At 36.8% G+C, this 57,671-nt stretch carries 57 protein-coding genes and 1 pseudogene (2 of these 58 only partly in view); 20 read left to right on the top strand and 38 right to left on the bottom strand.

Annotated elements, in window-relative coordinates; translation table 11 throughout:
* The 10 genes from BGP15_RS24465 to BGP15_RS24420 form a co-directional block, all read right to left on the bottom strand.
* Nucleotides 1-721, bottom strand: partial view of a hypothetical protein gene (locus BGP15_RS24465; protein ID WP_286770913.1) — the 5' portion only. It extends 305 nt beyond the left edge of the window; the window shows 721 of its 1,026 coding nt (coding positions 1-721); the start codon lies at nt 719-721; the stop codon falls past the left edge of the window.
* A 26-nt stretch (nt 722-747) separates the two neighbouring features.
* The gene (locus BGP15_RS24460) at nt 748-1,068 is read right to left on the bottom strand and encodes a hypothetical protein (RefSeq protein ID WP_286770912.1); all 321 of its coding nucleotides are present in this window, start codon (nt 1,066-1,068) and stop codon (nt 748-750) included.
* A gap of 25 nt (nt 1,069-1,093) precedes the next feature.
* Complete coding sequence (locus BGP15_RS24455; RefSeq protein ID WP_286770911.1) at nt 1,094-1,861, bottom strand: DUF2314 domain-containing protein; 768 nt, start codon at nt 1,859-1,861, stop codon at nt 1,094-1,096.
* Nucleotides 1,862-1,959: 98 nt separating this feature from the next.
* Nucleotides 1,960-2,136 carry a hypothetical protein gene (locus BGP15_RS24450; protein WP_286770910.1) on the bottom strand — a complete coding sequence of 59 codons (177 nt, stop codon included), beginning with the start codon at nt 2,134-2,136 and terminating at the stop codon, nt 1,960-1,962.
* A gap of 12 nt (nt 2,137-2,148) precedes the next feature.
* Nucleotides 2,149-2,415, bottom strand: coding sequence for a hypothetical protein (locus BGP15_RS24445; protein WP_286770909.1), 267 nt, complete (start codon nt 2,413-2,415; stop codon nt 2,149-2,151).
* A gap of 11 nt (nt 2,416-2,426) precedes the next feature.
* Nucleotides 2,427-2,936, bottom strand: a complete 510-nt coding sequence (locus tag BGP15_RS24440; protein WP_286770908.1) for a hypothetical protein — start codon at nt 2,934-2,936, stop codon at nt 2,427-2,429.
* A 64-nt stretch (nt 2,937-3,000) separates the two neighbouring features.
* Nucleotides 3,001-3,981, bottom strand: a complete 981-nt coding sequence (locus tag BGP15_RS24435) for a hypothetical protein (RefSeq protein WP_286770907.1) — start codon at nt 3,979-3,981, stop codon at nt 3,001-3,003.
* Nucleotides 3,982-3,991: 10 nt separating this feature from the next.
* A complete protein-coding gene (locus tag BGP15_RS24430) occupies nt 3,992-4,348 on the bottom strand; it encodes a hypothetical protein (RefSeq protein ID WP_286770906.1) in 357 nt (118 codons plus the stop codon).
* A gap of 23 nt (nt 4,349-4,371) precedes the next feature.
* Nucleotides 4,372-5,463, bottom strand: a complete 1,092-nt coding sequence (locus BGP15_RS24425) for a putative toxin (protein ID WP_286770905.1) — start codon at nt 5,461-5,463, stop codon at nt 4,372-4,374.
* A gap of 29 nt (nt 5,464-5,492) precedes the next feature.
* Nucleotides 5,493-6,893, bottom strand: a complete 1,401-nt coding sequence (locus BGP15_RS24420; RefSeq protein WP_286770904.1) for a hypothetical protein — start codon at nt 6,891-6,893, stop codon at nt 5,493-5,495.
* Nucleotides 6,894-7,550: 657 nt separating this feature from the next.
* Here BGP15_RS24420 and BGP15_RS24415 point away from each other — a divergent pair.
* From BGP15_RS24415 to BGP15_RS24395, 5 genes are all read left to right on the top strand, one after another.
* The gene (locus BGP15_RS24415) at nt 7,551-8,036 is read left to right on the top strand and encodes a sigma-70 family RNA polymerase sigma factor (RefSeq protein ID WP_286770903.1); all 486 of its coding nucleotides are present in this window, start codon (nt 7,551-7,553) and stop codon (nt 8,034-8,036) included.
* A 92-nt stretch (nt 8,037-8,128) separates the two neighbouring features.
* Nucleotides 8,129-9,025 carry a FecR family protein gene (locus BGP15_RS24410; protein WP_286770902.1) on the top strand — a complete coding sequence of 299 codons (897 nt, stop codon included), beginning with the start codon at nt 8,129-8,131 and terminating at the stop codon, nt 9,023-9,025.
* Nucleotides 9,026-9,184: 159 nt separating this feature from the next.
* Nucleotides 9,185-12,259, top strand: coding sequence for a SusC/RagA family TonB-linked outer membrane protein (locus tag BGP15_RS24405; protein WP_286770901.1), 3,075 nt, complete (start codon nt 9,185-9,187; stop codon nt 12,257-12,259).
* Nucleotides 12,260-12,270: 11 nt separating this feature from the next.
* A complete protein-coding gene (locus BGP15_RS24400) occupies nt 12,271-13,644 on the top strand; it encodes a RagB/SusD family nutrient uptake outer membrane protein (RefSeq protein ID WP_286770900.1) in 1,374 nt (457 codons plus the stop codon).
* A 2-nt stretch (nt 13,645-13,646) separates the two neighbouring features.
* Nucleotides 13,647-16,127, top strand: coding sequence for an alpha/beta hydrolase family protein (locus BGP15_RS24395; RefSeq protein WP_286770899.1), 2,481 nt, complete (start codon nt 13,647-13,649; stop codon nt 16,125-16,127).
* A gap of 27 nt (nt 16,128-16,154) precedes the next feature.
* Here BGP15_RS24395 and BGP15_RS24390 read toward each other — a convergent pair whose 3' ends face one another.
* The 22 genes and pseudogenes from BGP15_RS24390 to BGP15_RS24285 all read right to left on the bottom strand — a co-directional run bounded on the left by BGP15_RS24390 (nt 16,155) and on the right by BGP15_RS24285 (nt 34,036).
* On the bottom strand, nt 16,155-16,409 hold the full coding sequence (locus tag BGP15_RS24390; protein WP_286770898.1) for a DUF6520 family protein: 255 nt from the start codon (nt 16,407-16,409) through the stop codon (nt 16,155-16,157).
* A gap of 31 nt (nt 16,410-16,440) precedes the next feature.
* Entirely contained in the window at nt 16,441-17,955 is a 1,515-nt protein-coding gene (locus BGP15_RS24385) for a MauE/DoxX family redox-associated membrane protein (RefSeq protein ID WP_286770897.1), read from the bottom strand.
* Between the two features lie 136 nt (nt 17,956-18,091).
* On the bottom strand, nt 18,092-18,850 hold the full coding sequence (locus tag BGP15_RS24380; RefSeq protein WP_286770896.1) for a helix-turn-helix domain-containing protein: 759 nt from the start codon (nt 18,848-18,850) through the stop codon (nt 18,092-18,094).
* Between the two features lie 281 nt (nt 18,851-19,131).
* The gene (locus BGP15_RS24375) at nt 19,132-19,608 is read right to left on the bottom strand and encodes a DUF3872 domain-containing protein (RefSeq protein WP_286751681.1); all 477 of its coding nucleotides are present in this window, start codon (nt 19,606-19,608) and stop codon (nt 19,132-19,134) included.
* Between the two features lie 13 nt (nt 19,609-19,621).
* Nucleotides 19,622-20,179 carry a conjugal transfer protein TraO gene (locus BGP15_RS24370; protein ID WP_286770895.1) on the bottom strand — a complete coding sequence of 186 codons (558 nt, stop codon included), beginning with the start codon at nt 20,177-20,179 and terminating at the stop codon, nt 19,622-19,624.
* 10 nt (nt 20,180-20,189) lie between these two features.
* Nucleotides 20,190-21,050 carry a conjugative transposon protein TraN gene (traN, locus tag BGP15_RS24365; RefSeq protein ID WP_286770894.1) on the bottom strand — a complete coding sequence of 287 codons (861 nt, stop codon included), beginning with the start codon at nt 21,048-21,050 and terminating at the stop codon, nt 20,190-20,192.
* A 45-nt stretch (nt 21,051-21,095) separates the two neighbouring features.
* Nucleotides 21,096-22,430: a conjugative transposon protein TraM gene (gene traM, locus BGP15_RS24360; RefSeq protein ID WP_286770893.1), complete on the bottom strand. Its 1,335-nt coding sequence runs from the start codon at nt 22,428-22,430 to the stop codon at nt 21,096-21,098.
* Nucleotides 22,420-22,692 carry a nitrogen regulatory IIA protein gene (locus BGP15_RS24355; protein ID WP_286770892.1) on the bottom strand — a complete coding sequence of 91 codons (273 nt, stop codon included), beginning with the start codon at nt 22,690-22,692 and terminating at the stop codon, nt 22,420-22,422. The genes traM and BGP15_RS24355 overlap by 11 nt, the downstream gene beginning before the upstream one ends.
* 16 nt (nt 22,693-22,708) lie before the next feature.
* Nucleotides 22,709-23,332, bottom strand: a complete 624-nt coding sequence (traK, locus tag BGP15_RS24350; protein WP_286751676.1) for a conjugative transposon protein TraK — start codon at nt 23,330-23,332, stop codon at nt 22,709-22,711.
* A gap of 2 nt (nt 23,333-23,334) precedes the next feature.
* A complete protein-coding gene (traJ, locus tag BGP15_RS24345; RefSeq protein ID WP_241282560.1) occupies nt 23,335-24,354 on the bottom strand; it encodes a conjugative transposon protein TraJ in 1,020 nt (339 codons plus the stop codon).
* Between the two features lie 15 nt (nt 24,355-24,369).
* Nucleotides 24,370-25,002, bottom strand: a complete 633-nt coding sequence (locus BGP15_RS24340; protein ID WP_502688444.1) for a DUF4141 domain-containing protein — start codon at nt 25,000-25,002, stop codon at nt 24,370-24,372.
* 21 nt (nt 25,003-25,023) lie between these two features.
* Nucleotides 25,024-27,599: pseudogene (locus BGP15_RS24335) on the bottom strand (TraG family conjugative transposon ATPase).
* Nucleotides 27,600-27,607: 8 nt separating this feature from the next.
* Nucleotides 27,608-27,964 (bottom strand): DUF4133 domain-containing protein, encoded by a 357-nt coding sequence (locus BGP15_RS24330; protein WP_286770891.1) that lies wholly within the window; start codon nt 27,962-27,964, stop codon nt 27,608-27,610.
* A gap of 4 nt (nt 27,965-27,968) precedes the next feature.
* Complete coding sequence (locus tag BGP15_RS24325; protein ID WP_286770890.1) at nt 27,969-28,805, bottom strand: DNA adenine methylase; 837 nt, start codon at nt 28,803-28,805, stop codon at nt 27,969-27,971.
* Between the two features lie 26 nt (nt 28,806-28,831).
* Nucleotides 28,832-29,140 (bottom strand): DUF4134 domain-containing protein, encoded by a 309-nt coding sequence (locus BGP15_RS24320; RefSeq protein WP_286770889.1) that lies wholly within the window; start codon nt 29,138-29,140, stop codon nt 28,832-28,834.
* Between the two features lie 190 nt (nt 29,141-29,330).
* Nucleotides 29,331-30,128, bottom strand: coding sequence for a hypothetical protein (locus BGP15_RS24315; protein ID WP_286770888.1), 798 nt, complete (start codon nt 30,126-30,128; stop codon nt 29,331-29,333).
* 138 nt (nt 30,129-30,266) lie between these two features.
* Nucleotides 30,267-31,466, bottom strand: coding sequence for a hypothetical protein (locus tag BGP15_RS24310; protein ID WP_286770887.1), 1,200 nt, complete (start codon nt 31,464-31,466; stop codon nt 30,267-30,269).
* A 28-nt stretch (nt 31,467-31,494) separates the two neighbouring features.
* Entirely contained in the window at nt 31,495-31,896 is a 402-nt protein-coding gene (locus tag BGP15_RS24305) for a hypothetical protein (RefSeq protein ID WP_286770886.1), read from the bottom strand.
* 46 nt (nt 31,897-31,942) lie between these two features.
* Nucleotides 31,943-32,476 (bottom strand): hypothetical protein, encoded by a 534-nt coding sequence (locus BGP15_RS24300; RefSeq protein WP_286770885.1) that lies wholly within the window; start codon nt 32,474-32,476, stop codon nt 31,943-31,945.
* An 85-nt stretch (nt 32,477-32,561) separates the two neighbouring features.
* The gene (locus BGP15_RS24295) at nt 32,562-32,858 is read right to left on the bottom strand and encodes a DUF3408 domain-containing protein (protein ID WP_286770884.1); all 297 of its coding nucleotides are present in this window, start codon (nt 32,856-32,858) and stop codon (nt 32,562-32,564) included.
* A gap of 1 nt (nt 32,859) precedes the next feature.
* The gene (locus BGP15_RS24290) at nt 32,860-33,267 is read right to left on the bottom strand and encodes a DUF3408 domain-containing protein (RefSeq protein WP_286770883.1); all 408 of its coding nucleotides are present in this window, start codon (nt 33,265-33,267) and stop codon (nt 32,860-32,862) included.
* 1 nt (nt 33,268) lies between these two features.
* Nucleotides 33,269-34,036 carry a ParA family protein gene (locus tag BGP15_RS24285; protein WP_286770882.1) on the bottom strand — a complete coding sequence of 256 codons (768 nt, stop codon included), beginning with the start codon at nt 34,034-34,036 and terminating at the stop codon, nt 33,269-33,271.
* Between the two features lie 589 nt (nt 34,037-34,625).
* On the opposite strand from BGP15_RS24285, the gene BGP15_RS24280 reads away from it, so the two are divergent.
* From BGP15_RS24280 to arsB, 8 genes are read left to right on the top strand one after another with little or no spacing between them, the layout of a single operon-like run.
* Nucleotides 34,626-34,952, top strand: a complete 327-nt coding sequence (locus BGP15_RS24280; RefSeq protein ID WP_286770881.1) for an ArsR/SmtB family transcription factor — start codon at nt 34,626-34,628, stop codon at nt 34,950-34,952.
* A 4-nt stretch (nt 34,953-34,956) separates the two neighbouring features.
* Nucleotides 34,957-35,523 carry a hypothetical protein gene (locus tag BGP15_RS24275; protein ID WP_286770880.1) on the top strand — a complete coding sequence of 189 codons (567 nt, stop codon included), beginning with the start codon at nt 34,957-34,959 and terminating at the stop codon, nt 35,521-35,523.
* 54 nt (nt 35,524-35,577) lie between these two features.
* The gene (locus BGP15_RS24270) at nt 35,578-36,051 is read left to right on the top strand and encodes a DUF6428 family protein (protein ID WP_024566235.1); all 474 of its coding nucleotides are present in this window, start codon (nt 35,578-35,580) and stop codon (nt 36,049-36,051) included.
* Between the two features lie 51 nt (nt 36,052-36,102).
* Entirely contained in the window at nt 36,103-37,164 is a 1,062-nt protein-coding gene (locus tag BGP15_RS24265) for an ArsO family NAD(P)H-dependent flavin-containing monooxygenase (RefSeq protein ID WP_286770879.1), read from the top strand.
* A gap of 1 nt (nt 37,165) precedes the next feature.
* Nucleotides 37,166-37,939 (top strand): metallophosphoesterase family protein, encoded by a 774-nt coding sequence (locus tag BGP15_RS24260; protein ID WP_286770878.1) that lies wholly within the window; start codon nt 37,166-37,168, stop codon nt 37,937-37,939.
* Nucleotides 37,940-37,954: 15 nt separating this feature from the next.
* Nucleotides 37,955-38,566: an arsenate-mycothiol transferase ArsC gene (locus tag BGP15_RS24255; RefSeq protein ID WP_286770877.1), complete on the top strand. Its 612-nt coding sequence runs from the start codon at nt 37,955-37,957 to the stop codon at nt 38,564-38,566.
* 1 nt (nt 38,567) lies between these two features.
* Nucleotides 38,568-39,059, top strand: coding sequence for a GNAT family N-acetyltransferase (locus BGP15_RS24250; protein WP_286770876.1), 492 nt, complete (start codon nt 38,568-38,570; stop codon nt 39,057-39,059).
* Between the two features lie 6 nt (nt 39,060-39,065).
* Nucleotides 39,066-40,097, top strand: coding sequence for an ACR3 family arsenite efflux transporter (gene arsB / locus BGP15_RS24245; protein ID WP_286770875.1), 1,032 nt, complete (start codon nt 39,066-39,068; stop codon nt 40,095-40,097).
* Between the two features lie 98 nt (nt 40,098-40,195).
* On the opposite strand, the gene BGP15_RS24240 is transcribed toward arsB, so the two are convergent.
* Nucleotides 40,196-41,191 carry an IS110 family RNA-guided transposase gene (locus BGP15_RS24240; RefSeq protein ID WP_286770874.1) on the bottom strand — a complete coding sequence of 332 codons (996 nt, stop codon included), beginning with the start codon at nt 41,189-41,191 and terminating at the stop codon, nt 40,196-40,198.
* Nucleotides 41,192-41,650: 459 nt separating this feature from the next.
* Here BGP15_RS24240 and mobA point away from each other — a divergent pair, with 459 nt between their 5' ends.
* Nucleotides 41,651-42,079, top strand: a complete 429-nt coding sequence (mobA, locus tag BGP15_RS24235) for a conjugal transfer protein MobA (protein ID WP_286770873.1) — start codon at nt 41,651-41,653, stop codon at nt 42,077-42,079.
* The gene (mobB, locus tag BGP15_RS24230; RefSeq protein WP_286770872.1) at nt 42,076-43,347 is read left to right on the top strand and encodes a conjugal transfer protein MobB; all 1,272 of its coding nucleotides are present in this window, start codon (nt 42,076-42,078) and stop codon (nt 43,345-43,347) included. Before mobA ends, mobB begins: the two co-directional genes overlap by 4 nt.
* Before the next feature lie 181 nt (nt 43,348-43,528).
* On the opposite strand, the gene BGP15_RS24225 is transcribed toward mobB, so the two are convergent.
* Both BGP15_RS24225 and BGP15_RS24220 read right to left on the bottom strand, forming a co-directional pair.
* Nucleotides 43,529-44,215 (bottom strand): hypothetical protein, encoded by a 687-nt coding sequence (locus BGP15_RS24225; RefSeq protein ID WP_286770871.1) that lies wholly within the window; start codon nt 44,213-44,215, stop codon nt 43,529-43,531.
* Between the two features lie 199 nt (nt 44,216-44,414).
* A complete protein-coding gene (locus tag BGP15_RS24220; protein ID WP_286770870.1) occupies nt 44,415-44,669 on the bottom strand; it encodes a hypothetical protein in 255 nt (84 codons plus the stop codon).
* Nucleotides 44,670-44,850: 181 nt separating this feature from the next.
* Between BGP15_RS24220 and mobC the strand changes: the two genes are divergently transcribed.
* The 5 genes from mobC (at nt 44,851) to BGP15_RS24195 (ending at nt 54,313) form a co-directional block, all read left to right on the top strand.
* Nucleotides 44,851-46,836 carry a conjugal transfer protein MobC gene (mobC, locus tag BGP15_RS24215; protein ID WP_286770869.1) on the top strand — a complete coding sequence of 662 codons (1,986 nt, stop codon included), beginning with the start codon at nt 44,851-44,853 and terminating at the stop codon, nt 46,834-46,836.
* Nucleotides 46,837-47,200: 364 nt separating this feature from the next.
* Nucleotides 47,201-47,806, top strand: coding sequence for a hypothetical protein (locus tag BGP15_RS24210; RefSeq protein ID WP_286770868.1), 606 nt, complete (start codon nt 47,201-47,203; stop codon nt 47,804-47,806).
* An 18-nt stretch (nt 47,807-47,824) separates the two neighbouring features.
* Nucleotides 47,825-48,898: a ComEC/Rec2 family competence protein gene (locus BGP15_RS24205; RefSeq protein ID WP_286770867.1), complete on the top strand. Its 1,074-nt coding sequence runs from the start codon at nt 47,825-47,827 to the stop codon at nt 48,896-48,898.
* A complete protein-coding gene (locus BGP15_RS24200; RefSeq protein WP_286770866.1) occupies nt 48,895-53,778 on the top strand; it encodes a P-loop domain-containing protein in 4,884 nt (1,627 codons plus the stop codon). The genes BGP15_RS24205 and BGP15_RS24200 overlap by 4 nt, the downstream gene beginning before the upstream one ends.
* A 4-nt stretch (nt 53,779-53,782) precedes the next feature.
* Nucleotides 53,783-54,313 (top strand): hypothetical protein, encoded by a 531-nt coding sequence (locus BGP15_RS24195; RefSeq protein WP_286770865.1) that lies wholly within the window; start codon nt 53,783-53,785, stop codon nt 54,311-54,313.
* On the opposite strand, the gene BGP15_RS24190 is transcribed toward BGP15_RS24195, so the two are convergent.
* From BGP15_RS24190 to BGP15_RS24180, 3 genes are all read right to left on the bottom strand, one after another.
* On the bottom strand, nt 54,310-54,846 hold the full coding sequence (locus BGP15_RS24190; RefSeq protein WP_286770864.1) for a hypothetical protein: 537 nt from the start codon (nt 54,844-54,846) through the stop codon (nt 54,310-54,312). The genes BGP15_RS24195 and BGP15_RS24190 overlap by 4 nt on opposite strands.
* A gap of 33 nt (nt 54,847-54,879) precedes the next feature.
* A complete protein-coding gene (locus BGP15_RS24185; protein ID WP_286770863.1) occupies nt 54,880-55,620 on the bottom strand; it encodes a hypothetical protein in 741 nt (246 codons plus the stop codon).
* A gap of 237 nt (nt 55,621-55,857) precedes the next feature.
* Nucleotides 55,858-57,671: the end of a helicase-like domain-containing protein gene (locus tag BGP15_RS24180; RefSeq protein ID WP_286770862.1), read on the bottom strand. The gene runs 3,508 nt beyond the window's last position; the window shows 1,814 of its 5,322 coding nt (coding positions 3,509-5,322); its start codon lies off the right edge, out of view; its stop codon occupies nt 55,858-55,860.

Here is a 57,671-nt window from a genome sequence, read left to right as displayed (position 1 = left end):
CATTCGCCAGATCGACTAAACATAAACCGAGGCTTTCGCGGTTATCTAATGCTTTCATATAAATTCCATTTTCAATGGCATTTAAGTGAATAAATCCCGATGCCATCAACCAGGCGTCCTGCGGAAAGATACCGCTGGTTAATTCTGTATTATACCAGCCAATGGATTTTATATTATGTTTGATATAAATATGGTTTGGTGCCAGCGCAAGATTTGCTTCAACGCCGATTTCCTCCGCAAGAATTTTATAGAGGTATGGTAATGAATTACAATTTCCTCTCTGCGTAGTTACCAGCTTTGAAACAAAAAGGCTTGTCAGATCTTTGTGTCCGAAGACATCTTCAAAATCGTATGTAAATGGTTTATAGTGTACCGTATCTTGATCGATTAAAATAGGTGTCTCTTCACATATAACTGAAAAAATCGACGCATATTTACTAACTTTATCTTTATCTGTTTCATTATAAGTAAGCTCCCGATTTCGAAGAATAGTTTTACAGAAATTTGCCATAAATTTTATTTTCCTGTTTACTTCAACCGTATCTAACTTACCTTGATAATATGCATTCTCCGTAGTCAGGACAGCCACTTTAAAACTATATTTCTGCTTATCATTGAGCATATTATCAATAGTTAAATATGCTTCATCATAAAATCGGTTCTCCTGCGATTTCACCAAACCGCCAATGAAAAAAAATAAAGAGATATAAAAGTATTTCATAATTAGGTCCCCAAAAAAGGGTGTATTTAATTGTTCTGATTATCCAGATGATCAATGATATCGATCACCAGTATATCATCGGTTTTCCGGCCATATTGTGAAAGGAAGTGATCTATTAAGAAACAAAGCTGGTTAAGTGAGCAAAGACGTTCGAACCATATTTGTTCTTCTTTAAGTAATCCCGCCTTATCATTTCGAGATCGAAAAAATTTATAATCTGCATCAGTACTCACCGTGAATTCTGCATACAGAATAATGTTCTCATAGTCGGTATTGCTCAGGTCACCACTAAGCAGTTCATTGATTGTATTCGTCCTTACCGCCTTAATAATTTTATCTAATTTCATGGTTATGCACTTTTCATAATAGTTTTCAGTCAATTAGATTCAGTACTTTCCAGCCATCATCTTTTATAAAACCTACCCAAAATTTATTACTTACCGTTGAGCCATCTTGAAATATTATCCTTTCCTCAATCAACTGCTGCCCTGCCCGACTATCAAGCAATGTAAATACCCTTTCTATGTTTTCGAAATTTGGAAATCCATTCCTTTCAAGATCTTCTAATAATGATATTTTAAGAACGGTTTTAATTTTTGAATGTATGTCCTTGCTAAATTCCAAATTGCTTTCAAGCAGAACATTTTCAGCTTCCATACTAAAATCCTTACATGAAAGAACACCTTCTATATTTTTTTCACTGTAAAAATTCTCAAGTGCAATAATTGCCCCTTCCGCAGTTGAACGGTCTGCCTTAAATAAATCATTTCCAAGATCAATCCGAAATCCACAGTGTATCTCGAAATCAACCTTTTTATCTTCCGACAATGTTTCATTGTAATATCGAATTGTATAACCTCCAATCAACCGCTGATCCACAATTAACATCCAATCTATAGCCTCAATAATCAAAATACTATGGACCTCGTTGTTTTCTGGCAACACGCCGTGGTAACGGCCGTTCTCAACTCTGACATTTTCCAACCACACAAAAATTTCGTTCTTATTCTTAAATTTAATGGCCGAATAACCGCAATAACCATCACCAATTATTTCATTGAAATACCAAATTGTGTTTTTTGCCTTATATAATAAGTAGAGATAATCGTCATTTATCTCGAATTCTAAGAAATTTTTCATTTAGTGGGTCAAACTAGGCGGGTGTTAAATTCTTGTATTAAGATGCCTAAAAAAGCTCCTAACACTCTAAGTTTTTACAAGATGTATACAGTTTTTTATTACTTTACAGCAATCTGCCATCCATCAAAAACACTACTATTCTTTTCTGCTATTTTAGACATATCTTTTGCCCATCCAACAACTGCCTCTTCGTTAATTGAGACAGGCATTGTGTAACCAATCACGGCAAAACCCTTTTTATCATGGATCTGCCTATATCCAGCCGTATACCCCATTAGTTCTAAGTATTAATTTAATTTCTTTGCATTTTCCGCACTTGAACATATAAAGAAGAATTCAATTTTATGTTTTGAATTTCTTTCAATTCCATTTTTGTACAAATCAATAACCGCCTTTCTATCTAACTCCTCTATGGCCTTTTCGTCATCAGAATACGTCGACTCAATAATCTTGTAGTCTACAACAGAAGACGAATCAACAATCACTTTGTCTGTCTTCTTATCGCAAGAAAGACTAATTGCAAGAACAAATAATACAATTAATACTCTAATCATCTCTGCGCTTTTTAAGAAAGGTCTGGATAAACGAAATTATATTTTCCAATCTTGATTCTTTCTACGATAGCAAATGGGGGAATTACAATTCCTACCTCCGCGTTGGTATTCTCCCCTACCAATTTACCTACCTTTGTGAAATCTTTATCATTAATTTTCCACACATACCAGTTTTCGGAAACCTTTATAGGTTCTTCACCGACTTTTTTGCCATAATCATTCGTATCTCTAAATAGAATATTGTCTATGGCAGGATAGACAGTACTTTTTCCCACCTGCGTAAACAAAGCTTGTTTTACTCCGATATTAATCATTGTATGTGCATGAAAGTCAATCTCTCCAGCTGTTACTTCCGCAAAATCAGGAATTTCATCACTTGGATATTCTCTTTTGAAGGAACGGATAACGTCACTATTTAATTGGGTTAAATCGTTTGCTATATATTGAAAATATTTCTTTTTCCCATTATCCAATGTTACTGAAAACATATCACCGATCTCCGTTTTAACTCTTTTTGCCATTAATAATAGTAGTATTGTTAATGTTAATTTGAAAACCAAACAATATCAATTTCTTGAGATTTATTTATTTTAAACTATCTTTTATCCATTGTGCAGATTTCAAAAATCTTTTCGCAGTATCATCGCTCCATTGTACCCCATAATCAAACTTATGTCTTTTACAATTTTCATTTTTCAAAACTGCCTTAGCAAGTTGAAAAAGTTTGGAACTACCGACTCTTATGGTTAGTTCATCTAACTTTTTTAACCAACTCGATGTAGTTTTGGCACCTCTCGATGTATCAAAGAAATGAATTAACTGTACTTTAATTTCAAAGTCTTTCCATAGATCTGCAGACATTCCAAAATTCAGAATGTCACTAATATTTTTATAACAGCATTGGTTATTTTCCGCTTTATAATTTTTCAGATAATCCATTAATCCAGTGTCGTTTGCTGTTACTAATTTTAAAATCTTTTTAAAACAGATTACATCATGGTGAAAAGTTTTCTGATTTATAATATCCAATATATTTTTCAAAGTTGATAGCTTAACTTCCACAGTAGCTTTTTCTAAAATACTTCGGGATTGTTCAATTTTTAAAATGTCTTCCAAAAAGTTGCTGTTCGGTGAAACAAAATAGTTATGTTTAAGATAAACCGTAATATGAAAATAATCTTCCGCTGAATAAGTAATCATCTTGTTCTTCACAAAACTTGGGATAAGACTATTCCTGAGCAAAGCTCCCAATCTGGCGACGTATAAAGACCTTAAAAAAGCTCCATGAAATTCGTTGTTATAATGTAACAGTTTTGGCAGGATGTACTTATAGCTACTCTTTTCAATTTCTGATGAGATCAGTTCCTGGAAATTAGTCTCCAATTCCTTTTCTGCATTCAATTGGTCTTCCCTATCATTAGTTAATTCTTGATGATATAGAAGTAATTGGTCAAACCAATCTTGAATTTTTAAAAAATCGATTTCAGAAATATTTAATGCTTCGGCTAAAACCTTAGATTCCTTCAAGTCATCATTTTTAAATTTTAAATATGGATTGTCCGTCATAAATCTAAATTTAGATCATTTCCTCAAATTTTACTTTTTTACCATCTATACTGTAGGGATATATTTGCTGAAATCTGCTTTCAGGTGAAAGTATTAAATCCACAACCAATACATCCTTACCCTGATATTTTCCATCCTGAGCAATAGCATAAACCCGAACATCCTCATCTTTTAAATCATCATATGCTCCAGCCAACAAAATATCATACATTTCTTTTGAGTCAGTTGATTCCGAATAAGCAGAGATATAAGCTAGGTCACCATTTGCTCTGACATAGGTAGCATAAGGGGCAAATTCTCCACTTTCTGATAAAAATTTTTCTGCTTGCTCCTTAATAGCGCTAAGCAATATTTGAACATTTGTCATCTTTAAATATAATAAAATTAGAATTATGTACAACCTGGTACGCCAGCACAAGGATCTTTAGGTTTTGGTACAGGAATTAGTTTTGGGGCCGGAGCAGGTGTAACTCTAAGGTTATCAATTTTAGGCTTTGCTGGAGGCGTATATCGTTGAATATTAATGCCGGAATTTTTAAGAGGTTCGCTTAATTTTGCAGATTCATTAATTTTCAAAATTGCTTCCTGTCCACTTGCTTTTGAAATCTCTTGCTGCCCCCTAAGCTGTTTGGTAAACGATTGTTTGGCAACGTGCTTTATCTCCACTGTTCCTCCTTCATCTGTCATTGCGTCAGGTATAGTTTTTCCGGTCTTTCCAGTCTTAGGATCGGTGTATTCATAGGTTTTGGTATTTTTCTCTTTTCCCATTTCGGCAAGCTGTTTTTCTTCAACATATCTACCAAAATTGAAATGTTCTTGCTGAGCTTTTGTTACGGCTTCACTTTGCTTAGTTCCGACTTCACCAGTCTTCGTAACTGTTTCAATTAAGTTTGGTTTTATTGAAGATTCTTCAAATAATGGCATTAAACGTAACCACCAACAACATTCGGTAGCGTCTTCTGGTGCTAAACCTGTGGGATCTTTAAATCTAACAGGGTTATTAAACGACATGCTATAGGGACTCCAACTTGGGAATTCCTCACTTAAAGGATCGGGACTGATCCACCTGCCATGCGTATCACCAATCGGTTGTGCATCGGGATCATCTAAATTTACTTCAATAAAATCAACGATTTCCCCTTTTTTAACATTAAAAGTTACTGAACCAATGGTAACGATGCTATCCTGATCATGAAATTCAAGATACTTTCCCTTGCTCAGCGTAGCTACCTTCGGATAATAGCCATATTTTTTAAATGGGTTACCCGCCTCGATATTTTTTCTTCTTCTTTCCGCCTCAACTGGCGTTAAGGAATCTCTGGTTTTTAGAACCTCACTCATGTAAGGTCTTGCTTTTTCCTCTTTGGTAAGTTTTACGGGATTGACCCACACCTTTTTGCTGGTCAATTTCTTATTCTGTTTTACCTGCGCTTGGTTAAATCCAATAAAAAACAGCAGAATAAATAATAAAATCCTTCTCATATTTTATGTTTGTATTTCGAATTATCTGGCTATAAAAATTCCTTTGGAATAGCATACACTTTAGGACTTTCCTTCTTCGGTGTAATTGCTTTTACCTTTTTCGCTTCTTCACGCTGTTTTTTTGCGTTGAGTAGTCTTATCCGTTCCGCAATCTCATCACTTTTTTGCTTATTTTCAGTGCTTTTTAATGAGCCTAACCATTGTTCATACTGCTCTGGAGGCATTTGGGCAAAACCTGATTGATCGATGTAATCAAAACCAGCCTTGATACCCAGAAACTGATCTTCCAGTGGCGGATAGCTTCTGATCTTTTGCAGCTGTTCTTTATTTTCAGGATCGATACCTAGACGGTTACAGGCCTGCATAAACCTCATTTGGTCAGTATTACTTTTCCATAGGGTTGCGTTAATATTGTTCGGATTCAGTTCCAGTGCCTTCCCCAAAACTTTGGCAACAAACTCATCATAGCCAAACTTGTGTATATACCCACTTGCGAGATCCACATAGGTCTGAGAAAGAACATCTTTCTTTGTTAAATTTTGCATATAAAGCTTATTCTTGAGGGCTTCAGCTTTAATATATCCTGAATTCAGAACAAACGAATTTGCTGAAAACATGCCGTTGGTTAACTCTACGCTTAACACTTCGCCATCATTATCCTTAAAACGTATATAAGAATGGTTAGGTGACATAACCAAAAAGGCTTCTGCACCGATCTGTTCTGCCAAGATCAAATACAACAACGGCATAGAATGACATTGGCCACTGTTGGTTTTCATCAGTTTGGAAACAAACATTTTACTGTAGTCCTTTGCCCCCATATAATCCTCAAAATCATATTTGACCGCTTTGTGGACAACTTTTCCATTCTGCTTGGTATCCTGTGCAAAGTATTTGAAAATTGAAAGGTTTTTAGCAACGTTGTCAGATTCATCAATACCGCTTTTCTTAATATCTTGCCTGATTATCGAAGTCGCTTTCTGTATCTGCTGCTGATAAGCCGACTGAAAATTCCTGTCATTATTGTTGTATGCATTCTCAACGATAAATACAGCATCTGCAAGTGTATATCCGTCGGGATCGAGCTTTAGTAAATTATCATAGGCCCTGTAATAAGAATCAGTTCCTTTCTTTTCGGATAAAGAACTGAGATTATAGCGTTTTGCATCAGCTTCTTCCCTTATTAAAGCCATCTGGCGTTCAACCTCTTTGTTAATCTCTTCCTGATCGTCTTGGTGGGTAGTCTTTTTTTTATAAAGATTTGAATTAGCATTAATATTTGGGGAGGTAGGTCTAGGGCTGGGTTGATTATTCAGACCCGCAGGTATACTGTAAAGATTGGAAACACCAGGCCTTTGCGGCAGATTTGGAATCTGTCCATAGATATAGGGATAGCATAAAAATAAGCTAAATAATAATATTTGTCTCATCTCATAGGTGTGTTTTTTAAGTTCAATTTTGGCTTCGCAATATATTTTAATTTATAACACTACGGTATCCGTATTTTCACGGAAATAGTATCAGATTTTCTGATAGATTGTTCTTTATCAAAGATCTATAAGCGAAATTATACTGTCAGAACGACAAAACATGTCGTATAATAGAAAAAATTATAAGGTATTAAACTGATGCATTCCTGGGAAAATACAAAAGGCATGAAACCAGATACGTCATCTTTGAGAGGTACTGCGAAGAACCCATAACCTAATGACGACCTAGCCCATGCCCGTATGACGATGCACAGGCGTAAGTCTGTCAATAGGAGGTTATTTGGAAGTTTCGCAGTTTTCTCAAACCTTTTTGACAGCTTACGCTTTATTTTCGATAAAATTTAGGGTGCTAAGATATAAATATTTTTATAAACGATAATTATTATCACTAAAATATGATATAGCTTTCAAAAATTCTGATAAATGGTTAAAATCGCCGATAAAGTATAATCCAGTTCAGTGTTTACACCACAACAATGCAAATATATTACTAAAATAGACAATTTTAATAAATTATACTTAAATTTGTAGAACTGCGAAAATCCTAAATAACCTAGAATGCCGTTATTTTCACGTCATACAAACAATCACGATCTTATGTTTCAGCAAATTTATGATACATATTGGAATCGTATTTTTGTTATGGTGGCCCGAAAAGTCAAAGACCGCGAAGATGTATTCGACGTTATGCAGAATATCTTTTTTCATCTATGGATCTACAGGAATTCACTTACCCAGCACAACGCTGAAAGTGCAATCGTAAAAACTTGCGTCCAGGAGATTTCAAAATACTTCACAAATCTGAATAAGCAACCTTATACCACAGAACTAAGTAATCTCCAATTACCCGATGACTCCGCCGAAATGCTCCAGGCTCAGCTTGAAAAAGATAGAGAACTCGAACTTTTGAAGTTGAATATTGACCAGCTTCCTCCCATAAGAAGGAAAATTTTCACCATGAACAAGTATGAGGGCATTACTCAGGAAAAAATCGCAACACAACTCAATTTATCCACTAAAGCTGTAAAAAAACAGATCGGAAAGGCACTTATATTTCTTCGAGAACATCAAAACCATTCTTAAATTTTGTTAAAATCAGTTAATTTCAGTTAAAGTTCTGTTTACAGGGGGGCTATTATTGCCGTTTTCGGGTATACATAATAAAGCCCTTTATTATGAACAGGAGAAAACACTCCCAACCAACTGCGATAGATGAAGCAAAAGAGTTATGGGATAGCCTCACAAATGATTCAGACGCAGATATAGAGCCTCCTACAGTGCAGGAAGCAAAAGAGTTTCATCAAAAACTTTATGCGAGAATAGAAGCACATGAAGCACAAAAGAGAAGGAGAAAGACGTTCCGTTATTCTTCCATGCTGATCGCCGCTTCCCTGGTCATTATTTTTAGTATAATAGCCTACAGAACGCTCTTTCTACCTGATGTATATAGGGCATATCATGATGATTTGAAAGTTACTTTAAAGGATGGATCAACAGCTATCTTGACAAAGGGAGCTATATTAACGGTCGAGAAATCATTTCCAGCAGCAACAAGAGATGTCTTTCTCACAGGGGATGCAGTTTTTAATGTAACCAAATCCAAAAATCATCCCTTCATCGTACATGCCGGACTTTATGAAACAAAAGTTCTGGGTACAGTTTTTAAAATCACCCAGCATAAAACAGCCTTCAATGTTGATCTGTATGAGGGCAAAGTGCAGGTTATAAAAACTGAAAAACCAGCAGAAACATTTATTATACATCCGAAAGAGACATTCTCCAATCAAGGCTCTAAAGATGTTGCGACCATTGTTGATACTAAAAGTAAAGGTCAATCTCAAACCAACAATTCGGCGACTGTTTCATTAACTGATTTAGAACTTTCTAATGCCATAAAAATTTTAGAAAATACCTACGGCATAAAAATTCTGTTCCCGTCAGTGGTTGCAAATTCAAAAATTAGTGCTACAAAAGAAAAAGCCACAGCAGCAGATTTGATAAGACTCATCTCACTCAAACTGAACCTAAAAACTACCAAAATAAATGATAAAACATTTCAATTGGAGGAATAGACTATGGTCGATCCATACTCCTGCCCTAATTCCGTACTCCTAATGAAACTGGTGTGGAAGAATACAATAAAGAGACCGACGGGTGCAACCGTCGGCCAAGAAGTATTCAACTAATAATTGTTCGATAGATTACTAATTATAAATACTAATGCAAAAATAATGAAAAAAATTTGCAGAGCAGTACTATTGATTCTCTTCTTATCAATAGCCTGCCAAGGGCTTTATGCCCAAGAAAAACTCTCCACAAAGAGGGTAAATTTTGAAACTGGAAAAACAACTGCATCAGAAGCTGTAGGGAAATTTCTATCAGAAAATGTAAAAGATAAGATTTACTCAAACGATGATCTTAAGGATTATTCGGTTCAGCCAACTAAATGTAAAAATGAACTGTTAATGGACTGTCTCAATAAAATTTTGAGGGATGTTCCCGTCGAAACTTTTATCGACAATAATAGCGTTATCATCAGGCCGAAAAAAAATAAATCAACCTCGGCAATTATCGAAAACTCATCCCCTATACTTGCTAAAGCCGATACCACAACCACAGTCTATAATACAAAAGTTATTGATGAAGTTATCCTGAACGCCGGATACTATAAGGTCAGCAAAAAAGAACAAACCGGAAGTATTGCTAAAGTTAGCGCTAAAGAAATCGAAAACCAGCCTATATCAAATGTGCTGGCAGCAGCACAGGGACGTATGGCCGGGGTCAGCATTGTGCAGAGCAGTGGTGTTCCTGGCAGTGGCTTTCAAGTCCAGATTAGAGGTAAAAACTCGTTAAGAAGTGATGGCAACAATCCGCTGTATATTGTCGACGGCGTTCCAATAGGTAATGAAGTGAAAACGTTTGGATTTACATCTGCCATATTGCCTATGTCAAGTATCAGCCCTTTAAATAGTATCAATCCGAATGATATCGAAAGTATTGAGGTGCTAAAAGATGCGGATGCGACCGCAATCTACGGTTCCCGCGGTGCAAATGGGGTCATTCTCGTCACAACGAAAAAGGGTAAATCGGGCAGGCTAAGCGTGTCATTAAACTCATCATACGCACTCAGTAACGTAATGTCGAGATTGAAAATGATGAATACTGAACAATATCTCAGTATGCGGAGGCAGGCATTTTTCAAGAGTGGAATCAGCACTTATCCAGCAAATGCTTATGACGTTAATGGTACATGGAAAACGGACAGGTATACTGACTGGTCTAAAAGTTTAATAGGAAATACAGCAACCGCATCCAATACCCAACTACAATTAACAGGTGGTAGTGAAACAACATCATTTCTTCTAAGCTTGGGGCATAATGAACAGTCCACTGTTTTTGGCAATGATTTTAAATATACCACAAATAGTATCACCACTAATATTGCACACCGGTCAAAAGACAAAAAGCTGAATCTTGCGGTTTCAAATATGTTCAGCATTCAAAAAAACAATGTTATAAATTCGGACATCACCCGAAGTGCATTTTCTCTGTCTCCAAATGCACCTGCCCTTTACAATGATGATGGCACACTGAATTGGGAGAATAATACCTGGAGTAATCCCGTTGCAGCTTACAATGCTACATACTCGAACCAAAACATCCAGTATCTGACAAATCTTAACATCGCATATGATCTGTTTAAAAATATCACACTAAAACTAGGTGGAGGGGTCAATTATCAAGCTTTTGAGGAATGGAATATCAGTCCAAATACCATCTATAATCCTGCGTATGTAACCGGACAGTCAAGTGCCTATTCAAAGGCTTCCAAAAACAATCAGAATAGACTATCTTATATCCTGGAACCACAGATTAACTGGAAATTCAGCCATGAAAAACATGCCCTTGATATTTTGGTAGGAGGTACATTTCAAAATGAAAACAACTCCTATGGCTCAATGAGCGGTACAGGCTTTGAAAGTAATGCACTAATCCACAATATATCCGCAGCAAAAACAAAAACGATCGAAGATCAATACAACACGCAATACAGATATGTCGCATTTTTTGGAAGAGTAAACTACCAACTTGATAAAAAATATATCCTGAATATCACCGGTAGGCGTGACGGATCAAGCCGTTTTGGACCAAATAAGAAATTTGCAAATTTTGGCGCGGTAGGTGCAGCATGGCTATTTTCCGAGGAGAATTTTCTGAAAAATTCGAGTTGGCTCAGTTTTGGAAAATTACGTGGAAGTTTTGGAACAACAGGTAGCGACAATATTGGTGATTATGGGTATCTGGATACCTATACCGTCTCTTCATCCATTTACGATGGTGTAACAGGTCTGCTCCCTTCCCGCCTGTTCAATCCCGATTTCAGTTGGGAAAAAACCAAGAAACTTGAAGCTGCAATCGAAGTGGGATTATTCAGGAATAAAGTAAATATTAATACCGCCTGGTACCGCAACCGTTCATCCAATCAATTAGTCGGCTACCAGCTACCTACAATGACTGGCTTTTCCTCTGTACTTGCGAACTTGGATGCCACGGTGCAGAATACCGGATGGGAATTTGAATTGAATGCCAGACCATTTTCCAAGGGAAAATTCCAATGGGAAACTTCATTTAACATAACTTTTCCCAAAAATAAACTAATTACTTTTCCGGGACTAGAGGGCTCAACATATAGTAATACCTATGTTATAGGCCAACCTACCTCAATTGTTAAGTTATTTAATCTTGAAGGAATCGACCCTAAAACCGGGACTTATATTTTCACAGACTACAATGGAGACGGCAAAATCTCTTCTGCGGACGACGCCAAAATAGTTGAAAACATCGGAGTAAATTTCTTTGGCGGTTTAAGCAGCAGCTTACATTATGAGAACTGGGATTTCTCTTTCTTATTTCAGTTTGTAAAACAGAAAAGTAGAAATTACAACTACATCATCCCTTCTCCGGGGATAATGAACAATCTTCCAGTCGAAGCGTTGGATGTCTGGTCGCCAGAAAATCCGGCTGGCTTTTATCAGCCATATAAGGCCAATGCATCGCCTAACCATTCAATATTCCAGAATAGTACGGCATCTGTAGCAGACGGGTCCTTTATCAGGCTAAAAAATGTAGAATTAGCTTACAATATCCCTTTAAAAAACACATCATTCAGAAGTATAAGGATATACTTTCAAGGCCAAAATCTCATCACGTGGACAAAGTATTTTGGCATTGATCCGGAATTCACAACTATTGGCTACCTCCCGCCTTTACGCACATTCTCATTTGGTTTAAAATTAAATCTTTAAAATATCTCAAAATGAAAACACACATATTTATATATACAATACTGGCGATTTTACTACTACAGGTTAGTTTATCATGTGAAAAAATGCTGGAAGTAGACGTGCCCGAAAACCAGATTCCTACTGAATCCGTTTTTGAGACCGTGCAGACAGCTAATGCTGCACTAGCTGAATTATACGCTGGATTATGGAACAGTTCACCGCTCGCTGGGAACCAAACAGGTAGATTACTGGGAAGTTATACAGACGACCTTACCTATTATGGAACAAATTCTACGACGGGACTTTACGATATTTTTCAAAATCAGCAGATTGATAGCAATGCTTCAATAAGTACATACTGGGCCTCAGCATACAGATTGGTGTATGTATCAAACGCCATATTGGAAGGGACAGAAAAATCTACAACAATTCCTGCCACTGAAAAGCAGCGAATCAAAGGTGAAGCACTAATGGTAAGATCAATACTGTTCTTCTACCTACAACAAGTTTTTGGCGATATTCCCTATCCTACTTCAACAGATTATCAGATAAATCAATCCTTATCAAAAATCCAATCATCAGATGTGCTGACCCAATTGGAAAATGATCTCAACACCAGCATATCATTACTTACTGATGCTTACAGAAGTACAGAAAGGATCATTCCTAACCGTAAGGTTGCCCAGCTGATGCTTGCAAAAATCTATATGCTACAATCCAAATGGAATAATGCTGAAACTTTATTGCGAACTATAACTCAAAGCTCCCTTTATCAACCTGAAAATGATCTCAGCAAGGTTTTTACAAAAAGTGGATCACATATTCTGTGGCAATTAAAACCAAAAAACAATGGCGATGCAACCCAGGAAGTAACTGCCTATTATTTTACAGGGGCAGCCCCTTCCAATTATGCGTTATCCCAGAACTTGGTAAACATCTTCACTGCTGGCGACCAGCGTAAAAATCAGTGGATTGCAACTGTTACTGTAGGACAAAATACATGGTACAGGGCCGCAAAATATAAGGCACTTACAAATAATACTTCGGAATTTTCAGTTGTATTTAGATTAGAGGAGGTGTATCTCCTTTTAGCTGAAACGCTTGCCCAACAGGATAAAATAGCTGACGCACTTCCTTACCTGAATGTAACACGACAACGCGCAACATTGGCAGCACTTGTGATGCCGATTTCAAAACAGAGCTTACTTGATGAAATCCTATTAGAAAATAGAAAAGAATTCTTTACCGAAATGGGGCATCGATTCCTCGACCTTAAAAGGATGAATAGACTAAATGACCTTCTACCCATTAAAACAAATTGGAAAAGTTACCATAGCTTTTGGCCTTTGCCGCAAAAAGAGTTATTGCTAAATCCTAATCTGAACCCACAAAATACCGGATACTGATTATGAAAAAGATATTAATTTTTCTATTAATCCTTCTAAATATTATAGGAAACGGCCAATCTAAGGTTACTTATGATACTTTACAGCAATGGATATCAAGATATCACACCATAAATAACCTTACCTATTCGCCCGATAAAAAGTTTGTGGCTATGCGAAAAATATATTCGACCAACAGCGATACCGCTGTAGTATTGGACGCCAACAGAACAAATAACCAGCTGGCAACAATACTTAAAATGCCAAATAATATGTTCTTAAAAAACAGCAGTTTATTCTCCTTCGGAAATGGAATAGCACAGCATAGCAATTTACATAAGAAATCAACGGTTAAATATGAAAATGTGAGATTTGCAGATATCCTTTATGAACTAAATCAGTACCTCATTATGGATAAAAGTGGAACATTTAAACTGTATGGTTCAGCGAATGAATTATTGCAATCAGTGGCAAATAGCCAAATGTTTACAACAGACAAAAAAAATTTATTATTTCTGAATATTAAAGAAGGAACAATAAATAAAGTAGCACGCATAGATAGTGATAAAAAAGTAATTTTGTTTGAAACCCAGAAGGAAATTACGCAAATGTTGCTCCCTCCTTCTGGCAAGGATCTCATTCTCTGTATAACAGATCCGAAGACCCGTAAATTGCAGCTGGTATTTATTGATACGCAATATGGAAAACAAACAATATTATCAGATATTGAACCACAAAAAGCTGACTTCGTTGAAGTATCTCCGGTTAAAGATGGTAAGGCATATTTTATTACCTTCGCAAGTCGACGAAAACCAACTAAGGAGAATTTTTTAGATATATGGTACGGGAGAGATAATAATCTAGGCTCTAAACAGGCAGGATTAACAGACTACATTTATTATCTATGGAGCAAGGATACAAACAGGACATATCAGTTACCCAACACTTATCCAATCTACAGTAACATTGACAGTGAGAGGTATGTTTTGGCTTTTAATCCATTGGAGGAATTTAAGAATCTAACCTTGCATCCATTCCTTAATCTGAAAATATATGATACATTAAGGGGAACTTTTACCGAAATTTTTCATCAGGTTACAAAGGACATCGTACATTCCTCTGACGGCCGTTTTATTATCGCACTAAATCCAAAAGATCAAAAATGGAACCTCTATCAAGTAGAAATTGACAGACACATAATTATTGATAATCAAAGGTTACAGAATCCTACGTTTTCCGAGGATTTTAAAAACATCCTATTTGAAAGTTCCAATGACGTCTATATTTTTGACATAAAAAGCCAAACACTATTCCCAGCTGGAATTTCAAAAGAACGGGAGGCTAGAATTTTAAATGCTGAGCGAAGAACCACGAATCCTGTGTTTGGGTTTAAAATGAATATGTTTAGCAGTAAGCGTCCACTTTTGATTAGAACAGTAAATAAAATTTCAAATAGCAGTACTTACAGTTCTTTTTACAAAGCCAAAATAAAAACTGTCATTCCTACAACAAAAAATCGGATTAAGGACATTAAATACGACCAAGATTTGAAGAATTTAGTAACAATCGAAGAGAACTACAATATGGCACCCAAGATATTCTCTTCGAAAGCTGGAAGCAAAAAGAAAATCGAAATTTTTACTACTAAGGATAAGACTGGACAAACTCTAAAACAGGAAATTATACAATATAAAAATTCACTTGGAATACCTTTGAAGGGTGTCCTTTACTATCCCACAGGATATGATCAAAGTAAAAAATACCCAATGGTGGTTTACATTTATCAAATTAAAAGCACGCAATCCAATTTTTATTCCCTTCCAGCAAATGAACCTACAGGCGTAAATAGACGTACCCTTTTGGAACATGGTTATTTTGTGTATGAACCGGATATCGTCTTTGATGGTGGAGGACCTGGTCTTGCGGCATTGGACTGTATAAATAGCGCACTCGATGCCTTATCCACATACACTGCCATTAATAAAAATAAAATTGGACTGACGGGCCATTCCCTGGGCGGATATGAAACCAATTTTATTGCCACGCACTCCGACCGATTCGCCGCTTTTATTGCAGGTGCAGGATATAGTGATATAACTTCCCGCTATTTTTCCTATGATTATCATGAACAAAAGCCTAATCACACCAGATTTGAGACCGGACAGTATGAAATGAACAAACCTTTTTCGGAGGATAAACAACTTTATCTAAAAAACAGTCCAATAAATTACGTGGAAATGGTTAAAGCGCCTGTTCTGATCTGGAACGGTGTTAAAGACGATATTGTACCTGCTGAACAGGCTATGGAATTCTTTATGGGACTAAAGAGGAACAATCTTCCAACAATCGCACTATTCTATCAACAGCGAGAACATGATCTGGGATGGAATACCAAAGAAAGTATGGATATGAACAGAAGATCACTTGAATGGTGGGATTATTTTCTAAAAAATAAAACCAATATTCCTTGGATCGAAAAAGAAATTAAAAGGGATGCTACATAGCATCCCTTTCACATTTAAAGCCAACGTCTAAGGTAAGATTTCGTGCAGAACCTTTCCACATTCTGTTGGACTGATAAATCTTTGCAATTCCACAGAATTATCAGCAGACCAGGTACAAACAGGATTGGTTTCCTCTTCACCACACATTTGTTCGGTCTCAATACACAGCCCTTGGCTTTCATCAAAGCGATAAGCTGTTTCGTTAAATTTTGCCATGTTTCCGGCAACTGCTGCTCCGGCACCCATTGCTATAATGAGTGCAGGCAATAATAATTTTTTCATCTTAATTTGTTTATAATTTCTCTGCCTACTCTTAGTGGAGGTTTTCGGCTTCCCCTCTTACGTAATTTTTTTTGATAATATCGCGAATGCGGTACCTTACCACTTCGTCTCCACGTAGAACATACATATATTTCTCAGTTATCAAAAAATCATGCATTTTCATCTCCTTTTTATTATATATGTAAAAGCTTCCAATGTATTCCTGTCGGTCGGTTCTATACATATCTATCACCTTCGCGGCTTTCCAAGCTTCCCTCGATTCAAGCTTACCCATGAGATCAGATTGGTTAAAGAGTACTCCACCGAATGCAACACTCTGACGGTTCACCTTCAATGGGGGTGCGTTCATTTTGTGTCTACCGTCAGCAAGTTTTGTTATCTTGATCTGGGCAATACGTGTTGTATCAATAGTATTGAACGTATTCTTTAACCTAAACCAATTATCCATAATTAGGTATTCATTTCTATAGAGGTAGGTGTAAATCAAGTTGTTCTGAGACTTGTCATAAGTTATGTTTCCATCTACATCGAACACACCATCTATCTGCTTTTTTAAATGCTCTGGAAATAACTTTATCTTAGGGTCTGAATTTAGATCAAGGAGTGCCAGTGTAAATTGTTTCGTCGCGCTGCTCTGTGTTCTCAGCGCAAACCGTGCTGAATCCAAAACAATAAGCTGATTAAAATAGGCATCTTGAAAACTTAAAGTTTTAGCGTGTGGATTTCCTAATCTACCACGGTAAATTATTGGTATAGTACCGTCATAAAAATAGTAAAATCCATTATTGACCTGCAACCTCAAATTAGAAAATTTATGGTTCATATTGTCTGGCTCGATCTTCATTAACTGCATGCTATTTAGTGCTGTATCGGCGGTCGTCAAAATCTGCGGAAAGATCCTATTTCCAAGATAGATATGTTCATCATCATAACCAGCAAAATAATAGTCCGGTCTGTCCAGGTCAAGAATCTTTTTTTCTCCAATAACTGGATGAACCAGGAAGCGTCTTGTGAAATTATTTTCCTTTTTCACAATGTGCTCTGACCCTAGAAATAATAAAATCACAATTCCGCAGCTCAGCACAGTTGTAATAGTCGTAAAAGCTAAAGTTGTGCGCATTTTAAAACCGCTGTTCCTACTGAGCGCCACGATTGCACCAAAAGATAATAAAACAAAGCAAATATTGAATATAAGATGTTCTTTCCAACCCAATTTTTCCAGTATACCTCCACAACTACAGGGTATGAAATCACTATAATTCAATATGAGGTAGATGTAAATAGTGAAAGCGGCCATTAATGCCAGTGATGCGTATAAAGCTAGAAGCCTGCTTATGGGTAAACATAACGCAATTGCTACCAGAAATTCGATTATCAGGATCAGGTATGATATAATTCCCGCGTAAGCACTTAATAAAGGAGACTGAGCAAGTTGTACCTGGAAGTTTGCAAAGTCCAACAACTTACTGGCAGCAGCATATATAAAGAGCAATGCAAGAAGAATGCTTACCGTCTGTACAAAATACTTTTTTATAAAGCTTATCATAATCACTGGCATTGATTATGACAAATTTCGGTCTTGTGCTAAAAATAAATATTGACAATATTAACAATTATATACCAATATGTAATAAAATTATACCAATATGCAACAAAAGTATGTACAATAATAACTAAAGGAATTATAAATTAGCTAATCGAGGAATTGTTGTCAGACCGACACCATGACGCGTAAAAGCTTTATACATATTCTGATAATCTAAAAATCTGTTTTTAAATGCTACTTCCTTTAAGCTCATGGGCGTACATATTATATCGCCTACAGCGTCCAGCATCTTTCCCTTTAACCAAAAACTGTAGAAAGAATCACCAAAGCAAATTTTACAGTCACGTTGAAAATGATTATAATTATAACCTTGGTTTTCAATAAATTCCTTTAAAGTCTGGCTATTATTGGGATTATAGGATTTCACTATCTCCTTAACATAAATAACATTTTGAGGGGTGTTTTTAATTTCCTCTTTAGGTAAATTAAGATCAACTATATGCAAAAAGCCCCTCTTTACACTCTCTGCGCGGCATAAACCTACTACCAAATGCATATTACTTTTATCCGTATAACGCACTTGAACCGGAAATACATCATTAAATGCAGGCCTAGTCTGGTTAAGATTACGTACCACCTCTTTAATCGACCGATCATAACCATTATCTTCCGCAAAGCTATAATAACCGAAATGATCTTTAGTAAACGCATTTTCTGGTATGAATTCAAGGTTTTTTAAAAAAGAAAAATAAAAATCAGTAACGACTTTAAAATGCTTAGATATTACATGCAGATCAGAAAAAAGGACTGCGGACTTCACAAAATTTAGTTTGCAAAAAACAGATAGATTTTGCTCAGCTAAAGAATCCAATAGTGAGACGATGTAGAAATTCATTGTATCTTATTTTGTTATCTTAAAAGACCGATGTCAGCGTCAGCAATAAAATAAGTTTCCGTATAGTGTAATTTATGGTCTATCGTATGGTCAATTTAATATTTTTGCCCTAATAATGAAATAATAATGTACAAATCACATTTAATGTGCCCCGAACTTAATGGCCAAACTATTAATTGTAACAAGAAAGGACAGCCTATTGGCTGTCCTAACAAGCATGCTTCCACTCTGGTAGTGTATGGTTTCTGCTTCACAAATATCACAAAATTTATGAAAACAAATTATCTAACTGGCCCAATAATGATCGGACCTAGCTTTTTGTTATTGAATTGAAAAGAAATTTGCTTTTCATTACCAAAACTATCAACTATCCAGACGTCAAATTGTTGTGAAACTAAAGATTCTGATGTATAATACAAACGAAATTCTTTTTCCGCCAATGGATACAAATCGTTTGGCAAATAAGGTTTATATCCCGCATAATTTAAACTACCTTGCCCATCATTTTGAAAATATCTTAGCCTGTACGTATTACCTGTGTAGTTTCCAGAGGAAATTATGGAAAACCGTATTTCCACACTTTCACCAATCCCGATCTCCTTTGGAACAGGCATCACCTTCACTTCAAAAGGAAAAACCTCCTGCACATCCAAAACCTCTTTCTCACAGCCGGAAAGTAATGCAATTCCCAGAATTGCAATAAAGCCTAAAAAAACCGATCCTATCGACATTTTCATAGTATTAAATATATTTTTCATTATTCTCTGATTTTCAAAAATTAAAACGTAAACCGATACCCGTTGATGGTCTAAATTTCTCTAGATCGGTCCCCCATAAGATCCTGATCCGACTTTGCACCATAAAAACGACCCGGTCTGAAATATAGGTCTCCAACGACAACCTTCCTCCAGTACCAAAAACAAATCCAATTTGGTTTTTCAGAACTCCGCCGTCAAAAAGGATACTATCTCCCCTATTCACAGATTCGTAGCCAGCGATACCCGTTAAGGCCCCGTTTAAGGTTATAAACTTTTTTGAATCGGAAAGAAGCTTTATACTATAGCCAACCTCTCCAAAGTAGTTTTCTAAAGGGATTTCCCAATTTTTATAGTCTACAGCTTTCTTTTGATATTCAAGCCCCCAGATCCAGTAGTTTCCGTGCTTTGCAAAACTGTTCAATGTCAGATTGATATAGAAATTTTTGCCGACTTTATCAGTATTTAGAAGCCCTGTATTCATTTCCAACGATTTCTGTTTATACACCATGCGCTGCGCACACAATTGACTGCTCATAATGGCTAGTACTAAAAAGATGATATACTGTTTCATGATTCTCTGTTTATTGATTAACCTTGATATTCATCTCAGATACGGGCTTAGCGGCAACCAAGTCCGAATTCTCAACCTCCAGCACCTGGTTTCTTGCTCCATTCCTTTCAAAAATTTCAATCCGGAGTACCTGCTCATCGGTGATTGTAAACTGATCAAGAAGTATCACATTGCCAGCGATCGAATTATCTGAGATTACATCAAGACCTGGATACTGCCTTAAAGGAACTAATTGTTTTTCCTGAGAAACCGTTCTTTTTGCAATCTGCTTATCCTCTATTTTATAGGTACAAAAGTCCACGACAAAAGGTACGTTTGATCTATTTTTAACTTCCACATGGAAGTAAAACTTACCGTTATGGACATATATACCTTTAAGAACCGACTGAATTCCATACGATCTGGACGCGATATGTCGCACATATCTTTTATTCTGCTGATATATGGTTTTTAGCGCAACTTCTGTTAAAGATGGTGGATTAAAACCTAGCTCCTCAAACTGAACGTTTCTTCCTTCCTCACGGTCAGCATCATTTTTCATTTTCTTTAAATCGTAGCTCAACGTATATGGATCAGCATTATAAATAACATTAAAGCTATAAAATTGGCCATCCTCCGTAATTACAGTAAAGTTGGATTCCTCCGCAAAATCCTTAACTGCTGCCTTTATACGCAGGACGTTCTGTGCATCCTCAGCTTTTTCCGCAATTAGATAATTCGATCCCAGGTCTGTGTACCTGATCGCTACCGGAAAAATAAGGTGGCTGGTTTTATTATAGGTAACTTCGAGCCTATAAGGTTCGACTCTTCCCGCTTCAAGCGACTGTTGTCCAAAGGTCTTGATGAACAGCCCCACAAAAAGTAGGATCATAAGTATATTTTTGATTGATATCATAATATGATTATTGTTGTTATATTACTTTTTTGTCAAAAGCAGTACTGGATGCCCTGCTCTCACCGTTACCTTAACAGCTCTCAGCTTCTTAGAAAAAAAACCTGAAACGCCCTGTATCAGGCCCCGAGTCATATCACCGACAACCTGCTGGCCCGCAGAACGTGACATCGAAATATTCATTCCTGAACTCTGGCTCATGTTAGCCGCGATTTCTCCTGCGGCATTGATCTCATCTGTTCGTGGGACAAGTAATCCGAGCTGACCGTCCGTGCCGTAAACAAGGATTTCAACCGGAATTATATTTCCAGATACTTCAACTGCGCTAATCTTTAGCTGCAACCTGTTTCCCTGAAATTTGGTATCGGCAACGAGTTCTGTTCCTTTGGGAACATGATGTCCGCCGATGGTTGCATTTTCGGATAGCCTCAACTTTAGTGATCCATCGCCTGATATTGTTTTTGTTTCCATCACCATTGCATGTATACTGTTGCTGACAATATCGCTTTGGGCAACCTGTCCGGGCGTTATAAACCCCATGTTACGCTCACTGGTCCCATTTAAAGTCTCCGATGCGTCCTCTTCCCGATAGAGGGCTGAGACCACACTCTTTTTGTCTGCCTTCATACTTTCGGTTTTCCCTTTTTTGCCTGGTAAAGCAGTTGTTTTAACTGCAGTTGAATCCATATTCTGACTAACATTGACCGTAGGGCTTACGGGGCCCGCATTAGCTGCCGGAAGATAGCGCGAAGCCATTTCGTATGATTTTTCCATTAATGCGAGCTGATCCTTATACGTAGGTGCCTGCGGTACATCTTTTTCTGAAAGCCTATCTTTGAGTTCATCTACCTGTTTACGTAGCGCCAATTTCTCACGGTCATCATCCCTGTAAAAAGAGCCCAGAGTTTGCTGAGCATTCTGATAACTGCTCAAGGAACTATTCTGTCCACTGCCGATCCCATATCCCTCAGAGTTTCCTGCTATAACCTTCGAAACTGGAGCTTCAACGTTAACCGATGTGTCTGCACCACTCCAATAATCTGACAAAGACATCAGTGAATTACGCTTTGCCGCTTCCCTTTCCTCAACCATCTCTTTTTCATATGCTTTTTGTTTATCGGCCTGCAGTCCTTTATCGGTAGCCTCGGGCACGGCATTTTTTAACCCTTTATCTTTATTTTCCTCACCACTATTTTTAGGCTTAAATATTAAGTAAAGACAGGCGATAAAAACGATGGCCATCAGGCCAAAAATGATGGGCTTTTTAAGCTTATCATTTTTTGAGGAACTGCTTTGCGAATTTTCTGCAGAATCATCATCCACAATAAAACTTACTCGCTTATTCTCTTTATCTTCCATTTTCCATATGTTTAGAATTTGTGACCGAATCTTTCTGAGAGGATTCATTATGAATCACAGCCGGTACTTCGATGTGACTAATGTCAATTTTATCACCTCTGCCGAGATCATAAAAGACCTTGACAAGTACACCTACACCCATAAGCAGGTAGAATGCGAATAGATAAAGTACATATCTGATCTGCTTTTTGACTGGTAAATTCCGCCATCTTAAATCGAGCTTATCAAGCTCATTATCAATTGCTGTTCTAATATTTTTCATGTTCTAAATTTTACATCTATCGCTCTATTACTTCCTCATCCTTATTGGAAAGGACTGAAAACTTTAAAATCTGGAAGCCCTGTGGATTGCTGTCTGACCGAACGCTATTGAGTAAATTGCAGGACGTTATAAGGCTCCTTCTGGTTAGATTACTGGACCGAATAATAAACTGCTTGGCGTAAGTGGTCACAGAATAAGGGTAAGTATTAAAATCACAGATAACACTGTCTACTTCAATTCGCTGCTGAATGTTCCCGGAGATGACCCTGTTATAATAACCCTTTTCCGAAAGATCTCGATAATAATCAAAAGCACTTTTGTCCGCTAGATCGAATGCCCGTTTCATATTGCTTTCAATCGCTGCCTTATCTGGTGCCAGTGTGAAAAAGAGCTCATGGAACCTCCTAACATGCTCACGTGCCTCTACGGGGCGATTTATGCTTGCATCTTGTGACAGCGCCAGCATCAGCGATTTTCCTTGATCCAGGACATATATTTTCTCCCGTTGTGCCGAAGCAAAGGAATAAGATTTCCACACGGCAAAGGCTGCCACCACAAGACACAGTATTGCAAAGACAATTGCGTATAGCCTGATCTGTTTGAAGCTGTTTTCTATATTTCTTAGCGTTCTGAATTCCATAATCAATTGCTTTTTTGTCCACCACTTTTATTATCAAGTAATTCTCCGCCAATATTCCCCACTACCGCTCCAGCCGCTGCTGCACCGACATTTCCTGTACGCATTGCCGCTTGACTAACGTTGCGGGTAAAATTGCCTGCTCCGCCGGCCTGAATGATCCAGCTGGTAACGGTAGGAATAGTAAAGTATCCTACAATTCCGATAATCATAAAAATCAGGTAAACGCTATTCTCCGGATCAGGGACAAATGAAGGATCACTTAATAGCTCTATGTCCCGTTGCACACTCATGGCATTGATTTTTGCCAGCATAGCGCTAAATAGATCAGCGACCGGAAGCCAAAGATAAACACTGATATATCTGCTGAGCCACTGGGTAAGCGTACTCTGAAATCCGTCCCATACAGATATGGCAAATGCAATTGGCCCCAGTATCGAAAGAACTATTAAAAAAAAAGTCCGTATAGTATCCACGACCAGTGCCGCAGCCTGAAAAAGAAGTTCGAGGATTTCCCTTAGTTCTTTTTTAATTTCCTGTTTGATATTGTAGACTGCTTGATCACGGTACATACTGACCATCGTTGCTATGTCATCAAATGACCAGCCTAGATCATCGAGCTTTTTGTCAAACTCCTCATCGGAGACCAGATATGCGGTAGCCGGGTTTCTAAGCATTGCTTCCTTTTCAAGAATATCTTTCTGCTGCTGCAGGGTATTGAGATCCAGAACCTGTCCTTCCAGCATCGAATGAGTTCCTTTAACGATCGGACTCAACACACCATTGATAGTACCTAACACAATGGTCGGAAAAAACATGATACATAGTCCTATTGCAAAGGGTCTCAGCAAGGGAAAAACGTCTATTGGCTCTGCCCTGCTCAATGCCTGCCATACTTTTAAAGCAACATAAAATAAGGCTCCTAATCCGGCAACCCCTTTTGCTACTACGGCCATCGTTTCCGACAAAGGCATCATTTCATCGTAGAGACCCCGTAAGATCTCATGTAAGTTGTTAAATTCCATAAGACTAAATATTAATTACCAATATTTCTGATTTGCGGTTCCATAAAGGTCCATGACACGCTTGGTATCATTCTGCTTTCTAGCACGAAGAATACTTACAGAAATATTTTTATTGGTATAATATCTTACAAGGCTGTGATATTCTTTAACTTCTTTATATACGCGGTCAATAATCTCCATACGCTCCTTGTCATTCAGCGAAAGACTGCTTGAACTCACAATTTGCTTAAGTTCTTTCAGCAGTTCCGTACTCTCGTTCAGCAATGCGGAATAACCATTTCCTATCGCAACCAGCTCGGCGGCAGAAAAATTCTTATCATTAAGCATTTTTCCGAAATTGTTGACGTATAAGTTGCTTACATCCCCGACCAGTAAAACGGTCTGCTGAACTTTTCTAGCATCTTTAACCAGGTTATTGACTGCTTTAAGCTTGTCGTAATACTCTTTGCCCTGTTCATATACTTTTTTGACTTCATTGAAGTTCTTGACCACATTGCTTACTGTGCTCGAGGTTTGCACGATTTCATTCGCTGAATTCAAAATTCCGGAAGCCAGGTTAGTGGGATCAGTAACGACCCATTGAGCCTTTACGTTTTGTGATATGGTAATGGCCATCACCATAAACACGGTCATTAATAGATTTTTCATTTTTTTTATTTTTAGGATTGCTTAAATATTTAAATTGTCTGTGGGCGAAAGCCCTTTGATTTTCCGAAGCGAAATCTTTTTGATGGCTGCTTCCACGTCGCCGCCCATTTCATGGGTTAAATCCATCACTTCCATTTTCTCCGATTCCTCTGTAGTATATGCCAAGTATTCCTGCTGGCTAACTTCTGTGGCGTAAACTGCGGAGTGTGTTCCTCCCAGACCGATCCATACCTCTTTATATTTTCTTGAAGGATCATTATCCTGATTTATTGAAAGTATCTGTGATTTCTCCCGTTCAGTCAGTCCGAGCATTTTTTGGATGTCGTCAAATTTGTTGGCGTATTTCCGCTGGTCGAGTAAAATCTTGCAGTCACTATTATTGATGATAGTTTCCTTTACAATCGGAGACTGTATAATATCGTCCACCTCTTGTGTGACTACAATTGCTTCACCGAAAAACTTTCTTACCGTCTTAAAAAGATACTTTATGTACTCTGCCATTCCTTCTTTCGCTATGGCCTTCCACGCCTCTTCTATCAAAATCATCTTACGGATACCTTTTAACCGGCGCATCTTATTGATAAATACCTCCATGATGATAATCGTTACCACCGGAAACAGTATTTTGTGGTCCTTTATCGCATCAATTTCAAATACGATAAATCGTTTGTTCAAAAGATCAAGCTCCTTATCTGAATTAAGTAAATAGTCATATTCTCCACCTTTATAATATGGTTCCAGAACATTTAAAAAGTTAGCCAGATCAAAATCTTTTTCCCTCACCTCTTTCGCTTGTAGCACCTTTTTATAATCAATTTTGACGTATTCATAGAATCCATTGAAGCAAGGCGTTTCGCTATTATTTTTGATCCGTTCGATATATCCGGAAACAGCGTTCGACAAGGCTACTTCTTCACTTCGTTTTGGGGCTTCATCGTCCCGCTTCCATAAGGTGAGGATCAAAGTCTTGATGCTCTCCCTTTTCTCAATATCAAACACATTATCATCCGTGAAGAAGGGATTGAATGAAATCGGATTTTCTTCAGTATATGTGAAATACACGCCATCTTTTCCTTTTGTCTTACCTTTTATGAGCTCGCATAATCCCTGATATGAATTACCCGTATCTACTAATAGTACATGAGTTCCTTGCTCATAATACTGTCTCACCATATGATTGGTGAAGAATGATTTTCCACTTCCATTTTTTGGGTGGGCTGGCGGGCTATTCAGTTAAGAATAACCCGCCAACCCCCAGATGGCCCTAGAATGAAACGGTTTCTATTAGTGATAATCCCCTTTTTCATCGGCAAATCACTGAGGTCTACGTGTACCGGTTTCCCTGTCAGCCTATCTGCAAGCTTAATCCCAAATGGCGACAGCGAATCCTGATAATTTGTCTCTTGCGTAAAAAAACATAATGCTGGTTCGATGAAGGTATAAAAGGATTCTTCGGCGGGGAAATCACCTGCATTGCCAGGAATACCCGCCCAAAATAAAGTGGCCGCATCAACCGTATTATGTCGGGGCTTGCATTCCATGAGAGCTAGCGCACTTCCGACATCATTTTTCAGGTTTCGAAGTTCCTCGCGGTCTTCACTCCATGCAAATACATTATAATGTGCCCTAATCGAGGGTGAACCGTGAGAATGTGCTTCATTAAGATAACGTTCGATCCATTCTTTGTTTATCTGGTTTGCCCTGCTATAGCGTGCCAGAGAGTGCATATTCCTGGCAGACTTCTCAAATTTCTTTAGGTTTTCTGAACTGTTATCAATAAACAAATACTGATTATAAATATGGTCACAGTTCAGCATCAGTCCAACAGGGCTTGCAAAGGACAGCATACAATCACTTCGATCTGTGGAAAGCCTGTCATAACGGCTACAGTCAGATACGGTTCCGGGAAGATCATCCGTATTTGATAAGGTGTGGAGGACCATTTTTTTGCTACCGATCCTAAGTTCTTCCACTCCTAATGCTATATCCTGCAAAACAGGATTATTCTCGCGGGACAGCGTAAAATACTGTTCCAAAATTCCTGTCTGCCCATCAGCACCCAAAATTTCGCCTTCACCGATCTGATCCATTTTTACATGACCGCTGTCATTAATAATCCGCTGGAACTGGCTGACCGATTCCAGAAAACGTCTCATTCCTTCTTTATCCCGTATTTCCTTAGGCACAAGATTACCCTTGCACAAACTACTGAAATTGCTCTGCGACTGCATCCGTGACTTTGTCGTTTTTGTCAGGAAAACGTAGCAGTAATGGTTTAAAAAGGGACGTTCATTAAAATGGAGCTGGAAGGAGCGTGACAAAAAACTATGTTCATTTTTTTCTAGGTCCGGTTGATATTGCTCTTTCAGGTACCAGTCCTGCTTGTGCAGGATACTATAATCTGGTAAAGTTTTGATCGCTTTACACCACGAAGAATGAATAGATTCATACACATCCGTGCCTACCGTGAAAATTTCAGGTAGTCGTACCCGGAAACAAACCGTAAGATCTCCTTCCTTCGATATGATGCAATTGTTCTCAATTGCAAGAAGGGGAAAACGGCTTTCTAAAGTTGTGGTCTTAGAAATATTTCTCATGATATCGTTTAAGATTTAGCGTTAAAATTTTGATTATTCTCACCTCTAGCTGTAGGAGAATTTAGGTAAGACTGCACAGGTTTACGCGTGATGATATACTGTGGGTGCTTTCTTTTCGCACCTAGCTTCATCAGGCCATGTTCACCATACCTGTTGTTCAGGCTGAAAGTTTTCCAAACGATCAACGATGCAGATAGAAAGCCCACCGAGAGGCAGAGATACATATTTACGTTTGCCATGTACAGCACCATTACGAGGATAAGCACCAATAATAATCCTCCGGCAAATCCAAAGAGATATTGCGCTTTCAACCCCTTAAATTCAACTGTACAGCCGATTCCCTTATTAATGTTAAAGGTTTTCATGTTCTTAAGATTTAAAATTTAGGGTTCCTTGCACTATCGCTAGGTCATAGTTGGCGGTAAGTACTTCAATCTTTTTCTTTGGCACTTTTCCCGAATGTTTATCGACTAGCACCTCTTTCTGCATTTGTACAGTGTGCCAATCAAAATCCCGGCTGAATTTGTTAAGGATATCACTTGGATAACTGCTCAAAAGAAATTTTCCCTTTGCATGTGATAGACACAAAAGCAGAGATTCAAAATCATCTTTACTGTATCCATCGTAATGACCGCAGTCGCTATTAAAATAGGGCGGGTCACAATAGTGAAATGCCTTTTCATGATCTCTCGAATTGATAATTCTAATGGCATCCGTATTTTCGATCTGAACATTTTGCAGACGAATCGCATATTGCTCGGAAAATGAAGTGCGCTTATTGCTCATTCTTCTGGAAGAGGTCTGCTCACGTACATCGTATCCCCATGAATCGCCGATCTTTGCGCTAAAAGACTGATTGCATAACACCCATACTGCCCAGGCACGTTGTAACTTATCAAAGAGATGAGGATTATTATAGATCACGAGCGCATCGCTATGAAGCGACCTGCTGTGCAGTGTAATCCGGATCATTTTTTCAAGGTCTACAAACTGATTTCGGACAATCTCATAGAAGTTGATCAGCTCACGGTTGCAATCGTTGATCACTTCAACTTCAGACTTGGGTTTTGACCAGAATATAGCGCCTCCACCAACAAACGGCTCAACATAGGTATAATGTGGGGGCATGAGCGGAATAATGATTTTGGCTAACTGTTGCTTTCCGCCATAGTATGTCAATGGCGTCACCATCTTATTTTTTGTCATAATTGAAAAAAATTAATAGCGTTAGCCTAAAGGAAAAATGATCGTAAGATAGTTGCTGCGACGATCAGGAATATACATGCCCCAAACCAGCTCGCAGCTGTCTTGGAGGTATCGGGATCTCCTGAACTAAATTTATTGTACACTTTAACGCCTCCGATGAGCCCAACCACTGCACCGATCGCATAGATCAGTTTGGTCGCGGGATCAAAGTAACTGGTGACCATCTGTGTCGCCTCTTGAATGCCCGCAGCGCCATTTCCCTGTGCAAATACCTCATTGCTGACAAGCGAAATCAACAGCAACCCAAGCAAAATTTTTTGTCTTGATTTTTTCATGTTTCATTACATTTTAAGTTTGTAATACCCGTTTCTACGGGCTTGGAAACAAAGGTGTTCGAGATTAGATCAAATTTGGAAGCAGGTGGTATCAGACGTACTAAGTTTGCCGTTGATGTCCTAATCGGCTTTGGAAAAACACAAAAAAAACCGCCAGACTGGAAAAGTCTGGCGGTTGTACTATTATTTGCTACAATTTCCGTCCCTTCTTATTTTCTCTATTTTCATATCTTTTTTTTACTGCATCCTTGATGGGTTGTTTGAGTTTATTTTCAGAAATAATTTGATCGATTCCTGACTTATTCCACGGGATCACATCGGCCTTAAAGTCAAGCCGAAGCCCCGTTTCTTTTAAGCCTTCTATTTTCCCCCACCCCCATTTTCGATTCCACCCTACGGGATCAAGGGTCTTCACAAATGGTATTTCAACAAATAATAGGTCTTTTGGATATTCTACAACTTTATCCCATTCGATCTTCCCTATTTCATGTGTTTGAGGGTTATACGGAAATGCATAGGTATTTTTTTCGTCAACATACCAGTCCTCCAGATCATCAAAACTTATCCCCATCGTCGAAAAATCATCCTTGGGCCGTAAAAGATCTATCCGGGCATCTGCATAAAAGATATGGCCACCAATTTCAATTGTTGGCAGCTCACCATTTTTAATGCGCCTTGTTAATGCTTCCTGATCGACCATAAGCTCAAAATCGCTCAGTAAAAGGATTTCCTCAACAGCTTTATTGTATTTCTCTGCCATCTGCTCTGGGGCCAGTGTAACAAATTGCGGAGGAATTATGGTTAAATCCTGTCTACTTGTCTTGTCGAAATGATCAAAGCGGTATCCTGCTTCCCCCAGATCGATCATATCCTCCAATTTGTAGCGGTTTTCTGGATTAGCCCTTTCTCGAAATTCGAATTTCTCCACATCAACGATAAACTCAATTCCGTAATCTGGATCTGTATAGATCGGTAGTTCTTTTTCCATAACTCAGCATTTTATTATTTTTTATTAATGTAATTGTTGAGCTAAAGTCTGCCGTAACACAAAATATTTAGTTAATTATAGAAGACTGAGGTACTATTTTTCCGTGGTTTTCCTATCTAATATCAAAAATATCTAAATTCAAAATTTTGGCTGCTTCCCTTTCCGGGGATTCTCAATTGTTGATTTTTCATTTTTCGGGAATTTTTTCGCCTCTATTTTACCTTGCGAATGGTACAGTTCAAGATATTGATTTATGGAAAGAGCATTACTCAATACTGAGATATTGGATATAATATTAGGATTATCAACAAGAATATCAATATGCTTCATTGCTTCATTTATACCTTGCTCTTTATTGTTAGTAGACTGTCTAGAAGATGGGATGATTACCTGCGCATTTTCGGGCTTGTTGTTTTTTTCAAAGATTACAGTGAGGTCTTTATCAAAATGGCGACTTTCATTACTACTTGCAATAATATAATTTCGGTATTCTTTTAGCGTAAAATTAGGATCATGATCAGAGATCAAAATCAGGGTCTTCAGATCTGGATTTCTAACTTTAAAATCACTGTTTAGCAACGCACTTCCATTAATCCGTTGTTGAAATGGTTCGGCTACATGAGACATTTTAAGATCTTGATAATAAAGTTCAAGATCTGAAAGAAAATGAAGATTATTGATAATAGCAATTGGATCTAAATTTGTAAGGTCCGGAACTTTATATTCTATTAAATTTTCGACCGTTTGATCTCGAAGCAGATCGACGATACGGCCGTCATTCAAATTACAGTCTAAGTAATAGCAACTTTCATTATCAATAAAATAATCATCTCGATACTCCGCTAGGTTGATTCTATCTATAGTACCATTTACTGGTCGAAGTGAATTAGTAATAGCATCTATTTCATAAACAATACCCGCAATATCGATTTTAACACGTTCTCCGGAGAGCCTTCGTCTGAGAACACCCTGATCTACTATAATGTCAAAATCAGTTTTATTTTTAATGTCATCCAGGCTACAATTGTATTTTAGCATCATACCTTCCGGATCAATCTCAGCAATTCTTGGAACTCTCACTTTTACTAATGAATTAGCAAATTCTTTCCTACTTCTTTCGGATTCGTTAAATATATCATCTGCGGGCCCCAAACGTCTTTCTGTAGGAGTATTTTTATTGATTTTACTGTAAAAAAATTCGTAATGCGTAAGATGGTCAAGCATTTCGTTGAAAAACAGGAGATTATTTGGATCATTTTTTTCAATTAAAACTAAATTATCAATATCAAATTGAAATATAGTATCACATATTTCAATTTCAGGTAGGTTCACTTCCATAATTTCTATAATATATATCAATATCTCATCACATCCCCCTACCTTTTTTCCGGGATTTAATTAGGGACTGCGCATCTTTATTTTCCATCCTTTTCAAAGCGACCTCAGATAAGATCTGGCCCACAACTTCTTTTATTGGCATCGGAACAGAAACTGACCTATCTTGCTCAAAATCTTTTTTATTGGTCACTTCTGATAACCAATCAATATAATTTCTAGCATCTTCGATATTAACAGGTTCCATTTTCCTGTAGCCTATACTTTTTGAATCATCAAGTCCGATGTAAAATCCATAGTCGGGAAAATCAAGCTTATCATAAACAATGATAATATTGTCAATTGATTTTTGTGAAACATTATTTTTATGACTGGCGATTATCTGACCTTTGTATTCTTCAATTATATAATCAGGATCATCCTTTGCTATCATTGTTGCTTTATTTATTGTTACTAATTAGTGCCTTTCAAATTCAGAATCAAATAAAGTCCCCGATATCGAAATTGTCCAGTGCAGTATTCTGGTCCTCTTTCGGAATAAAAACATGTTTTTCCGATAACGACTTATCCAAAAGTCTGGCAATCTTCTGAGAAGCTCCATCAATGGACAGTTGCATCATAGCAAGAAATTCTGTTCCCTCAATTTTTTGGATGATGTTCGTAGTTTCCTCTTCTTGCGCTGCATCCAGACTATCCTTCTGCAACAGGTTCCCAACTTTTGTTAGTTCATTTAAGGAAACTGCCTGTCCAAACCGATCATCATCCGGTGGAATATCATCGGAATCGTCAGGGTCTTCTATATTAAACTTAGAGGCACTTTCTTCTTCCTGGTCATTTTCGATTGAATCGTTGTTACCCTCATCCACCTTATTTACTAACATTTGCTCAATCAGCTTTTTCCTGTTGGCAAGCCAGACGGGTGCATTTTCCTTTTCAGGAATTGCTACCCTACCGATGACATGCGGTTCAGCTTCCTGCTCAACCTTTCGATATATTTTCCGCTGAGGTTTCATAAACCTAACCTTGTCAACCAACAATAGTATAATCACGACAATTAGGCAAAACAATATTACAATCTGCATTAAACCCTCCATGATCTTAGAAAAGGGGTTTTGATTTGTCGTTGAATTCCTTCACTAGGATTTCCGCAAATAGCGCGAAATGATGCCTCAATATGTTATCAAGCAACGCATATAAAGGTATTTTATCCTCACCTATTACATTCGCAATTCTCGATAATCTGGTATGATGCTCACCGCTAACATAGATGCTCTTATCTCCACGCTTATCCATGAAGCTATCTGATAGGAATAGTGATTCATATTTCACATTTTCATACGCTACCTGCTGATGGAGCTTTACGGTAACTTCAACTTGATTTTTTTGTTTTTTCATCTTATAAAATTGGTTTAAATTTTTTATTGAAATAGTCAGTAATCTCATCTCCATATTCTCGGAAATGATTTTCCAATATATTGTCTATATATGAATACAGCGTTACTTTATCCTCCCTGGTCAACTGCACTATTCGCAATAGCCGCTCATGATATTCTGATCGGATATAGACAACCTTTCCACTTCTGCCACTGGGAAAGCGGTTTACAAGAAATAACCCTTCGTAATCCATCTTTTTGCCAGTTCTTGTCCTGGATTTCTCAACTTTAGCCGGTGAATCTGTATTTTTGTCCATACCCTTCTCCAAATTTGTCGCAGGCAAAGGTTCGTCACCAGACATGATGTTCATCAAGTACTCCTCATCTATGATGGGTTTCTCAAACTCTTTACGATCTTTCTTTATTGCCATCCTACGTATGAATTACCTTTAGAAACTCTATAACGAATTGGTCCACACGTGTGGCTTTTAAAATTTGCACATCAGCAGGTAACAGGGTCGATTTAAACACATAATTACCTGTATCATCAATTTCTTTACGAAAGCGTTTACTGTCCATGATCCGCGTCTGCATAATACGTAGCGACAGCTCCTCTATTACGCTTTGGTATAATTCGTAAAGACCTGTCTTTTCCCTGCCATCAACCTGATTCCAGAATAAGTATAAAGATTGCTCAATGGCATTTAAATTCTTTGCTGGGAGTTTTAGAAAAACCTCACTGAATGCGAGTGTGCTCTCCACAACAAGCCGGTCAGCAGTAATAGGTGAAAAAATAAAATTCATTCCTTTTAAAGCACCGATGACTCCGTGTGTATTGGCGGTGCCCGGGAGATCAAAAAAAATAATATCCGGCTTAACAGAACTTGTCTCACAATATTCAAAGGCTTTTTCAAGTGCATTTTCCGCCTTACACTTGATGATTGGATAAGCTTTCTTATTGATCGTATGGAATTGTTTAACCGCCAGTTTTTTATGAAAATCGCTTTCCATTACCGTACGTTTATCTCTTTCACGAATACCGATCAGGCTATATTGCGGAAAATCGCAATCCAGTACCAGGATATTATATCCAAGGCGGTAATGCAGAACGCTCGCTAGCAATATCGTCATCGTAGATTTACCCACTCCCCCCTTTTGCGCATAAATGCTTACCTTTAAAGGTTCTTTCTTTTTTTCCATATTATATTATTTTATAGCTTCTTACTTTTAAAGTTTTATTAAAGAGCAATTTCCTTAGTTTACAGATGCATAGTAAAATATATGTAGAGTCAGTTATACGAGTTTAAAAAGGGCCTCATATAAATACTCACATCTTATCTGTAAATCATACATACTTCTTAGAATTTTGTAAACTGGTAAAAAATCTACCAACATTTATGACTTCATATTTTACCGTTTTTATCCTTTTACCCTTTTATAGTTTTACGTTTTTTTAGTTTTATGCTTTTACATTTTTAAAACCTAACACTTTTATGCTTTTACAATTACTTGGTTTGTAACTGGCTAAGTTAACCATAGTCACTACCCACATGCCGTATGCAAAAGAAGGCAACTGTAAGAGCTGTTAAGCAGAAGTTTTACTACCTTTCCTCTTTTTACCTACGGTTTCCTAAAGCTCTTTATGATGCGAGCTTTATTCTATTCTTTCTCATATCTGTTCCCAAGAACAGAGCATCCTAAGTTATATCCAAATAAAAAGTGAAAAAATTCATTAAAAATTTGGTCTTTCATTTTTTATATCGTAATATTGCAATATAATAATTTAAATATGGGAGCTACGAAGACAGATCATTTTACAGAAAGCCAGAACCAGATTGCGGTTATTGCTAAAGCCTTAGGACATCCTGCTAGGATCGCTATTATAGAATATTTATTGAAAGTCAATACATGTATAACCGGAGATATTGTGAATGAACTACCATTGGCGCAGCCAACAGTATCTCAGCATTTAAAGGAACTAAAAAATGCGGGATTAATAAAAGGGAGCATTGAAGGGAACTCAGTATGCTACTGTATCGACGAAAATACTTTTGATATCCTGAAAGAATATTTTTCCAAAATAATCTTCACAGTAACTAATCAAAAATGTTGTTAAGAAAATGGAAACAGCTTTCATTATCTCTTCAATATTACTGATCAGCTACTCGCTACTGGCAGTATTTGATGGTGTATTTCTTCACTTGTACAAATATCGCCTCTATCAGCACAAAGAAAGCCGTTTTGAACACCTGACCCATACGATTAGAGCGATTTTGTTTACAGGCATTCTTACTTCCTTATTTTTAAATATTGAAAACAACAGCTTGTTTCTGCTCGGTTGTGTTTTAACAGTGGCTGACATCATTACATTGCTACTGGACGCATATGTTGAAAAAGACAGCAGAAAATTTATGGGCGGCCTGCCACGTTGGGAATACATTATACATCTTGTTGTGAATGGTTTCCATTTTGCTGCAATCGCTGTACTCTTGGTAATCAAGATCAATCTTGAAGGGTCTGGAATCACCTTTAACACTAATTTTCAACAGGTTGAAAGCTTTCATATATTCAAATCAATAGCAATAAATCTATTGCCAGGAGCGATTATTATAAGTTTACTACATCTATTGGTTTACAACCTAAAATTCGGAACTTATTTTAGTAAAATGCAGTTCAAATGCTGCTAAAAAATTTTGACATAAAATATCGCAATATTGCATTATAACTATAAAAATAAAACAATGAAATTATCAGAAATCAAAGAAATCCTTCCAACATTAGAAAATGTTGAATTTCAATTAGAAAATGGAACATTTGTACCGGAACACTTCCATGTAACCGAAGTTGGCCAAATCAATAAAAAATTTATTGATTGTGGTGGTGTAATCCGTGATGAAAAAGCTGTAAACTTTCAGCTTTGGAATGCGGATGATTATGAACATCGTTTAAAACCTGGAAAATTATTAAATATTATCAGACTTTCTGAGGAGAAATTAGGAATCGAAGACTCTGAAATTGAGGTGGAATACCAAAGTGATACCATCGGTAAATACGATCTTGAGTTCAATGGAAAAACATTTGTGCTGAAAAGTAAAACAACAGCATGTTTGGCTCAGGACGCATGTGGTATTCCTTCTGAGAAGCAAAATAAAAACCTTTCTGAATTAACGGTAAATCAAAGTAGTTCTTGTACACCAGGAGGCGGTTGTTGTTAATTATTCCGAGAGTGTAGTATATAACTTCTAAACAATATAAAAAATAAATCAATGGAAGAAATTTTTGATGTTATTGTTATTGGAGGGGGACAGAGCGCCTTAGCTTGTGGATATTACCTGAGACGAGCAAAACTGAAATATATTATACTGGATAAACAGGCTGTTCCAGGTGGTGCATGGCTCCATACCTGGGATAGTCTGACTCTCTTTTCTCCAAGAGAGTATAGTTCCTTACCTGGTTGGTTAATGCCTAAATCTGAACATCAGTTTCCGCTAAGACAAGAAGTAATAGATTACTTGGGCAAGTATGAAGAACATTATCAACTGAATGTTCAAAGAAGTACTGAAGTTACTGAAATTAAAAAAAATGAAGGTTTATTTTACGTTCATACTCTTCAAGGGAGTTTTAAAACCAAAACAGTTATTTCAGCAACCGGAACTTGGGAGAATCCATTTATCCCAATGATTGATGGAATAGAAGATTATAAAGGTTTACAAATTCATTCAGGAAAATATCAGAACCCTGAAAAATTTATCGGACTGAAAACATTAGTAGTAGGCGAAGGTAATTCAGGGGCACAAATTGTTGCAGAGCTTTCAAAAGTTACCACTGTAAAATGGTCAACCAAAAAGGAACCTGAATTTTTACCTGATGAAGTAGATGGGTATTATTTGTTTACTGTGGCATCCGCCAGATACAAGGCCGAAAAAGAAGGAAAACCATTTGATTCCTCACAATACAATTTAGGCAATATCGTAATGGTTCCAACAGTTAAGGAAGCTAAAAAAAGAGGTGTATTGGTATCAAGTGGTACATTCCATCAGCTATACGATAAAGGAATAATTTGGAATAATGGTGAAAAAGAGGAATTTGATGCCATTATTTGGTGTACAGGCTTCGGTTACAATACCTCTTATCTGAAATCATTAATAAAAACAGACGAAAAAGGCATCGCAAAAACAGACGAAAGCAAGTCTTTAGAAATGAAAGGACTCTGGTTTGTAGGATATGGCAACTGGACTGGTTACGCCTCCGCAACATTAATAGGAGTAAACAGAATAGCAAAACAGACCATTCTTGAAATTGAAGAATTTTTAAATCAAAATAACTAAAATGAAAATTGCATTATTCAGTGATATTCACGCTAATTTACCTGCACTGGAAGCTTTCTTTAAAGATGTAGAAATCCATAATCCGGATAGTATTTATTGTTTGGGAGATCTCGTAGGTTATAATATTTGGCCTAACGAAGTGGTCAATGAAATCCGCAAAAGGAAAATACCAACTATTGCTGGAAATTATGATTTTGGTATCGGACGTATGAGCAACGAATGCGGTTGCGCTTATAAGACTGATAGTGAAAAAGACAATGGTAACATTTCCATTTCTTTTACAAACTCCATTATGAAGGACGATGAACGCTCCTATTTGCGAACACTTCCTGCACACATCAAAGTTGAGTTTCAGCTGAATGAAGACAAATTAAACCTTCTTTTAGTACATGGCAGCCCAAGAAAAATAAATGAGTATTTATTTGAAGACCGGGAGGAAAAAAGCATGCTTAGGATCATGGAGCAGGCAGATGCAGATATTATGTGTTTCGGACATACCCACAAACCATATCACCGTATTTTAAACTCAGGTACTGAGGATCTTCCGCATTATCGCCATGCAGTTAATATCGGTTCTGTTGGAAAACCAAAAGATAATGATGTGCGAGGAGCCTATGTCATGTTAACGATCAATGACAATAGTTCTGTGTTGAACAAAGATAGTATCCAGATTGAATTTATTCGATTTGATTATGACATTGAAAAAGCGGCACAAGCAGTGGAAAACAGCCCACTACCTAATGAATATGCAGAAAATTTAAGAAGAGGCTATTAATTTAAAGTTTTAGACATGAACCAAACAATTTTAAAAAGTATTGAAACACTTTCAATCGATACAATTTCTGAAGAAAGAAAAATAGTTTTACAACCTTTAGTTGATTACGTACAGGGTAAGGTAGAAACTGACCAGACAATCCGTTTAAATTTCATCTGTACGCATAACAGCAGAAGAAGTCATTTATCACAGATCTGGGCGCAAGCAATGGCTTATCATTTTGGAGTTAAGAATATATATTGTTATTCAGGTGGAACTGAAGCAACAGCAATGTTTCCAAAGGTAGCAGAAACGTTAAGAAACCAAGGTTTTCAAATCCAAAAGCTCGGCGAGACTGAAAATCCAGTCTATGCGGTAAAATACGCACAAAATGAAGCAGCTGTAATCTGTTTCTCCAAAGAATATAACAACGAGTTTAATCCAAAGAGTGAATTCGGGGCAATAATGACCTGCAACAATGCGGATGAAGGTTGTCCGATTGTATTTGGAGCAGAGGCAAGATTTCCTGTAAAATACGATGATCCTAAAGCTTCTGACAATACTCCGGAACAAACTCAGGTTTACGCAGAACGAAGTTTACAGATAGCGGCAGAGATGTTTTATGTTTTTTCACAAATAAAAAAATAGGATGGACATAATTTCATTTGGTAAAGAACAGTTTCCTGAAATCGCAGAAATCTATAGACAGGGCCTCGAGACTGGAAATGCGACTTTTGAGACCTCAGTTCCTAATTGGGAACATTGGGACAAAAGCAAATTAAAGCATAGCCGTTTTGCTGCTGTCATTGACCATATCATTGTGGGATGGGCAGCGTTATCTGCGGTTAGTGATCGTTGTGTATATAGCGGGGTGGCTGAAGTGAGTATTTATATTTCCAATGACCACAAAGGCAAAGGAATAGGAAAAGCACTCATGGCAAAATTGATAGTCGAAAGTGAGATTAATGGAATATGGACATTACAGAGTGGAATGTTTCCAGAAAACGAAGCAACAATAGCTCTCCATAAGAGCACAGGATTTAGAATAATAGGTCACCGTGAAAAAATAGGAAAGCTTGGAGGTACCTGGCGTGACACAGTAATTATGGAAAGAAGAAGTAAAACAATAGGATTAAATTAAAATAGTATGCAACCAAAATTAAAATTTCTTGATAGATACCTGACCTTATGGATATTTCTTGCTATGGCCATCGGCGTGGGCTTAGGTTTCTTATTCCCTGATATTTCAAAGATAACAGATTCCTTATCCGTGGGTACAACCAATATCCCATTAGCAATTGGATTGATCTTAATGATGTACCCTCCACTAGCTAAAGTGGACTATTCCCTTTTACCAACAGCGTTTAAGGATAAAAAGGTAATCAGTATTTCACTATTGCTAAATTGGGTTATAGGACCAATTTTAATGTTTGTTCTAGCCATTTTGTTTTTGAGAAATGAGCCAGACTATATGATAGGATTAATCCTTATCGGATTAGCAAGATGTATCGCTATGGTCATTGTATGGAATGATTTAGCAAAAGGAAATAGAGAATATGCTGCTCTGTTGGTAGCTTTAAACAGTATCTTTCAGGTATTTACCTACAGCTTTTTTGTCTGGTTATTTATCAATGTGCTGCCTGGTAAATTAGGTCTTGCCAATTTCAATGTCAGCGTATCCATGAAAGATGTTACAGAAAGTGTACTTATTTATCTTGGTATTCCTTTTCTAGCTGGATTCTTAAGCAGATACATCTTAGTAAAATCAAAAGGGATCGAATGGTATAATAGAAAATTTGTTCCGAGAATTTCCCCGATTACATTGTATGCTTTGTTATTCACGATTGTCTTAATGTTCAGCTTAAAAGGTGAAAAAATAGTAGAGCTTCCAATGGACGTAATCAAAGTGGCGATACCATTAGTTATCTACTTTGTCCTTATGTTCTTCGTAAGTTTTTTTGTAAATAAATCGATGAAAGTCCCTTATGACAAAAATGCCTCAATTGCATTTACGGCCACAGGAAATAATTTTGAATTGGCCATTGCAGTTGCTATCGCTGTATTTGGTATCAACTCTCCACAAGCATTTGTGGGAGTCATTGGACCATTAGTTGAAGTCCCTGTACTTATCCTACTGGTTAGAGCTAGTCTTTGGTTGCAAAAGAAATATTACAGCTAAATAACTAACTGAATTGTTTACTTTATATTAAAAACATGCCAATCCTATCAGCTAAACACTTTAACCGAGAGAATGTATGCTGATAGGTTTTTTAATATCTAGGAAGCGTACTTTTTAAGGTCCACAAATGGAGTCCCACGCTTCACAATAGCAAAAACACGAGATACAATCTTGTTTCTGACAATATTGATGATTGTCATTTTATGTTTTCCCTCATTTTGCCTCCGACTATAATATTCTGTCATCTCAGCATCAGTATGGATGGCACAAATAGCTGCCAAATGAAGAATCCTCTTCATCTCCTTATTAGCAATAGAGCTTACCTGTGTTCGACCTTTTACACTCGTTCCCGACTGGTGATCAAATGGTGCTATTCCAGAATAGCAAGCAAACTTTCTCCAAGTACTAAAACGGGTGAAGTTATGTGTATACGAAATTAGATAACAAGCTACTATTAAACCAACTCCTTTTACTGAAGTAACTAGTTCATAAGAAAGTTTTAATTTTTCATTATTTCCAATAACCTCTTTAATGGATCTTTCCAAATTCTTTATCTGCTCTTTTATTGTCGAAATCATATTGTCATACACGAGAAAAAGCTCTTCTGTACCATCTCTTCCCATAAATTTCGCTGCTTCGTTCTTTGAAACAGTAAATCGTCCCAAGGTAACAGACAGTCTTCCCCTTAAGGTAAGCAGTGATTGTAGTTTGGCGATATCTTGCGCTGGAAGTCTTGTTAATGATATTTTGTCTTTATAACGATAACTAAAGTCAGCAATTCGTCTGGAATCAATATAATCATTCTTTCCTCTTGTGATACCAAGAGACCGTTTAATAGTCAATGCAGAAATCATTGAATACGGAATATCATTTTCCTCAAGATAAACCGCCAATGGTAATGAATAAAGCCCAGTATGTTCAAAGCAAATCAGGATAGATTCAAATGCAGTAGCTGTTTGTTTTTCTAACCATCGAAGGAGAGATTCAAAGCCATTTTTGTCATTTTTAAATTTCTTATGTGACAATTTTTCTCGAATAAATACATCTAATGTCAATTTGGAAACATCAATACCTACATAAATTTTAAATTCCATAACAGTGATTTTTTATTAATTAGTACTAAAAGTTGCTCACCACTAAAGCTGTTAACAGACCCGAAGTCTAACATCCCAACAGGTGCCCCGCAACATAAAAGCATACTAAGAGGACAAATGCTCCGTAAAGACCGAATGACTGGCAAGTTGTTATGTTCACCTCTTAGCTGCTTATTAAATTTATTGAAAAAACAAGAAGTTTTACTACATAGATCTTATATATAGTATACTAAAACATGTTACCCCAAAGGTAACAGCAAGTTGTGTTTTGAGTGCCTCAAAACTCGTTTTGTGCCCCAAAACTACTTGCTCTGCCGAGGGTATGGAAATCCTCCGAAGTCGGAATTACCTTTAAAATGCTTTAGCTGATTTCTATGAATTTTTAGGAAAATATAGGTTTTCAGTAGCGAGCCAATAAAACAATACTTGACTTTATAGTAAGTTCTGAAAAAAAAGGATATGACAACAAATGGTAAAGGAGGTCGAAAACCTAAACTTGAAAGAGCGATTCATAGATACGTTTTTAGGCTTACGGATAAAGAAAATGTAAAATTTCTTAGCCTATTTGAGCAGTCGGGACTTGACAATAGAGCGAAGTTTATCGTTTCCGTACTTTTTCAAAGAAGGATTAATTCAGTTATTGTAGATCAAGGGGCTATCGATTATTGCACTAAATTATCGCAATTTTTTGCACAGTTCCGTGCAATTGGAGTCAATTACAATCAGATCGTAAAGATCCTGCACACTAATTTTAGCGATAAGAAAACCGTTCATTATCTCGGAAAGCTTGAACAGCAGACCAGAGATCTGGCCGGGATCTGCCGCGAAGTTTTACTGCTCAGCAAAAAGTTTGAAGCTGAATATCTCATTAAAAAAGAAAAACTATGATTGCAAAAATAGGTCGCGGATCAAATATATATGGTGCTTTAAATTATAACCTCTCCAAGATTCATCAAAATGCTGGTACAATTTTACACCTCAACAATATGTTCGAAACTCCCAGTGGAGAATATACGACTCCGCAGCTACTATCCTCATTCATGGCCAATTTAGCTGCAAATAAAAAAACAGAAAAGACGGCAATCCATATCTCGCTAAATCCTGATCCCATTGATATAATATCAGATGAAAATTATGTCAGAATTGCAGAGGAATATATGCGAAAAATGGGCTATAGCGATCAACCTTATGTTGTATTTAGGCATAATGATATCGACCGCAGCCACATCCATATTGTTTCAACAACAGTGGACAAAAATGGAATCAAAATATCCGATGTTTTTGAAAAGAGAAGATCAATGGAAATCTGTCGCAATATTGAAAAAAAATACAATTTAGCAGGTGCCGACGAAAAGAAAAGTTTTAATGAAAGTCTTACTTTCCAACCAGTAGACCATACTAAAGGTAATATTAAAAGCCAAATTTCGGCTGTTGTGAGATACATATCCAAATACTATTATTTTCAAAGCCTTGGTAGCTATAATGCATTGCTATCACTATTTAATATCGCCGTCGAACCTATAAAAAAGGAATATAATGGTGATGTAAAGGAAGGTTTAATGTATTTCGCATTGGATAAAAATGGAGAAAAGGTGACCAATCCCTTCAAAGCATCCCTTTTCGGCAAACAAGCAGGACTCCTAGCACTTCAAACACATTTTATAAAAAGTAAAGAACTTGCTGCAGAAACTAAAGAAAAAAGCAAAAATATCATTGCGCAAGCCATTAGTATAGCCCGAAGTGAAAAGGACTTTAAAGAGTATTTAATAGACCACGGGATCAATCTAGTGATCCGAAGAAATGATCAAGGCAGATTATACGGAATTAGCTTTATAGATCATAATTCGCGCAACGTATTCAATGGCTCTCATCTCGGTAAGGAATTTTCGGCAAATTCATTCAATGCGCTGTTTTCAAGTAGCCAAAGTCCTATAGTAGTAGAATATATAGATGATTCACAAAAAAAAGACACTTCAAAGCAATCAAGATCAGCTAACTATTCGCTCCATCCACTATTCGACTTTATGATAAATAACGGATCTGTTTTTAGTGATTGGGGACTTCTTGATCAGCTTCTACTTCATGGGATCACAGAAGATCCAGAAGAACATCTATTTGAGTTTAACATGAAAAAAAAGAGAAAGCGCAAAAGATAAGCAGTAGCATCAAAAATAATCCTTAAAATATGTGGGACGACATCGCGCATCCTACTCTATAACAGAGTCAAAGCAGTATATTTCTACAAAACTAAAAAAAAGGAAGTCCTAAATTCGGACTTCCTTATTACCTATGAAATACATTTCCTATAAAAAGGAATAGCAAGCAATTGAAAACATATTACACAAAGAACAGACCTTCGGCTTGGAAGCCATTTGGTTGTACAGTCGGCAACTTTTCTAATTCAGCTTTTTCGCCCCTTCTTACATAGTCCCTAATGATGGAATCACCACCTGAACCTTGAATATATTTCCCTGTTGCTCTTTCAACCCATCCATGAACTACTACGCCAACAAATTTTTTGTATTCTGTTTTACTTGCAAGAGGGCTGGTATCTCGAAAGTTTTCTCGAGCATTACCTGTAAGATTAGCTTGAGGATGCCTAGAGTGATCATATTTCCACCAAACTGCTAACGATATTTCTCCAAAACTGATCTCTCTCCATATTACGACGCTTTGAAATCCGAACAAATTTACAAAAATGTACCCTTCATCTTCCTTCTTATTCTTGTCAAACTGCAAAAGATCTTTGTTTTGTTTTAGAAGTTCATTTAATCCTGCTATCAATAGATTCCGATAGGGATTCTTTGTCTTTAAGGTTAACTCCTTTATCTCAGTCATCTCATAAACCAAAGAAGGAACATCAGATTTATTTAATAAATTCTGAAAATGTTTCCAGCTATGAAATCCGTTTTGTTTTGAGGCAAGTTCCAAAGCCTCATGATGAGAAATATTCTGATTTTTTTTAATAGATTTTGCGATACGCTTAATATAATCAGCAGTATGCCCATTTACTTTTTTTTCCATGTTTTAACAATATATCTTGCATAGAAATGATGTCACCTGTCAGCCAAAACCCCTTACAAGAAATTTGTTAAAGTGGTATATAAAGTTAGATACAGTGCTAAAATAGCTTCGCTATGACAAGTGGCAAGCTTCTGTAAAGCTCGAAACAAATATAGCAAAATATTTTGGTATTATTTTTCCTTTCAGAGCTACTGCCAAATTAGAATCTATATCTAAGAGCAATCTGACGCCAGATATCTTCGGCTAAATCCTGATCTTCACCATGTTCAAAATTCCATTTGCCGTTTTCCTTTTTTAGTCTCTGCACCAGACCATCCAAGAGTATCTGAAATTCCGACATATTCTTAGTCAAATCTCTCTTCAATAATACGACTTGAAAATCACGATTTTTAAAGGTGATTCTGAATACCTGTTTATTAAACTGTTCTTCAAATTGTCCTATAGTATCAAACATAATCCACTTCCGAAATTCAGTCTAATTATAGGAATTTTATCGCAGATAAAAAACTTAATGGCTAATCTAAATCGTACAATATTTCAAAGGTATTGGAAGTTATAGGCAAATGTGTACCATCTTATGCATTAGCAGAAAAATTGTTCGTCAGGACTAATATCTATGGTGAAACTTTTCATATATGCAAGAAGACGATTTAAGAGGCCTCGCAAAAATTATGGCTTTCATGCGAGCTGTAAGCATTCTCCTAGTTTTGATGAATTTCTACTGGTTCTGTTACTCCTTTTTCTTTGAACAGGGATGGACGCTCGAAATTGTCGAGCGAATTCTCAAAAATTTCCAAAAAACCTCTGGTTTATTTACTAATTCAATATACAGCAAACTGTTTGCCCTAATCTTATTGGCACTGAGCTGTCTGGGAACTAAAGGCGTGAAAAACGAAAAAATTAAGTGGAAAAATATCAATACATGTCTATTTAGTGGATCAATACTATACTTACTCAATTTCCCGCTTATTGAAATATCAGGCATTCTATATATGGTTTCAACATCTGCAGGCTTTATCCTGCTTATGGTTGCTGGATTATGGATGAGTAGGCTGCTTAAAAACAAATTGATGGATGATCCTTTCAATTATGAAAACGAAAGCTTCATGCAGGAGACAAAGCTTTTAGAAAATGAGTTTTCCGTTAACCTGCCGACAAAATTTTATTTTCGTGGAAAATGGAATGACGGATGGATATCGGTGGTGAACGTCTTTCGCGCATCTATCGTACTAGGTACTCCCGGAAGTGGTAAGAGCTACGCTATAGTCAACAACTACATTAAGCAACATATCGAAAAAGGATTCTCGATGTACATTTACGATTTCAAATTTGATGATCTTTCACTAATTGCTTACAACCATCTCCTGAAGCACAGTGACAAGTACGATGTAAAACCCAAATTCTATGTGATCAACTTTGATAATCCACGCAAAAGCCATCGCTGCAATCCCTTAAATCCTAAATTCATGACCGACATCTCTGATGCATACGAAGCATCGTACACCATCATGCTAAACCTTAATAAGACGTGGATTCAGAAACAAGGGGATTTTTTTGTTGAGTCACCAATCATCCTGCTAGCAGCGATCATCTGGTTTTTGAAGATTTATGATAATGGTAAATTCTGCACTTTTCCGCACGCAATCGAACTACTTAATAAAAAATATGCTGATATTTTTACAATACTAACAAGTTATTCTGAGCTTGAAAACTACCTTAGTCCCTTTCTTGATGCTTGGGAAGGCGGGGCACAAGATCAACTACAAGGCCAGATTGCCTCCGCTAAAATCCCGCTATCAAGAATGATCTCTCCACAGCTCTACTGGGTTATGTCCGGGGATGATTTTTCATTGGACATAAACAATCCGAAGGAACCCAAAATCCTATGTGTTGGCAATAACCCAGATAGACAGAACATATACTCGGCTGCCCTTGGCTTATACAACTCCAGAATCGTAAAAATGATAAATAAAAAGGGAAAACTTAAAAGTTCCGTTATTATTGACGAGCTTCCCACAATTTATTTCCGTGGATTGGATAACCTGATCGCAACAGCCCGAAGCAATAAAGTGGCTGTCTGTCTTGGTTTTCAGGATTTCTCTCAATTGATCCGGGATTATGGTGACAAGGAAGCGAAAGTTATACTCAATACCGTCGGAAATATATTCTCAGGTCAGGTCGTTGGTGAAACCGCCAAAACACTTTCAGAAAGGTTTGGAAAGATTGTCCAAAAACGTCAATCGATATCTATCAACAGAAATGATACCAGTACATCTATATCAACACAATTAGACAGTCTGATTCCTGCGTCTAAAATATCTACTCTTTCCCAGGGAATGTTTGTGGGAGCAGTTGCTGACAATTTTGGTGAGAAAATAGAGCAAAAAATATTTCATGCCCAAATCGTAGTAGATACGGAAAAGGTGGCCTTAGAAAGTAAAAACTATAAGCCTATTCCAGAGATCCGTTCTTTTATTTCAGAAACTGGCGAGGACAGAATGGACAAAGAAATTGATCAAAATTATCGCCAGGTCAAACTTGATGTTTCAAAAATTATTGCAAGTGAACTTTCGAGAATTGAGAACGACCCGGAATTAGCCCACCTTGTTAGAAAAACTTAGCTTTTTGTTTTGTAAACAGATACCAATTTCAAACCAATTAATGTGCTTCCCGTAGTTTTAAACTACGACATAATAAAAGACTTATTTATTGAATCATTTTTATACTTCGAGAAAGAATTTTCAGTATATTTCTGTCAATAAAAAGCCTTTGTTAATGCCTTACAAGTATTCGGATGAACAGCGAATAGAATGGTTAAGAAACCTACATCCAAAATTTGATGAACAGAATTGGCACGACGACGTCGTAGCCCATTTCAGCCATATCAAAAACTTTCATTTTTTCAGATCTGCAGGAACCTTTACGGAAAAAATAGATCCCCGTAAGATTTGTGGGATTGATTATTCCTATGGTTACAACTGTATTATGCACAAACCGAAAGATTGGCGATATTATTGGTTACAATTTTTTACTGATTTGCGCAGGTTAGATCGTGTCATTGACAATTTTCCAACCAAAGAAAAGGTTATTGACCATATCCACAACGCAAAAGAAGCTAAAACTGTAGTTCAATATGGTGATCGTTACTTTACTATAGGTGGTCAACATCGCTTATGCCTTGCAAAATTTTTAGAGGTCGCTGAAATTGAGGTAGATGTAATAAAATATGTTTTTGATCGAGTTCATTTCGTTAGTGAAATGCGTTTTCAAAGAACTATTCCTTTTTTGCAGGAATTAGGATTACTACCAATTGATTATTATACAGATCTTAATTACGATTTTTTTATCATAGAATTCGCAGGCCAATACGTGTCCATAAAAAAAAGGTATGCAACTTTTATATTGAAAAGATATACGACCTTAAAAAAGATACCATTTAAAGGATTTATAAATTATATAAAAGCTATGGACGCGAATTATTATGACAAGACGAGGATTGATGAAGATGTTAAGCTTTATGTCTTGGATGCCTACTTGTTGAAGCATATTAAAGCACGTAAAAAATTGTTGCATGTTAATGCAAAAAACTAATTAATTGATATTGTCATTATGCTTCAAAAAACACATAAAATTAGTTTCCATTTTTATGATACTGGTGGCGGTGACGCCATTCACATAAGATTTTTAGGAGAAGATTCGAACTGGCACAATATACTTATTGACGGTGGATACGCCCGTGAATATAAAAATGCTTTTGCTCCACTTATCAAAGAAATTTTAGCTGCTGATGAAGTCGTTGACCACTGGATAATCAGCCATATAGACAGAGATCACATCGGTGCAGTTTTGGGTTTCCTACAAGATAAAACCATAAAAGATAAGCCCAATGCTGTTAAGAGATTTATATTTAACAGTACCACCGAACCTATCCAAATACCCAGTGAGAAAATTTCAGTCCGTGATGGCATTACTTTAAGAGAATATATCAAAAAGAGCTACATTCAAAGCGAACCTTCTATAAATACAAAAACAAAATCTATTCAGGTTCAGGGTCTGCAGTTGACGATACTTTCGCCTACACCTGAAAAACAAAAAAAAGCAGAAGATCTATGGACCGAGGAAGAGCGGACAATGAAAGTTGGCAGAAAAGCATCACAGTCAGATCATGCGAAAACTATCGCTGAATTGAAAGATCTTCCGTTTCATCAAGATAAAGATGAAGTCAACGGCAGTTCGATTGCTATTCTTGCTGAATTTGGCGACATTAAGGCCTTACTTCTAGCAGACAGCCACCCATCAGATATTGAAGATAGTCTTTCTGCCTTACGATATAGTTCAACAAATCCCATTCCTCTCTCCTTTATGCAGTTATCTCATCATGGAAGCAAAGCAAATACGAGCATTGAATTACTAGAAATGGTCAAAACAGAGAATTTTGTTGTAACTGGTAATGGTATCCACAATCGACATCCAGACAAGGAAGCATTGGTAAGACTGCTGGAACATGGAAAGAAAAATGAAATAAAAATTAAAATTCATTATTCCTGTGACACAAACGAATTGAGAGATCTATTTAAAATTGATGCAGAGGTCGAATCGTGCTACAAATTTGAAACTACCTATAAAGAGATTGGTCCCGAAAATGAACTATTTTTATTTGAAGAAATCACTGACAATATATGAATCTAAATTTACCCCAGCTTTCTACCATCAGAATTCAATGCAATGAAGACATTGGGACCGCAGTTATATACTTTCCAGATGCTGATACTGATTATGTATATATTTTAACCGCTAAACATTGCTTAGTTGGGGAAGATTTTGACAAAACCTATTCTAAAGAAGGAATACTACTGGATAAAATTTTCAATGATGAGTCTTTGACCTATCATTCATATGTTCTTTCAGATACTGCAGTCGTGATAACCTCTGTAAGTAATGAAGAAGATTTGGCCCTAATTATTGTACCTGCGAATGATATAGTAGCGCTAACCGGAAAGAGGTTTTTCAGTCAGGTTATTGATGCAGATGATACTATCCAGGAATATAAAGTTAGGGGATTCGCAAATTTTAATGATCAAAAAGACGACCAGCCTTTTTCGCTTAAATTTCTTGAAAATAAAAAGCATAATCCGAATATTTTTACATTGCATCATGAAGGATCACTAGATACTTTTTATCAACAGGCCATGTCAAATGTAGCTGGTCTTTCAGGATCAGGAGCATATGCCGATCTGTTCGGAAATCTCTATTTTGTAGGAATAATCCATACTTACGTAGATGGAAATACATTTATAGCAACGAAGGTTTTAGCTTATAATAACCTCATTGATCCTAACAAATTCAAACTCATCAAAGACTTGAAACCCGAAACTAATCCTGAAATATTGGATAGTTATGGGAAAATGGATAAAAATAGAGAAATAATTAATTTGAGAACTAGGGAGACAGTTGGTTCATTCACTGTTCATCGTGACACATCCTTTTTGATTCGTGCTATTAAAGAAAATAATCTTGTCGTTATCCATGGAAAGCCCGGTGTCGGAAAATCAGCTCTGGCGAAAGCTGTCGTGAAAGAATTAAAATCCGAAGGTGATTATACTGTCATTACGCTTACTCCAGAAAATCTCTACTGTAATACCTTAGATGAAGCGATGAAGAGAGCCGGATATAATGCGACAATCCAACAAATTGTCGGTAGTCCTTTATCCGCACGAAATGTTTTGATTTGGATTGAAAGTTTTGAAAAATTAATAGAATCCGAATTCTCGGGGGCATTTAATGAATTGCTCCAAATTATGAAATCAACTTCGCGCATTATTCTTTTAATAACAGTTAGGGAATATTTATTACAGAGGTTTCGTATTCATTTTTATTTTGAGCTTCCAAAAAATAATACATATTTAGAAGTCAATGATTTTACTGATGGAGAGATACAACTAGTTCAGGATGCGATCCCCCAACTTAAAACATTACTTGAAAACCCAAAAATCAAACATTTACTTCATAACCCCTATTATCTTGACAAGGCAGTTCGTATTATTCCTTTCCTGGAAAGTGAGCAACAATTAGATGAAATAAAATTTAAGAAGTTGATGTGGCAGCACATAGTAGAGAATGGAAATACCGCCAGAGGAGCTGTTTTTTACGAAATTTGTGTAAAAAGATCACGAGAAATGCGCCTCTTCACCGACTTTCCAGGAAGCGAAGACACGATTTCTCAACTATTGAGGGACAATATTATACAACAGAACGATATCGGAATAAATCCTGAATATAGTCCCTCACACGATATTTTAGAGGATTGGGCGCTGATAAGATTTATTTCAGAGCAAAAAAAGCTGATGCCAGACAGTAGAACTTTCTTAGAATCCATGGAAAATAACCCTGCAATGAAAAGAGCATTTCGGTTGTGGATGGAAGAGTTCTACCTTACTGAGCCGGTCAGATCGGTAAGTTTCGTTCATGAACTTTTGCAAGATAGCTTACTGTCGCAATCATGGAAAGACGAACTTTTAGTTGTATCACTCCGTTCCAAGAATGCTGCAATACTTTTAGATGCACTAAAAGATAATCTTCTCAACAACGAAGGACGATTCCTGAAACAGATAATGTTTTTACTCCAGATCGGATGTAAACGTATCGACCCGGCCAAGCAAAGTTTAGATCAGTTATTGCCAACAGGTTCCGGATGGGACTATATTATTGACTTTATTTGGGATAATTATGCTACAATTTCATCGTTCAAAATCGATACCGAATACATAGCACTTATTGAGGCGTGGTCGAAACAACTACCTGACTTCAATCCTCAAATAATCCCACCATGTGGCAAAAGTGTTGCCAACTTTTTGGAAGGCTTCGTTCATCGAGTTCAGAAAGCATTTATTGGAGCGGTAAAATATGATTCAGTGAGCTCGGTATTAGAGCCCTATGTAAAAATAATCTTTCAACTGACCGCTTCAGACCCTTCGTTAGTTGAAAACTTAATACAGGCTGCTAAAAACCCACATGTTGGAAATGAGCGATGGAATAATATCCAATTTTTAAATCAAATTCGAAAATGTATTACGGAAGGCGTCATGGCTGACCAAATATGCCGTTTTTTCCCACATGATGTATTGGAGATTGCGAGGGAAGATTGGTTAAATAAAGAAGAAGATAGAAGACCACCTTATACTCCTATCCATTTTCGTAGGTCTGACGCAAGGGATTTCGGTTTGAGCCGACGATTTAATACCGAACATGGTTTTCCAAGTGCCTATCACACATTTTTTTATTGGATGTTTCTCTATCATCCAGACAAAGCATTAGATTTCATTATCATTTTTTTAAATGCTGCGTTTGAAAAAAACCAAAGCGTTTTAAAATCGCAAGGTGAGGATATTGAGGATATTACCATAAGCTTCCACGATGGCACTTCGAAGTCTTATTATGGGACATATGACTATTGGTCTATGTATCGGAGTAAAAGATCTGAAAACCGGCATATCGCCTCCTTGCTAATGGCTCTTGAAGCTGGACTTTTAGACTTAATTGGGGAAACCACAGATCAACAATTAAGAGGGTACCTTCAAAGAATTATCAAAGAATCTAACAATGTTGCATTTCTGGGAATAACGATAAGTGTAATACAAGCACATCCTGACCTTTTAGATGAAAATTCGGTTTGTCTATTAGGTATACCAATTTTTTTCTGGTGGGAATCAAGCCGATGGATGTCAGAATTATATACTAATGAAGTATTTAATGATGATGAATACGAGAAAAATGAAAGAACCAAGTCCAATTCAAAAGTTCACCGGCGAAAATACTATCAGGGACTCGTAGGTTTTGTTTTTGATTATATGTTTATCTATCGAACCCAAAATGATCTATTATATAAGGAAATTGATAAAATGTGGGAACAGGCTCCAGCTGAGGAATTTCAATGGAGAAAGTTTCTATTTGATATGGATGCCCGTAAATACCAGTATATACCAGTTGAATATAACGGTAAAAAAATGCTCCAGATTCAACCAGCCTATGATGAGGAAGTTCGAAAAAATGTGACAGAAACTAATGATCTTGACACAGTACCGGCTGTTAATGTTATCTGGGCAAAAGATGCGTATGACAATAAACCTATTGATGATCACCATTACGAAAAGTGGCGAGAAGGATATGATTATATTCAACAATCAAAGGGTCACTTTGATTTTATGACTTCGAAAACTCTGATGGCATCACTTGGTCTACGTGATTTTTTTAATGAAATGAATGCAGAGCAATTAATATGGTGCCGGAAAATTATCATGGACTTTGCAGAAAAAAATTTGATCGGCCAAGAATCTATGGATATGTATCTTGACGTTTTTGGTAAGCAGGCGGCTCTTACTGGTCTTTCATATAATATTAATTACGGAACAGACGAAAAAAATATACTGAAAATAAAGGAATTAATTTTTCGATTGCTTATAGGTGGATTGGACGAACAGGAACGAATTGCGCTTCAAGTTGGGATAGCACATCACCTCGTAAAAGATGATCCTGATTTTGTATTAAATTGCTGGTATGGTCTGTTATCCTTCATAGAATACAAAAAAGAAATGAATTCTATTGAACAACGCCGCAGGGATGCTATTTGGATGTACGGGGAGGAAGCGGAAAATGAGAATAAAGATATTGTAAAGGAGGAAGAATTTGTGGATCATTTAACAACAGTGGTTCTTGATGGCAGTATTGAAAAACCTGCAAAACTATCATTCACTCTTGATATGCCAACTCACTGGCTTCTTGATGATGCTCTGCGAATTATACCTTGGACAACGACAGTTGCGGAACAACATAACATGGTACAAGAAGTTCTTAAACTTCACCTGGAATTTTTAGGTGACAAAAAATCTTGGAGCAAGTCTGATTTTATTGAAAGTAGACGTGCATTCACGTTCTTTTATCCAAGATTTTTGCTTTCACAATCCGTTGAAATTTCAAGGCCTTTTTTTAAGGAATTATTGGATCTTACCATAACTGAAGATAAAAAGCTAAATACCACTGATGTAACAAATTATTTGTATCGACTCCTCAAAGAATTTATATGGTCAGTAGCAGATGGCTTACCCAAAGATAATTTTTGGGCACTCTGGGATGTTTTGCGAGAGTGGACACTTCAGAATGAAACGACTGTTTACATACCGCTCTTTTTTATGGATCTTGATTGGCCTGTGGGCTTGCAAAATTGGCTTGTGCTTGAAGGGAAAAGCCTTTATTATAAAGAGTTTATTACCAAATATGGATTTAACAAAATAAACGAGTGCATCAAATTTTTGAGTGGTGTGGCTTTTCAGCAGTTTATGCCGGAATCTTTAAGTTGGGTAGCCTTGATGCTTAAAAGCCAAAATGCTTACGAAGTGAATAGAAAGTTATTGGAAAACTTCGCTGAGAAAGCTTTTTACAAATATGGGAACGACATAAAAACTAACAAAGAATTGCTGGCTGATTATCTCTTTATCCTGGATTTTCTAATAACTATCATTTCCCCAAAAGCATACATGTTGAAAGATGAATTAATTCAATACAAATAAAAATATGAAAATAGAAATCATTGTAAAAAATATCAAAGACGCCATAAATGTTCTACTTGAAAAAGAAACTGGTAATCTAGCAAGAGGCCTTAATGAACTAAATATTTCTACTCATCTGGCCTTTTATTTAAAGCCTTTTTTCCCTCAGTTCGACGTTGATCCCGAATATAATGGTGACATAGATAAGCCAAATGATAGGAAGGCGCTGGATATAGCAGAAAATCGCATGATGGAAATAGGTTTTAAACCAAATGATAATGATAATTACAAAATTAGTCCTGACATCATTATTCATCGAAGGCAGACAAACGACCATAACTTAGTTGTAATCGAAGTAAAAAAGGACAGCCATACAAGAAAACATAAAGAATTTGACCTGATTAAACTTGAACACCTAACCATTGATTTTCTTGGTAATCATTACAATTACAAATTAGGTATAGCAATAATTTTTGGAACTAAAAAGAATACGGGCAAATACGATATTCGTTTTTTCCAAAACGGCAGGGAATTCCAGGAAGAAAACTTAGTTTAGTACTTATAGTCTACGTATTTTAGAAGTTGCATTACTGAATAGTCGATTCTCATAATGTATTCGTCTTCTCCGCCATAGTCTCTCAGAAATCTTTCAGAGAAACCGTAACCGCCATTAGCTTTTGCTTTTTTTAACACATCGCTAAGTGGGTAAAAGGTATTTCTGTATTTCCCTTTATTAATTGTCAATGATGGCAGACAATCTTTTGTATCGCATATAATCCAATAGCCTTTTCGCTCACCGAATCTTACAGCCGAATATGCCGTATTTGTAAAGCTCGCAATGTATTCTGCTTTAGATCTACGGGGAATGCTTCTGATCAGAATAGGTTTTGTCTTTGGGATGAAATTTCTTAATACAATATCCCACACATCATAATAAGCCTTAAATTTTTCACTTCGGTCCGTATAGACCCAGTTACAGATAAAGGTTATTGTATCGGCTGAAGGTATGATATCTTTCTCAAAAATATCAATTAAGTTTTGAGCTATTTCTTGCTTTTTGGCAGTTGTTAGGCGATAGTAATCTTTCATGATCAATTAATTTTTTAGGGAAACAACTATTAATTATTGTTTGAATTTGAAATAATTTTGGGCAGCTATCTGGTATGCAACAGGATCTATAAATCTATTGCTCGGAAGACTCGCAACATACATTTCCAAAAGATCTTCCCCAACATTTTCATAGTTTTTACCGGTCAGACTTCCAAGAAAGACAAACAGGAAATTCTGACCAAAATATGATTGATCTGGAGATTGGTATGTTGCGCCGAAACCTTGCTGTTTCTTATTGTTCGATTCAAAAGCAGGGACTAAAGCTGCAAAATATTTATTAAAAAGTGTTTGTAATTGTTTTTTACTTTCAATTGAAAAAGCAGGATATAGATCTTCAAAAAGCTGATATCTAATATTAATAAACTCTCTTCTAAATAGAGGATTCTCATCTTTTACAACATCAAGCCTGGCATCAGTAATCGTTTTCCAATCAGAATATCTATCAAGCCGAACTTTATCAATATTTGCCCTTTCCGCAGCCCTAAGTCTTTCAATACCATAATAAGCGACAATGAGTGTTATTGTTGCGGCAAATAATCCGTTATACTTAGCGAATTGATTAATGTAAAAATTAATACCATCTGGTGAAAATTCGAAATGATTTCGGAAGAGCATTTTTTGTATTGAAAAAAAGGCTATACTGGATAGCACAAACATGCACATGGCAACGATTATAATTATAGCCCTAAATATGGATCCTATGTTTAAAATCGATTTTACTCTATGAAATAAACGTTGATTGATACTTTTCATAATAATGGCCTCTAGTACTTTATACTAATTCCAATATAAGAAAAAATAGCCAATGCATGCGGTGTTGCCTTACTTTTCGAAATTGAATTGATCTAAATAATAAATTACCACAATAATTTTGTTAATAGGCTATTAAATTGCGGAACAGCCTACAAAGTCTATTCGAATCATTTCATTACATTAAAATTGTAAAAGTTTTGCCGAAAGAAACTTACAACAAAAGTGTTGGCTCTCCTCCTATAATTTAAAGGTAGAGGAATTTTTGAGTTTTATTTCAGCTTCTGCTTTAATATGTTTACCGCTATCACTATCATCTTTTACCTCCAATGATGACTGTATTTTTCTTTCCACAGCGGCGAGTTCAGTTTTCAGAGCTGCAAGTACCTTTTCTTTGTTCCAACTGCCATTCACAATATCATCTAATACAATCTGGTCAGCTTTTAGCTGATTTATCTTCTTTTTCTCTTCGTCAATGAGTCCAGGAAGTTTTTGAAGGGCACTAATAAAATTTAAACTTGCCCGCTCGGGATCGCTTGCCATAATACCATTATTGTGCGTATACTTGATATTTCCTTCACCACAGACAAAGAACCTGTTATCTCTTTGAATAGGGCTGGATTCATCATTCTGTGTCATTTCCGTTTTTACAAGCAGTCTAAAGCCATACAAAGAGCCTATCTCTTCGTAATCACCGCCGGTTCTTGAAGCCGCTGCAAGTTTAGCCAGCTTTGCACCAATTTCTTTAACATCTGGATCCCGGCGCAAGCCATCCAAGACGATCGGGTTCAAAACTTTTCCGTCTTGCGATTTTTGGACACGATTTCGATAGTTTTCCCAGTCTGCATTTAACCTTGCTAACCGGGACTTTCTCCCTTCAAGTTCTTCTTGCAGACTTTCCAATTTTGAACTGGAACTCCACTTTGATCTTAAGAAAGCATGTTTCTCACTTTCAAGAACAGAAATTTTCTTTTCAACTTTCGCTTTTTCCAATAGATCGGTATTACCTGATAATAAAGCCACATACTCGGAAAAATTCATACCCGAAACTTCATCCATTCCCCCTTCATCAAGTATACGTACTGCGATGGTATTACTCTTTAACTGTCCGATAAAACGCTGCTTATTTGCTAGTGTATTAAATTTGTACGCATCCAATGATTTTTCTACAGCATAAATAAAAACATCGACCTTATTGTCAGCAAAAAATTTAGCAATCTCATTGCCCTTTCGAACAGCGCGACCGTCCCGCTGCTCCAGATCCGAAGGCCGCCATGGAATATCCAGATGATGCACAGCTACCGCCCTCTTTTGGGCATTTACCCCTGTTCCGAGCATTTCTGTCGATCCAAAGAGGACCCTAATTTTCCCTTCATTGGTAGCTTTGATCAGTTCTTTACGCTGATCCTCCGTTTTTGCTTCCTGAATAAAGCGGATCTCCTCTGCCGGTATCCCATGATCTTGAACAAGTTTCCGCTTAATTTCGATGTATATGTTCCACTCGCCCGGTTTAAAAGTCCCGAGGTCTGAAAAAACAAATTGAGTGCCTTTTTGCGCATTGAAATTTTTATAATATTTTGCAATATTTGCTGCACAAACAGAAGCTTTGTTGCCCGGATCGTCTGTATATCGCGAAGATATAAGCCGCATATCAAGGGACATTTTCCTTGCAAAATCTGTCGCGATCAACATCTTGGCTTTCTGCTCTGTCGGCGTTAGCGGAGCTCTACCAAGTAACTCAGCATCGCCACTCTTTGCAAACTCCATCAACTTTTTAATGTAAATTTCCTGATCTGGGGTCGGCGGTATATTGTAGAGGATCTCATTTTTTATCGGCCTATCAATTCCGATATCAGCCGCAGTACGGTAATCGGTGATTTCAGTGTAAAATTGGGACAGTTCGGGCACTTTTATAAAATGTCTGAACCGCTCCTTCTGAACGATATTATTGGCAACAGAGAATTCATAATCTATCGATTTACGGGCATAAATAGCAGCCCATGCATCAAAACAATTAATCCCCTGTCTTTCCAGTGCTTTTGGTCTTAAAAATT

It is taken from the genome of Sphingobacterium sp. 40-24, from assembly GCF_001899705.1.
Lineage (GTDB): Bacteria > Bacteroidota > Bacteroidia > Sphingobacteriales > Sphingobacteriaceae > Sphingobacterium > Sphingobacterium multivorum.
This window is presented reverse-complemented; position numbering and strand designations above follow the sequence as displayed.

Bases quoted from the DNA above. Each gene is read 5' to 3' on its own strand.
- BGP15_RS24210 (WP_286770868.1), top strand. From the start codon at position 47,201: ATGCACAAACCGAAAGATTGGCGATATTATTGGTTACAATTTTTTACT.
- BGP15_RS24220 (WP_286770870.1), bottom strand. From the start codon at position 44,669: ATGTTTGATACTATAGGACAATTTGAAGAACAGTTTAATAAACAGGTA.
- BGP15_RS24280 (WP_286770881.1), top strand. From the start codon at position 34,626: ATGGGAGCTACGAAGACAGATCATTTTACAGAAAGCCAGAACCAGATT.
- BGP15_RS24430 (WP_286770906.1), bottom strand. From the start codon at position 4,348: ATGACAAATGTTCAAATATTGCTTAGCGCTATTAAGGAGCAAGCAGAA.
- BGP15_RS24265 (WP_286770879.1), top strand. From the start codon at position 36,103: ATGGAAGAAATTTTTGATGTTATTGTTATTGGAGGGGGACAGAGCGCC.
- BGP15_RS24395 (WP_286770899.1), top strand. From the start codon at position 13,647: ATGAAAAAGATATTAATTTTTCTATTAATCCTTCTAAATATTATAGGA.
- BGP15_RS24440 (WP_286770908.1), bottom strand. From the start codon at position 2,936: ATGGCAAAAAGAGTTAAAACGGAGATCGGTGATATGTTTTCAGTAACA.
- mobB (WP_286770872.1), top strand. From the start codon at position 42,076: ATGATTGCAAAAATAGGTCGCGGATCAAATATATATGGTGCTTTAAAT.
- BGP15_RS24225 (WP_286770871.1), bottom strand. From the start codon at position 44,215: ATGGAAAAAAAAGTAAATGGGCATACTGCTGATTATATTAAGCGTATC.
- BGP15_RS24390 (WP_286770898.1), bottom strand. From the start codon at position 16,409: ATGAAAAAATTATTATTGCCTGCACTCATTATAGCAATGGGTGCCGGA.
- BGP15_RS24320 (WP_286770889.1), bottom strand. From the start codon at position 29,140: ATGAAAAAATCAAGACAAAAAATTTTGCTTGGGTTGCTGTTGATTTCG.
- BGP15_RS24340 (WP_502688444.1), bottom strand. From the start codon at position 25,002: ATGAAAAATCTATTAATGACCGTGTTTATGGTGATGGCCATTACCATA.
- BGP15_RS24425 (WP_286770905.1), bottom strand. From the start codon at position 5,463: ATGAGAAGGATTTTATTATTTATTCTGCTGTTTTTTATTGGATTTAAC.
- BGP15_RS24205 (WP_286770867.1), top strand. From the start codon at position 47,825: ATGCTTCAAAAAACACATAAAATTAGTTTCCATTTTTATGATACTGGT.
- traJ (WP_241282560.1), bottom strand. From the start codon at position 24,354: ATGGAATTTAACAACTTACATGAGATCTTACGGGGTCTCTACGATGAA.
- traM (WP_286770893.1), bottom strand. From the start codon at position 22,430: ATGGAAGATAAAGAGAATAAGCGAGTAAGTTTTATTGTGGATGATGAT.
- BGP15_RS24185 (WP_286770863.1), bottom strand. From the start codon at position 55,620: ATGAAAAGTATCAATCAACGTTTATTTCATAGAGTAAAATCGATTTTA.
- BGP15_RS24445 (WP_286770909.1), bottom strand. From the start codon at position 2,415: ATGATTAGAGTATTAATTGTATTATTTGTTCTTGCAATTAGTCTTTCT.
- mobC (WP_286770869.1), top strand. From the start codon at position 44,851: ATGCAAGAAGACGATTTAAGAGGCCTCGCAAAAATTATGGCTTTCATG.
- BGP15_RS24435 (WP_286770907.1), bottom strand. From the start codon at position 3,981: ATGACGGACAATCCATATTTAAAATTTAAAAATGATGACTTGAAGGAA.
- BGP15_RS24200 (WP_286770866.1), top strand. From the start codon at position 48,895: ATGAATCTAAATTTACCCCAGCTTTCTACCATCAGAATTCAATGCAAT.
- BGP15_RS24410 (WP_286770902.1), top strand. From the start codon at position 8,129: ATGAACAGGAGAAAACACTCCCAACCAACTGCGATAGATGAAGCAAAA.
- BGP15_RS24300 (WP_286770885.1), bottom strand. From the start codon at position 32,476: ATGAAACCTCAGCGGAAAATATATCGAAAGGTTGAGCAGGAAGCTGAA.
- BGP15_RS24310 (WP_286770887.1), bottom strand. From the start codon at position 31,466: ATGGAAGTGAACCTACCTGAAATTGAAATATGTGATACTATATTTCAA.
- BGP15_RS24420 (WP_286770904.1), bottom strand. From the start codon at position 6,893: ATGAGACAAATATTATTATTTAGCTTATTTTTATGCTATCCCTATATC.
- BGP15_RS24325 (WP_286770890.1), bottom strand. From the start codon at position 28,805: ATGACAAAAAATAAGATGGTGACGCCATTGACATACTATGGCGGAAAG.
- BGP15_RS24240 (WP_286770874.1), bottom strand. From the start codon at position 41,191: ATGGAATTTAAAATTTATGTAGGTATTGATGTTTCCAAATTGACATTA.
- BGP15_RS24190 (WP_286770864.1), bottom strand. From the start codon at position 54,846: ATGAAAGATTACTATCGCCTAACAACTGCCAAAAAGCAAGAAATAGCT.
- BGP15_RS24195 (WP_286770865.1), top strand. From the start codon at position 53,783: ATGAAAATAGAAATCATTGTAAAAAATATCAAAGACGCCATAAATGTT.
- mobA (WP_286770873.1), top strand. From the start codon at position 41,651: ATGACAACAAATGGTAAAGGAGGTCGAAAACCTAAACTTGAAAGAGCG.
- BGP15_RS24270 (WP_024566235.1), top strand. From the start codon at position 35,578: ATGAAATTATCAGAAATCAAAGAAATCCTTCCAACATTAGAAAATGTT.
- BGP15_RS24455 (WP_286770911.1), bottom strand. From the start codon at position 1,861: ATGAAAAATTTCTTAGAATTCGAGATAAATGACGATTATCTCTACTTA.
- BGP15_RS24385 (WP_286770897.1), bottom strand. From the start codon at position 17,955: ATGATAAGCTTTATAAAAAAGTATTTTGTACAGACGGTAAGCATTCTT.
- BGP15_RS24285 (WP_286770882.1), bottom strand. From the start codon at position 34,036: ATGGAAAAAAAGAAAGAACCTTTAAAGGTAAGCATTTATGCGCAAAAG.
- BGP15_RS24380 (WP_286770896.1), bottom strand. From the start codon at position 18,850: ATGAATTTCTACATCGTCTCACTATTGGATTCTTTAGCTGAGCAAAAT.
- BGP15_RS24305 (WP_286770886.1), bottom strand. From the start codon at position 31,896: ATGATAGCAAAGGATGATCCTGATTATATAATTGAAGAATACAAAGGT.
- BGP15_RS24375 (WP_286751681.1), bottom strand. From the start codon at position 19,608: ATGAAAAATATATTTAATACTATGAAAATGTCGATAGGATCGGTTTTT.
- BGP15_RS24405 (WP_286770901.1), top strand. From the start codon at position 9,185: ATGAAAAAAATTTGCAGAGCAGTACTATTGATTCTCTTCTTATCAATA.
- BGP15_RS24330 (WP_286770891.1), bottom strand. From the start codon at position 27,964: ATGAAAACCTTTAACATTAATAAGGGAATCGGCTGTACAGTTGAATTT.
- BGP15_RS24275 (WP_286770880.1), top strand. From the start codon at position 34,957: ATGGAAACAGCTTTCATTATCTCTTCAATATTACTGATCAGCTACTCG.
- BGP15_RS24355 (WP_286770892.1), bottom strand. From the start codon at position 22,692: ATGAAAAATATTAGAACAGCAATTGATAATGAGCTTGATAAGCTCGAT.
- arsB (WP_286770875.1), top strand. From the start codon at position 39,066: ATGCAACCAAAATTAAAATTTCTTGATAGATACCTGACCTTATGGATA.
- BGP15_RS24290 (WP_286770883.1), bottom strand. From the start codon at position 33,267: ATGGCAATAAAGAAAGATCGTAAAGAGTTTGAGAAACCCATCATAGAT.
- BGP15_RS24255 (WP_286770877.1), top strand. From the start codon at position 37,955: ATGAACCAAACAATTTTAAAAAGTATTGAAACACTTTCAATCGATACA.
- BGP15_RS24400 (WP_286770900.1), top strand. From the start codon at position 12,271: ATGAAAACACACATATTTATATATACAATACTGGCGATTTTACTACTA.
- BGP15_RS24250 (WP_286770876.1), top strand. From the start codon at position 38,568: ATGGACATAATTTCATTTGGTAAAGAACAGTTTCCTGAAATCGCAGAA.
- BGP15_RS24370 (WP_286770895.1), bottom strand. From the start codon at position 20,179: ATGAAACAGTATATCATCTTTTTAGTACTAGCCATTATGAGCAGTCAA.
- BGP15_RS24460 (WP_286770912.1), bottom strand. From the start codon at position 1,068: ATGAAATTAGATAAAATTATTAAGGCGGTAAGGACGAATACAATCAAT.
- traK (WP_286751676.1), bottom strand. From the start codon at position 23,332: ATGGAATTCAGAACGCTAAGAAATATAGAAAACAGCTTCAAACAGATC.
- traN (WP_286770894.1), bottom strand. From the start codon at position 21,050: ATGATCCTACTTTTTGTGGGGCTGTTCATCAAGACCTTTGGACAACAG.
- BGP15_RS24315 (WP_286770888.1), bottom strand. From the start codon at position 30,128: ATGGAAAAAGAACTACCGATCTATACAGATCCAGATTACGGAATTGAG.
- BGP15_RS24295 (WP_286770884.1), bottom strand. From the start codon at position 32,858: ATGAAAAAACAAAAAAATCAAGTTGAAGTTACCGTAAAGCTCCATCAG.
- BGP15_RS24450 (WP_286770910.1), bottom strand. From the start codon at position 2,136: ATGGGGTATACGGCTGGATATAGGCAGATCCATGATAAAAAGGGTTTT.
- BGP15_RS24415 (WP_286770903.1), top strand. From the start codon at position 7,551: ATGTTTCAGCAAATTTATGATACATATTGGAATCGTATTTTTGTTATG.
- BGP15_RS24260 (WP_286770878.1), top strand. From the start codon at position 37,166: ATGAAAATTGCATTATTCAGTGATATTCACGCTAATTTACCTGCACTG.